This is a genomic window from Amycolatopsis sp. NPDC043885, from assembly GCF_056435685.1.
Genome location: NZ_JBWKEA010000010.1, coordinates 1 through 57,671 on the forward strand (window position 1 = coordinate 1; position 57,671 = coordinate 57,671).

Consider the following 57,671-nt stretch of genomic DNA (forward strand, 5'->3'; position numbering starts at 1 on the left):
TAATGTGTTGTCGAGTTGACTGGTACTAATAGGCCGAGGACTTGCCCACGAAGATGTTACGCATCCACTCTACAGCTCTGAAACACCACACAACCACCAGCAGTATCGGTGGGTAGTGGTTGTTTCATAGTGTTTCGGTGGTTATAGCGTCAGGGAAACGCCCGGTCCCATTCCGAACCCGGAAGCTAAGCCTGACAGCGCCGATGGTACTGCAACCGAAGGGTTGTGGGAGAGTAGGACACCGCCGGACTAACTTCAGGACAGGGTCCTGACCAGGGTTGAGAACCCCAACAGGTTCTCCCCGGTCAGGGCCCTGTCTCTTTTCATGTCCATGGACCGACTAGAATGGTCCGTTGGCTCACCTGACGGGTGGGCGCAAGTGTCGAAACTTTTCAATAGTGGCAGGAGGCCAGGTGTCCGAGTTCGGTCGACGTGACTCAGATGATGGCGCGTCCGGCCGGTCGGGTCGCCGGGACGACAGTCCCCGCGGAGGCCGGTCTGACGCGCAGCGAGGTGACCGGCGCGGTTCCGCCGGCGGCAGGCAGGACCGGGGCGGCCGCGATGGCGGCTACCAGGGCCGCCCGCGCAGGGACGATCGCGGCGCCCGCGGTTCCGGTGGCAGCTACGCCGGCAAGCCCGCGCGCGGCGGCGACGGCTCCCGTGACCAGCGCTCCGGTGGCAGCCGGTTCACAGGTCAGGGACGCGACGAGAGCCGTCCGCGCTACAACAACGACGACCGTCGTGGCCCTGGTGCCGGCGACCGTCGTGACGACCGGTCCGGTGGCCGCGACAACGATCGTCGCGGCGGCTTCCGCACCGACGACCGGCGCGACAGCCGCGACTACAAGGGCGGCGACCGCGGCGGTTACCGCTCGGACAACCGTGGTGGCGACAACCGTGGCGGTTACCGCTCGGACAACCGGGGTAGCGACAACCGTGGCGGTTACCGGTCCGACAGCCGTGGCGGCGACCGCGGTGGATACCGCGGCGGCGACAACCGTGACAACCGCGGCAGTGACAATCGCGGCGGTGACCGTGGGGGCTACCGGTCCGAGAACCGGGGTGGCGACCGCGGTGGTTACCGCTCGTCCGACAGCCGTCCCGAGCGTAGCTACGACAACCGCTCCGACAACCGCTCCGACAATCGGTCGGACAGCCGTTCGGACAACCGTTCCGAGGGCCGGTACGAGAAGCGCTCCGACAGCCGCCCGGCTCGTTCCGGCTACGGCTCGGACAACCGCGGCCGTTCCGACGACCGCCCGTCCGGCAACCGTTACGAAGGACGCCCCCAGGGAAAGTCCTACGGCGACCGTGACAATCGGGGTGGCGGTGACGACCGGCGTCCGTCCTATCGCGATGACCGCGGTGGCTCCCGTTCCGGCGGCTACAGCGGCGACCGCCGTCCCAGCGGTGGTGGCTACGAGCGCAAGAGCTTCGGCGACCGCGACAAGCGCGGTGACGACAAGCGCGGTGCCTACCGTCCGTCCGGCGACCGTCCCGACCGCCGCTCGTCCGACCGGCCGGAGAAGCGGTACGACGACAAGCGCGGCGGCTTCGACCGCAAGCGCGACGACCGTCCCCAGCGTGACCGTTCCGAAGGCCGCAAGGACTTCCGTTCGTCTCCGCGCACCGAGGACAGGCCTGTCGACGACGAGACCTTGGCGCGTGAGCTGCTCGAGGCTCCCGAGCTGCCCGAAGGTATCGAGTTCTCCGACCTCGACGAAGAAGTCCGCCGGGAACTCCGCACCCTGCCCAAGGCACTCGCGGAAACCGTCGGCAAGCACCTGGTCGCGGCCGGTGGCCTCGTCGACGAGGATCCCGAAGCCGCCATGGAGCACGCCAAGTACGCGAAGGCCAAGGCGTCGCGGGTCCCGATCGTCCGTGAGGCGCTCGGCCTGGTCGCCTACCACGCGGGCAACTGGTCCGAGGCGCTGTCCGAGCTGCGGGCCGTCCGCCGGATGACCCGGGCCGACGACCACATCGCGATCATCGCCGACGCCGAGCGTGCCATCGGTCGCCCGGAGCGGGCCCTCGACCTCGCGAAGGAGGTCGACAAGGAGCGCCTGTCCAAAGCGACCCAGATCGAGCTCGCGATCGTCGCGGCCGGCGCGCGGCGTGACCTCGGTCAGCTGGACGCCGCCGTCGTCTCCCTGCAGGGTGACGACCTCAAGGCGGAGAAGCGCGACCCGTGGAGCGCCCGGCTGTTCTACGCCTACGCCGACAACCTCGCCGCCGCGGACCGCAAGGACGAGGCGATCCGCTGGTTCCTGAACGCGGCAGAGGCCGACGAGGAGGACGAGACCGACGCCGCCGAGCGCGCCGCGGAGCTCACGAATGGCTGACGCCCTGTCGGCCGGGTACGACGCGGTCCTGTTCGACCTCGACGGCACGGTCTATCACGGCAGCACCGTGGTCCCGGGCGCACCGGAAGCGCTCCGGGCACTTCGGGACCACGGCACGGCCGTCCGTTGGGTGACCAACAACGCCTCCAAGGCACCCGCGGAGGTCTCCGCACACCTGGAGGCACTCGGACTGCCCGCCACCCCCGAAGAGGTCCACACGAGCTCTCAGGCCGCCGCCGCCCTGCTGGGTGAGCGGCTGCCTCAGGGCGCGGTGGTTCTCGTCGTGGGCACGGACTCGCTGGCAGCCCAGATCGAGTCCGTCGGCCTGAAGACGATCCGGGAAGCCGGTCCGGACGTGGCCGCTGTGGTGCAAGGGCACTCGCCGCAGAACACCTGGGCCGCTCTCGCGGAGGCGTGCCTCGCCATCCGCGCGGGCGCGCTGTGGGTGGCGACCAACGTCGACGCGACCCTGCCCAGCGAACGCGGACTGCTCCCGGGCAACGGGTCGATGGTGGCCGCGTTGCGCACCGCCACCGGCGTCGAACCGCTGGTGGCCGGCAAGCCCGCGCCGGGGCTGTTCACGACGGCGGCACGGGACGCGGGTGCGGAGCGTGCCCTCGTCGTGGGCGACAGGCTGGACACCGACATCGAGGGCGCCGTCGCGGCGGGGATCGACGCGCTCTGCGTCCTGACCGGCGTCGCCGACGCGGCATCCCTGATCTCGGCGAGGCCCGAGGAGCGTCCGCGCTACCTCGCGTGGGACCTGTCCGGATTGGGTAGCCGCGCGGACCTTCTCGAAATCGGGCCCAAGGACGGCTGGCGCGTCACCGCACAGGGTGACGTGCTCGAAGCCGACGGTGATGGCGACTCCCTCGACCTGTTGCGCGCGTTGTGCGCGGCGGCCTGGGACTCGGGGATCACCGAGGTCCGTGGTGTGGGCGACACCGCCCGCGCCGCGCTCGCCGAGCTGCGCCTCGGCTGACCAGCGCTGCTAACTTGGTGGGGTGCAAGACCACTTCCACCCCGTGCCGCGACCGCCGGTGCCGGGCCCTCCGCCGGTGCCCGGGCCACCGGCGGTCCAGGCCGATCAGTTCGCGCAGCAGGACACGGATCCCCGAGCCGGGATCGACGAAGCCGTGGCGGGTCTCGACGACCTCGCCGCGCTTCCGCTCTCGGAGCACGTCGACCGGTTCGAGGCCGTGCACACCGAGCTGACGGTGGCGCTGTCCACCATCGACAAGGTCTGACCGCGTGCCCAAACGCGCCCGCCTGGACGCGGAGCTCGTCCGGCGGGGACTCGCCCGTTCCCGGGAGCAGGCGTCGGCGCTGATCGCCGAAGGCAAGGTCACCGTGCGCGGCATGGTGGCCACCAAACCCGCGACTGGGGTCGAGTCCGGCGCGCCGATCGTGGTGCGCGACGGCGACGACCCCGGCTGGGCCTCGCGTGGCGCGCACAAGTTGCTCGGCGCGCTCGAAGCTTTCACCCCGCAAGGTCTTTCCACCGAGGGAAAACGCTGTCTCGACGCGGGCGCCTCGACCGGTGGCTTCACCGATGTCCTGCTGCGCAACGGCGCCGCCACGGTGATCGCCGCCGACGTCGGCCGCGGCCTGCTGGACTGGCGCCTGCGCACCGACGACCGCGTGGTCGTCCTGGACAAGACGAACGTGCGCAACCTGACCCCGGAAGACCTCGGCGGGCAGGTCGACCTCGTGGTCGGGGATCTCTCGTTCATCTCGCTCAAACTCGTGCTGCCCGCGCTGGCCGCCTGCGCGCGGGACGGCGCGGATCTGGTGCCGATGGTGAAACCGCAGTTCGAGGTGGGCAAGGACCGGCTCGGCAGCGGCGGCGTCGTCCGGGACCCGGAGCTGCGCGCCGAATCGGTGCTCGGTGTGCTCGCCGAGGCCGAAAAACTGGATCTGAGCCTGCGCGGCGTCGTGGCGAGCCCGCTTCCCGGGCCGTCGGGGAACGTCGAATACTTCGTCTGGCTTACCCGTGGGGCGGGGGAGACCGACGGCACCGACGCCGAGCGGCTCGTCCGGACCGCAGTCCTGGAGGGACCCCAATGAGCGATCGCGAGGTGCTGCTGGTCGTGCACCCGGACCGGGACGCGACCCGGGACGCGGCACGCGAGGTTTCGGCCCGTTTCGCCAAGGCGGGTGTGCGGCTCCGGGTACTCGACGAAGACGTCCGGGAGATGCTGGAAGCCGACGGCGGGATCGGCGCGCCGTGCACGGTCATGGCGCCGGAGCAGGACCCGGCCGCCGGCACCGAGCTGGTGTTCGTGCTCGGCGGCGACGGCACCCTGCTGCGGGCAGCGGAACTGGCGAGGCCGAACGGCGTTCCGGTCCTCGGCGTGAACCTCGGCCGGGTCGGCTTCCTGGCGGAGGCCGATTCGGACAAGCTCGCCGACACCGTCCAGCGTGCCGTCGACGGCGACTACCAGGTCGAAGAGCGGATGACCGTCGATGTCGTCGTGACCGTCGACGGTGAGGAGACCGTCAACACCTGGGCGCTCAACGAGGCCAGCGTCGAGAAGAGCTCGCGTGAGCGCGTGCTGGACGCCCTCATCGAGGTCGACGGAAGGCCCGTGTCGTCCTTCGGCTGCGACGGCGTCCTGTGCGCCACCCCGACCGGCTCGACGGCGTACGCGTTCTCCGCGGGCGGGCCGATCATCTGGCCGGACGTCCAGGCCCTGCTGGTGGTCCCGAGCAACGCGCACGCGATGTTCTCCCGGCCGCTGGTCGTCTCGCGGGACTCGGAGATCACCGTCGCCATCGATCCGGACGGTTCGCCCGCCGTCCTGACCTGCGACGGATCGCGGACCTTCGATCTTCCCGCCGGTGCGGCCGTGCGGGTCACCTGCGGCCGGGTGCCGGTGCGCCTGGTCCGGTTGTGGGAAGGCCCGTTCACCGACCGGTTGGTACACAAGTTCTCGTTGCCGATCAAGGGCTGGCGGGAGCGGCACGCTCGCTGACGGATGTCAGGAAAGGGTCGTTCAGGACGTTTTTTGTCTTGAACGACCCTTTCCTGACGTGCCGGGTGCGGGAATGGTCGGGGTGGGCCGCTACGGTGGGCGTCGTGCTGGCCGAGATGCGCATCCAGGGCCTCGGAGTCATCGAGGACGCCCTGCTGGAACTGCACGCGGGCTTCACCGTCGTCACCGGTGAGACGGGTGCGGGCAAGACCATGGTCGTCAGCGGGTTGCACCTGCTCTCCGGCGGCCGAGCCGAAGTGTCCAAGGTGCGGACGGGAATGCTGAAGGCCTTCGTGGAAGGCCGCTTCGAGCTGGGCGGTGCCGAGGGCGCCACCCGGATCGTCACCGACGCCGGGGCGGAGGTCGACGAGGACGGCAGTGTCATCGCGCTGCGCGCGGTCTCGGTCGACGGCCGGTCCCGTGCCCACCTCGGCGGCCGTTCGGTGCCGGTCGGGGTACTGGCCGATCTGTCCGAGCAGCTGATCGCCGTCCACGGGCAGAACGATCAGCTGCGGCTGCTGCGGCCCGCCGAGCAGCGCGCGGTGATCGACCGGTTCGCCGGTGAAGCCGTCACCGAACCGCTCGAGCGGTACCGCGCGGTCCGGGACGAGTGGCTCGCCGTCGTCGCCGAACTGACCGAGCGTTCCACCCGCTCCCGCGAGATGGCGCAGCAGGCCGACCTGTTGCGCCACGGCCTCGCCGAGATCGACGCCGTCGCGCCGGAACCGGGCGAGGACACGGAACTCACCGAGCAGATCAAGCGGCTCGCCGCGGTCGACGAACTGCGGGCGGCGGCCAGCGCGGCGCACGCCGCCGTCGCCGGTTCGGCGGACGGGGATCCGGACGCGCCCGGCGCGCTGGGGCTGATCGGGGAGGCGAGCCGCCATCTGACCGGTTCCGAAGACGCCGTGCTGCGTGAACTCGGGCCCCGGTTGGACGAGGCGTCGGTGCTGCTGTCCGAAGTGGGCACCGAGCTGGGCAGCTACCTCGAAACGCTCGACGCCGACCCGGCGTTGCTGGAGAAGGTGCTCGCGCGCCAGGCGGACCTGAAGCGGCTCACGCGCAAATACGCGGCAGACGTGGACGGCGTGCTCGCCTGGGCCGACGACGCCCGCCGCCGGATGTCCACGATGGACACCTCCGAAGAGGCGTTGGCCGAGCTGGCCAAGCGCCGCGACGAACTCGCCGTCACGCTGGCGGAACACGCGCTCACGCTGTCGGAGGCGCGGGTCGAGGCCGCCGCCGAACTCGCCGAGGCGATCACCGCCGAGATGTCCGGGCTCGCCATGGGGCAGGCCGAGATCGAGATCACCGTCGAGCGGCGCGCGGTCGACGAGAGCGACGCGCACGCGGTGAAGGTCGGCGGCAGGCTCGTGCACGCCGGGCCCGACGGCGTCGACGACGTCGAGTTGCTGCTGCGGGCGCACAACGGCGCCCCGCCGCTCCCGGTGCACAAGGCCGCTTCCGGTGGTGAGCTTTCCCGCGTGATGCTGGCGATCGAGGTCGTCCTCGCGCACGCGGACACCGTGCAGACACTGGTGTTCGACGAGGTCGACGCCGGGGTCGGCGGCCGGGCCGCGGTCGAGATCGGCAGGCGGCTCGCGCGGCTGGCGCGCAGTCACCAGGTCCTGGTGGTCACGCATCTGCCGCAGGTGGCCGCGTTCGCCGATCAGCATCTGGTGGTGGACAAGGGCACCAGCGGCGGAGTGACCCGCAGCGGCGTGCGCGTGCTCGAACAGTCGGAGCGTGTCGTCGAGCTCGCCCGCATGCTCGCCGGAATGGAAAGCACCGAGACCGGCCGGGCACACGCGGAAGAACTGCTCGCCGTCGCCGAGGCCGACAAGAGCGCGCCGGACAAGCCCAAGGCCCGTCGCGGTGGGAAGCGAAAGAAGACGAAGTAGCCTCTGCCTGAGCGAGTCCGTGAAGGCCTCCTTCCCTACCTTCAGGGTGGGGAAGGAGGCCTTCACTACCACTGGGCTTAAACCACTCAGGTGCGGTTGCGAAAGCCACTTTCGCAACGCGCCTCCGTGAGGCCGTAGCCGAACCAGTGTGGGTTAATCGGCGTGTTTCCATCGGCGTGGCGGACGCAGAAGGCCGCGCGAATTTGTCACTATCGGTCGCATGAAGCTCACCGGCTTGCTCTCGCGTAACCAAGAGACCCTCCCCGGGATCACCGGCGTCGCCAGGGTCGACCGGCGTACGCGCGAGCTGCTCCGCCGGCTGAGCCCCGGCGACATCGTCGTCCTCGACCAGCTCGACCTCGACCGGTCGACGGCCGATGCCTTGGTGGAGGCCGAAGTCGCGGCGGTGGTGAACGCCTCGCCCTCGATCTCCGGCCGTTTCCCCAACCTGGGCCCGGAGATCCTGCTCGAGGCCGGGATCCCGCTCGTCGATTCGGTCGGCGGTGAACTGCTGCGCAAGGTGAAGGACGGCACGAAACTCCGCCTGCACGAAGGCGTCGTCTACATCGGAGAGCGGCAGCTCGGCTCGGGTGTCCAGCAGACGCGGGAAAGCGTCGCGGACCAGATGATCGAGGCCAAGGCCGGGATGTCCACCCAGCTCGAGGCGTTCTCCGCGAACACGATCGAATTCCTCCGCCGGGAACGCAGCCTCATCCTCGACGGTGTCGGTGTCCCGGAGATCCGGGTGCCGCTCAAGGACCGGCACGCCCTCGTGGTCGCGGGCGGCAACGGGCACGCCGAAGACCTCAAGAAGCTGAAGAAGTACATCGCCGAGCACCGGCCGGTGCTGATCGGTGTCGACGCCGGGGCCGACACGCTGCGCGCGCAGGGATATCAGCCGGACGTCATCGTCGGCGACCCGCACGGGATCGGCGCCGAGACCCTGCGCAGCGGTGGCGAGGTCGTGGTCCCGGCGCAGCCGGACGGGCACGCGCCGGGTGTCGAGCGCATCCAGGACCTCGGGATCGGCGCGGTCACCTTCCCGGCGACGGGTAACGCCGAGGATCTGGCTCTGCTGCTGGCCGACGCGCACGAGGCGAGCCTGGTGGTCACCGTCGGTTTCCAGGCGACGCTGCGGGAGTTCCTCGACCACGGCCGGTCCGGCTCGAACCCGTCGACGTTCCTCACCCGGCTCAAACTCGGCACGAAACTGGTCGACGGCAAGGCGGTCGCGACCCTGCACCGCAGCCGGGTGTCCATCGGCGCCATCGTCCTGCTGGTCGTCGCGACCCTGGTGGCCGTCGCGGCCGCACTGCTGGTGTCCGACGTGGGTTCGGTCTACCTCGACTGGATCCGCGACACCTGGAACTCGTTCATCGCCTGGGGCAAGGGACTCTTCACGTGATTTCACTGCGGTACCACATCGTTTCCATCGCCGCCTGCTTCCTGGCGCTCGCCCTCGGGGTGGTGCTCGGGTCCACGGCACTGAACGGTGCCCTGCTTTCGGGTCTCGCCGGCCAGAAGGAGGATCTGGGTTCCCAGGTCGCGGATCTGGAGGCGCAGCGCAACACGCTCAACGCCAGGCTCGGCGACGCAGACGCGTTCGCCGGCGCGATGGGGCCGAAGGTCGTCGCCGGGCAGCTGGACAAGCGTTCGGTGGTGCTGGTGACCACAGAGGACGCGAAGCCCGCGGACCGCGACGCGCTCAAGCAGCTCGTCGGCCAGGCGGGTGCCGCCGTCACCGGGGAGATCCAGCTGACCGAGGCGTTCTCCGACCCGATGCGCTCCGATCAGCTGCGTGACGTCGTCTCGCGGCTCCAGCCCGCCGGTGTCCAGTTCCCGACCGCGGGCGACCCCGGCACCCTCGCCGGCGCTCTGCTCGGCTCGGTCGCGTTGCTGAACAAGGACAACGCGCAGCCGCAGTCCACGCCGGTGGAGCTGGCGGCCGCGCTCGGCGGGCTCACCGACGGCGGTTTCCTCAAGACCGGCGGAGACGTGAAGCCCGCGCAGCTCGCGATCGTGCTCACCGGTTCCAAGTACACCGGGGACGGCGCCGGTGACCGTGCGTCGACCATCGCGCGGTTCGCCGCGCAGCTGGACCGTTCCGGCGCGGGCACCGTCTTGGCGGGCGACGCGGGATCCGCCGACGGCACCGGCGCGATCGGCGTCGTCCGCGCCGACACCTCGTCGACCTCGATCCTGTCCACTGTGGACAACGCGGAGACCGCGGCCGGCCGGGTCACCACGATCTTGGCGCTGCGCGAGCAGCTCGAAGGCGGCGCGGGCCGCTACGGCATCGCGGGCAATGCCCAGGCTCCGGCCCCCGGTATCGCGGCCGACGGCAACTAGCCCCCTTTCGCGTTTAGTCCTCTGAATGCGGTACTTGCGTGTGCAACTACCGCATTCAGAGGACTAAACGCGGGGCCAGAGGCGGGTTTTCGGGAGTGGGCGGGCGTAGGAGCCGGCCCGGCTGGTCTTGAGGTTCAGCGCCACCAGGGATTCGGCCAGCCGGACCGCGGCCGCGACGCCGTCGATCACCGGGATGTCCAGCATCGCCGAGATCCGGCGATCGAGGCCGGTCATCCCCGCGCAGCCGAGGACGAGGACCTCCGCACCCGCGTCGCGGGCGCGCCGTCCGGCGGTCAGCAGTGCCGATTCCGTCCGGCGTTCGTCGGTCAGTTCGAGCACCCCGAGCCCGGCACCGAGGACGCCGACGCAGTTCTGCGCGACGCCCGCGGCGTGCAGGCTGTCTTCGATGAGCCCGCACGTCCGGTCCAATGTGGTCACGACGCCGTAGCGTCTTCCCAGCAGGCAGGCCAGATGCGCGGCGGCCTCGGTGATGTCGACGACGGGGACGTCGAGCAGCTCCCGCGCGCCTTCCCTGCCGTGCTCACCGAAACCGGCCATCACGAGCGCGTCGAACGGCTCGTCCAGCCCGTTGAGAAGGTCGAGGACGGCCGCGGCGCTCAGGAAGCTGTCCAGCCAGCCCTCGGCGGATTCCGGGCCCCACAACGGGGTTCTGGCCAGGATCTCGGTGCCGTGACTCGCCGCGGCGCGGGCGCCCGCCTCGATCTCCTTGGTCATCGCCTCGGTGGTGTTGCAGTTGGTGACCAGGATCCGCATCACGCGACCCGTTGCTTGCGCGACACCACGAAATAGAGGGCCGCGGCGGAAGCGGTACCGATGAACCACGAGTACGGCGCGGCCGGGGCGAAGAACGGCACCAGGGCGATGATCGCGGACAGCGCCGCGGTGGGCAGGAAGGTGACCATCGCGCGTGGGTTGAATCCGCGCTTGTAGTGGTACGGCGAACCGGGTCCGGCCACGAACAGCTTGTCCACGTCGATCCGGCCGCGTTTCACCAGGTAGTAGTCGACGATCATGATGCCGAACAGCGGGCCGAGGAAGGCGCCGAGACCGCCGAGGAAGTAGTTGACCACCGCGGGCGACGAGTACAGCTTCCACGGCAGCACGCACAACGCCGCCACCGCGCTGATCATCCCGCCGAGGGTGAAGGTGATTCGTTTCGGCCAGATGTTGGCCAGGTCGTAGGCGGGGGAGACGAAGTTCGCGACGATGTTCACACCCATGGTGGCGATCGCGAAGGTCAGCGCGCCGATGATCAGCACGGGCGTGTTGTCGATGCGGGCCAGCAGTTCGGCGGGGTCGGTGATGGCTTCACCGAACACCTGGAGGCTGCCCGCGGTCACGAGCACCGACAGCAGCGCGAACGCCGTCGAGTTGATCGGCAGTCCCCAGAAGTTGCCGCGCCGTACCGTTTTCTGGTTCGGGGCGAACCGCGAGAAGTCGCAGAAGTTGAGCATCAGGGTGCCGTAGATGGACAGGATCAGCCCGACGGCGCCGAACCATTGCCGTACCTGCTCCCCTGTGGACAGTGCCTTCGGGTTGCTGGTCAAGGAGATGTTCCAGTCGGCGGCGGCCAGGATCCACACGGCGAGCGCGATCATCACGACCCAGATGCCGGGACCGCACCAGTCCTGGAACTTGCGCACGGCTTCCATACCGCGGGTGAGCACCAGCGCCTGCGCGAGCCAGAGTGCGATGAAACAGATCCAGCCGAGGGCGTGCAGGCCGAGGAAACCCACCTCGGTCCACGGTTTCAGACCCGGATCGATCGCGAGCACGAGCAGCGTGATGGCCACGGACGCGAGGTAGGTCTGGATGCCGTACCAGAAGATCGCGATGATCGCGCGGATGAGCGCGGGCAGGTTCGCGCCGAAGGTGCCGAAACTGATGCGGGCGACCACGGGGAAGGGGACGCCGGTCTTCTGGCCGATCCGGCCCATCAGGTTCATGCCGAAGTAGATGAGCACGAAACCGGTCAGCAGCGCGGTGAACACCTGCCAGGCCGAGAGCCCGAGGACGAACAGGCCCGCCGCGAAGGTGTAATTGCCGAGGTTGTGCACGTCCGACATCCACAGCGCGAAGATGTCGTAGACCTTCCAGCGGCGTTCTTTCGCCGGGGCGAGATCTTCGTTCCAGAGCCGGGGATCGGCGTTCTCGGTGGTAGGCGCTTCGGACCGGGTTGCTGGGGCGGCGGTCATGCGGGCCTCCGATCGACGGGGACATCCGGTCGATTTGGTATCCCAAAATTTGGCATCCCAAATATCACCCCGCGGTGGCCCGCCGTCAAGGTTTCTGCCGATAAACTCGGGTTACGAGCTGTTACGGCAGTATTGAACGAGGGGGTCGGGTGGCCGAGGAAGGACCGCGTCAGCCGCTGGCCGCGACCCGGCAGCGGGTCCGCGACGAGCTGCGTGAACGTATCCTCGCCGGACGGCTGAAGCCGGGGGACAGGCTGGTCGAACGCGAGCTCGCCGAGGACCTCGGAGTTTCGCGGGTCCCGGTGCGCGAGGCCATCCGCAGCCTGGAGGCCGAGGGCTTCCTCGCCGTCCAGTCGCCGCGGCGCATCGTCGTGCGCCAGCTGGCCAAGGCCGACGTCGAGGAGCTGTTCGACGTCCGTGAGGCACTCGAAGGACTCGCTGCCGGACTGGCCGCCGAACGGGCGGGCAAAGCGGAACTCCGCGCGCTCGAACGGCTGCTCACCGACGCCGCCCGCGCGACCGAAAGTGGTGACCCGGCCCGGATCACTCTGCTCAACACCCGCTTCCACGACCAGATCGTCGCGCTCGCCGGCAACGGGCTGCTGCACGAGATCCTCCGCCCGCTGGAAGGCAGGCTGCGCTGGCTGACCAGCCAGAACGAGCACTGGGGCGAACTGCTCGACGAGCACCGCCGTCTCTACGACGCGATCGTTTCGGGCGACGCCGACCGCGCGCGGGCCCACGCCGTCGAGCATGTGCGGGTGAACCGGGCGGTCACGCTGAAGGCGCTGTTCCCCGAAGATGACGGAGAACGCTCCGCCGGGTGAACCGGACATGTCAGACTCGCGTCATGATCACCGACGAACAACGGGCCGCCCGCACCGCGCGGGCGGTGGCCGCCGCGGTTTCCGCGGGACGCGACCTCGGCATCACCGTCACCGAACCCGAGGTCCTGTACGACGTTTTCTCCGTCATCGTGCGGCTGGCGCCTTCGCCGGTCGTCGTGCGCGTGCCGACCGTGCTGCCGCGCACGACCACGCTGGAGACACAGCTGACCGACCAGCGGCGCGAACTCGCCGTCGCCACCTGGCTCGGCGAGAAGGGGCTTCCGGTCGTCAAGCCGAGCCCGCTGGTACCGGCGGAACCCGTGCAGCGCGACGGTTTCTCGATGACTTTTTGGGAACTGATCGAGTTCGTCGAGGACGCGAACCTTGCCGTGGAGCACTCGGCCAAGCTCGTCGCGAAGCTGCACGCCACGCTCCGTGACTATCCCGGCGACCTGGCGTTCCTGAACGGGCTCGACCCGTTCATCCCCGACGGCCTCGCCCAGCTCGAAGGCAGGCCGGAGCTGCTCGACCCCGCCGACCTCGACCGCGCCCGCCGCGAATGGGAGGTCTTCCGGTCGCTGCTGGAATCGGAGGAGGCCTTCGCCAAGGCGTTCCCCGGTGCCACCGTGCAACCGGTGCACGGTGACTCGCCGGGCTACAACCTGATCGTCACCACCGAAGGCGAGCTCTACTCCGACTTCGAACTGGTGAACCGCGGCCCGATCGAACGCGACCTCGCGTTCAACGGTCCCGAAGGCATCGAGGCCTACAACGCCGCCGCCGTCGGACTCGGCCTGCGCGAGGTCGACGAAGGCGCGCTGCGAACCTTCGAGGCGGTGGGCCTGCTTCAGGTGGTCGCGTGCCTGTCGATGGCGCCCGAGCTGCCGATGCTGGTGGACGGTCTCAAGCCGATGATCGACCAGTGGCGGGGAACCCCCTTCGCCGGAGGGCTCGGCTAGCCGAGCATCGAAGTCCAGGCTTCGGCGAATCCGGGGAAGGTCTTCCCGACCGTCCCCGGGTTCTCCACTTCGACCCCTTCGACCTTCAGGCCGAGCACCGCCGCCGCCATCACCAGCCGGTGGTCGTCGTAGGTGCGGAACTTCCCGCCGTGCAGCGGCGCCGGCGTGATCCGCAGCCCGTCCTCGGTCTCGCGGACGTCGGCGCCGAGCGACGACAGTTCGGTGGCGAGCGCGGTCAGCCGGTCGGTCTCGTGGCCGCGAAGATGCGCCACCCCGGAGATGACCGACGGTCCCTCGGCGAAGCACAGCAGCGCCGCGATCACCGGCGTCAGCTCGCCGACGTCGTGCAGGTCCAGTTCGACGCCGGGAATCGCGCCGCTGCCGGTGACCGTCAGGCCCGCCGCGTCGAGTTCGGCGGTGGCGCCGAGAACGGGCGCCAGGCTGCGCAGCCAGTCCCCGGGCTGCGTCGTCCGCTGCGGCCAGCCCGCGATGCGCACTGTGCCGCCGGTCGCGATCGCGGCGGCGACGAACGGCGCCGCCGTCGAAAGATCCGGCTCGACGACGTACTCGGGGCACGAAAGCCGTGTCGGCGCGACGTGGAACTCGGCGCCCTCGCGGTCCACAGTGGCCCCGAACCGGCGGAGCATCTCGACGGTCATCGCGATATGCGGCTCGCTCGGCACCTGGCCGCCCACGAGGCGCACGGTGACACCCTGCTGGAACGACGGCCCAGCGAGCAGCAGTGCGGACAGGAACTGGCTCGACGCCGAGGCGTCCAGGTCGACCCTGCCGCCCCGCAAGCCGCCTTCGCCGTGGACGGTGAAGGGCGGCGCCTCGCGGCGGTCGTCGTCGATGCGGGCGCCGAGTTCGCGAAGTGCCTTCAGCAGCGGCCCGATGGGACGGCGGCGGATGGCCTCGTCGCCGTCGAACAGCGCCGGGCCGGTTCCCAGCGCGGCGAGCGCGGGGGTGAACCTGGCGACCGTGCCCGCGTTGCCGAGCTCCACCCGGACGGTCTCGTCGGGATGGACGCGGCCGGGGCCGAGCGGGTGCACGAGGTAGCCGCCGATGCTGCCCTGCGAGTGGGCGCCGAGCGCGTAGATGGCGCCGAGCATCAGGCGCGCGTCCCGGGAGTCGAGCGGGGTCCGCACCCGCGTCGGCGCGCTGGCGAGCGCGGCGAGGACGTAGGCCCGGTTGGTGATCGACTTCGAACCGGGGACACGGATGTCCGCGTCGAGCGGGCCTTCCGCGACCGGTGCGGTCCAGGTGTCGTGCGCGTCTGTCACGCCGCGAGAGTAGCGGTTTTCCACTCCAACGGACGCTTGCGGCGTGGCCGGTGAGCGCTTCGGCGGGCGTGCGATAAGGTGGAAGCCCGTGGGACTTCAGTCGCGGGCTACCAAGTATGTCTTTGTCACCGGAGGCGTTGCCTCCTCTCTGGGTAAGGGACTCACGGCTTCCAGCCTGGGTCAGCTCCTTACCGCACGTGGGCTCCGGGTCACGATGCAGAAGCTGGATCCGTACCTCAACGTCGATCCGGGCACGATGAACCCGTTCCAGCACGGTGAGGTGTTCGTCACCGACGACGGCGCCGAGACCGATCTGGACATCGGGCACTACGAGCGTTTTCTCGACCGGGCTCTCGACGGCAAGGCGAACGTCACCACCGGGCAGGTGTACTCCGAGGTCATCGCCAAGGAGCGCCGCGGTGAGTACCTCGGCGACACCGTGCAGGTCATCCCGCACATCACCGACGAGATCAAGGCGAGGATCACCGCCGCGGCGGGCGCCGACGAGGACGGGAACAGCCCGGACGTCGTGATCACCGAGGTCGGCGGCACCGTGGGCGACATCGAGTCGCTGCCGTTCCTGGAGGCCTGCCGTCAGGTCCGCCACGACGTCGGCCGCGACCAGTGCTTCTTCCTCCACGTCTCCCTGGTCCCGTACCTCGCCCCCTCGGGCGAGCTGAAGACCAAGCCGACCCAGCACTCGGTCGCCGCATTGCGCAACATCGGTATCCAGCCCGACGCGCTCGTCTGCCGCGCCGACCGTGAGCTGCCGGAGGACCTCAAGCGCAAGATCGGCCTGATGTGCGACGTCGACACCGAAGCCGTCATCGCCTGCCCCGACGCGCCGTCGATCTACGACATCCCGAAGGTGCTGCACCGTGAGGCGCTCGACGCCTACGTGGTGCGCCGCCTCGGGCTGCCGTTCCGCGACGTCGACTGGACCGTGTGGGGCGACCTGCTCGACCGCGTGCACAACCCGTCGGAGACGGTGCGGGTCGCGCTCGTCGGCAAGTACATCGACCTGCCGGACGCGTACCTGTCGGTCACCGAGGCGCTGCGCGCGGGCGGGTTCGCCCACCGCGCCAAGGTCCAGATCTCCTGGGTCCCCTCTGACTCCTGCGAGACCCCGGCCGGCGCGGCCGCGGCGCTGTCCGATGTGGACGGCGTGCTGGTGCCGGGCGGCTTCGGCGTCCGTGGCATCGAGGGCAAGGTCGGCGCCATCGCCTACGCCCGCACCCACGGGCTGCCGCTGCTGGGCCTGTGCCTCGGCCTGCAGTGCATGGTGATCGACGCGGCGCGGAACCTGGCGGGTATCAAGGACGCGAACTCGGCCGAGTTCGAGGACGGCCCGAACCCGGTCATCTCGACGATGGCCGACCAGCGTGACGTCGTCGCCGGCGAGCGCGACATGGGCGGCACCATGCGGCTCGGCGCCTACGTCGCCAAGCTCAAGCCGGGCTCGCAGGTCGCGAAGGCGTACGGCAGCACCGAGGTCTCCGAGCGGCATCGTCACCGCTACGAGGTCAACAACGCTTACCGCAAGCGCCTTTCCGACGCCGGTCTGGTGTTCTCGGGTACCTCGCCCGACGACCACCTGGTCGAGTTCGTGGAGCTGCCCGCCGACAAGCACCCGTTCTTCGTCGGCACCCAGGCGCACCCGGAGCTCAAGAGCCGTCCGACCCGCCCGCACCCGCTGTTCAGCGCGTTCGTGAAGGCCGTCGTCGACCGCAAGGTCGCCGAGCGGCTGCCGGTCGAGCTGCCCGAGGCCCCTCAGACGGTGGCCCGGTGACCGAGCCAGGCAAGCACGAATTCACCGTCGCGTCCACAAAGGACGTCCACATCGGACGTGTCGTGGGGCTGCGGGTCGACGAGGTCGTGATGCCCGGCGGCGGCACCGCCCGTCGTGAGGTCGTCGAGCACCTCGGCGCGGTCGCCGTCGTCGCGCTCGACGAGGACGGCGCGGTCACGCTGATCCACCAGTACCGTCATCCGATCGGGCGGCGGCTGTGGGAACTGCCCGCCGGGCTGATCGACAAGGCGGGGGAGGACCCCGTCGGCGCGGCCCAACGCGAGCTGGTCGAGGAGGTCGGGCTCAGCGCCGAGCGCTGGGAGACCCTGGTCGACGTCGCGGCGTCGCCCGGCTTCACCGACGAGGTCGTCCGCGTCTACCTCGCCCGCGACCTGTCCGAAGTGGACAGGGAGGTCCTTGGCGACGAGGAGGCGGACCTCGTCATGCGGAAGTTCCCGCTCGCCGAGGCGGTCCGGATGGCGCTGGCCGGTGAGCTGGTGAACGGGTCGACCGTCGGTGGCGTGCTCGCCGCGCACGCGGTGCTTTCGGGGGCGGCTTCGTCGCGGCCCGCCGACGCGCCTTGGGAGGACAGGCCGACGAAGTTCGCTTCACGCGGTCTCTAGCGCTCGTGAGTGGTAAGGACGGTTAGAACCGTCCTTACCACTCACGAGGCGTTCAGTCCCGGAGACGGCGGCCCTGCGCGTCGGTGCCGCCGTTCGCCAGCAGCACGATCCCGTCGACGATCGGCCAGACCACCCCGACGCCGCAGGTGACCACCACGACCGCCAGCTGCCCCAGAGCGAGTCCGACATGGCCGGTGTAGAAGCGCCCGATCCCGAACGGCAGCACGATCTGCAGTACCCCGGCGGCGACCTTCGACTTCGGTGAGTACGGCGCGACCGCGGCGGGCTGCTGGTACACGGGCACGAACGGCGGCGGGTCGAACCGCGGCGCCAGGTACGCCGGATGCGGCGCGGGAAGGTCCTGGAACAGCGGCCGGAGTTCGCCGAACGTCACGGCCTCGTACGCGGCGAGGACGCGGCCCTCGTACTCGTCCGGCGTGATCCTTCCCTGGCTGTAGTGGTCGGCGAGCAGCCGCGCCGCCTCCTCGCGCTCGGCTGTGCCGGCGCGCATTTCGTCCGGGTCCGGTTGCTGGGACATGCTCCCAAGGTAGCCCGTTTCACACCCGCGACGCGGTACGCGCGGCGAACCCCCGAACGGGTCGCGGTCGTCCTAGAGTGTCCGTGTGTCACGGGCAGGCGGTACCGGAGTCGCCCAGGTGGTCGCCGCTTACCTCGACCATCTGGTGGTCGAGCGCGGAACCGCGAGGAACACCCTCGACAGCTACTCCCGCGACCTGCGCCGGTACACCGCGTACCTCGGCGCCGCCGACGTCGAGCGCTTCAGCGACGTCACCTCTGCGCACATCACCTCCTTCGGCGCGGCGCTGCGCGAAGGCGACGAAGAGCATCAGCCGCTGGCAGCGTCCTCGGCGGCCCGCGCGCTGGTCGCGGTGCGGGGGCTGCACAAGTTCGCGCACGCCGACGGCATCACCGAGAACGATCCGGCCCGCGAGGTCCGCCCGCCCGCCGCGGCCAAACGGCTGCCCAAGGCGCTGCCGGTGGACGACGTGCTGAAGCTGCTGGAAACCCCGCCGCCCGAGGGCGAACGCCCCCTGCGGGACCGGGCGCTGCTGGAACTTCTCTACTCCACCGGCGCGCGGATCTCCGAGGCCGTGGGGCTCGACGTCGACGACATCGACGACGCCGAACGGACCGTGCTGCTCGACGGCAAGGGCGGCAAGCAGCGCATCGTGCCGATCGGCCGTCCCGCGCTGGAAGCGGTGCACGCGTACCTCGTCCGCGCGCGGCCGGCGCTCGCCACCCACGGCAGGGGGACGCCGGCGATGTTCCTGAACGCCCGCGGCTCCCGGCTTTCCCGGCAGAGCGCGTGGCAGGTTCTCAAGGACACCGCGGAATCGGCGGGGATCACGGCGGGCGTCTCCCCGCACACGCTGCGCCATTCCTTCGCCACGCACCTTCTCGAAGGCGGCGCCGACGTCCGCGTCGTGCAGGAACTCCTCGGCCACGCTTCGGTGACCACCACCCAGGTGTACACGCTGGTCACGGTCAACACACTCCGCGAGGTTTATGCGACAGCACATCCCCGCGCGCTCGGCTAGAACGGGGCCTAATCGACCCGGTCGGTCCCGGCGTGCCTCGTTGGCTCGACTCACGGATCGCGCATAGGCTGCCGAGGATCCTGCCGAAGAGGAGCTTTCGCGTTATGTCGACACCGAACGAGCCGGCGAAGCCGTCCGCGTCCGCCGGTTCGGCTGCCGCGAGCCTCAGCCAGGTGACCATCGCAACCCCCGCCGAACACGACGGCGACGAACCGTCGGAGGACACGATCTCTTCCCGCGGCCGCAAGGCCAAGCGCGCCAAAGAAACCAAGCAGCAAGAACTCGAGAGGGACGCTATCGGCCCCACCGGCCGTCCGTTCCGCGAGATCCCCGATCCGCCGCCGCTGGACCGGCATGGTCCCGCACTGGTGATGGCCATGTGCAACCAGAAGGGCGGGGTCGGCAAGACCACCTCGACCATCAACCTCGGCGCGGCGCTGGCCGAATGCGGCCGCCGGGTACTGCTGGTCGACTTCGATCCCCAGGGCGCGCTCTCGGTCGGCCTCGGCATTCAGCCGCACGAGCTGGACCAGACGGTCTACAACGTCATCATGGAGCGCTCGGTCAGCATCACCGACGTCATCCGGAAGACCCGGGTGGACGGTGTCGACCTGCTGCCGAGCAACATCGACCTGTCCGCGGCCGAGGTCCAGTTGGTCGCAGAGGTAGGGCGCGAACACACTTTGTTACGGGTCCTTCGTCCGGTCATGAACGACTACGACTATGTTCTTGTCGACTGCCAGCCCTCGCTAGGCCTGCTGACGGTGAACGCACTGACCGCCGCGGACGGTGTGATCATCCCGCTGGAGTGCGAGTTCTTCAGTCTGCGAGGCGTAGCGCTCCTGATCGACACCATCGAGAAGGTGCAGGAACGCCTCAACCCCAAACTGGACATCACCGGGATTCTCGCCACCATGTACGACCCGAGAACCCTGCACTCGAAGGAGGTCATGGCGAGAGTGGTGGAGGCATTCGGCGACACCGTGTTCGACACGGTGATCAACCGCACCGTGCGGTTCCCCGAGACGACGGTCGCGGGCGAGCCGATCACGACCTGGGCTCCCAAATCAGCGGGCGCGGCGGCCTATCGCGCGCTTGCCCGTGAGGTGATCGCTCGGTGAGCAGGCGAGCTTCCCTGCCCGGAGCGTCCGAACTTTTCAGGATCACCTCCAGCCCCGCGCTCGATCTGCCGCCCGCGCCCGAACAGCCCGCCCCCGCGCAGGGGAACGGCAACGGGAACGAGACGGGGAACGCGCACAAGGAACAGCTGACCCGTGCCGCGCGCAGCGGGTCCGGGCGGACCAAGCACGACGCGAAGATCACCGTCTACGTCTCCGGCGACGAACTGCTGGCGATGGAGCAGGCCAGGCTGAACCTCCGGGCGAAGCACGGCCTCGTACTCGATCGCGGCAGGCTGGTCCGCGAGGCGGTGGCCGTGCTGCTGGCCGACTTCGACGCGGCGGGCGAGGACTCGGTCCTCGTCCAGCGTCTGCGGGCGGGCAGCGAGGACGGGAAAGAGACCGAGAGCTGATGGACGACCCGGCCGCGGCTGCTCCCAGCGGCTCAGAGCCGGTCGAGCGGACAGAGGCAGACGAGACCCCCGCCGTGCACGAGACCGTGCACGGCGGGATGGTCCCCGAAGGACTGGCCAGTGAAGAGCTGAGCACGTCCAAGTTCAAGGTGAACCTGTCGAACTTCCAGGGCCCCTTCGATCTGCTGCTCCAGCTGATCTCGCAGCACCAGCTCGACGTCACCGAAGTCGCGTTGCACCAGGTCACGGACGATTTCATCGCCTACACCCGTGCGCTCGGCACGGAGTGGAACCTGGACGAGACGACCGAGTTCCTGGTCATCGCGGCGACCCTGCTCGACCTCAAGGCGGCCCGGCTGCTGCCCGCCGCCGAGGTGGAGAGCGAAGACGACCTCGCCCTGCTCGAAGCACGGGACCTGCTGTTCGCGCGCGTGTTGCAGTATCGGGCGTACAAGCAGGTCGCGGCGCTGTTCGGTGAGCTGGAGGCCGGCGCGCTGCGGCGGTATCCGCGGTCGGTCGCGCTCGAAGACCGGTACATGGGGCTGCTGCCCGAGGTGATGCTCGGCGTCGACCCGGCGAAGTTCGCCGAGATCGCCGTCGCGGTCTTCCGGCCGAAGCCGCCGCCGACGGTGTCGATCGCGCACATCCACATGGGCCGGGTCTCGGTGCGCGAACACGCCGCGCTGCTCCGGCTCAAGCTGGCGGAACGAGGCGAAGCGACCTTCGGTGAGCTGGTCGAAGACTGCGAGCACACCGTCGAGATCGTGGCGCGGTTCCTCGCGCTGCTGGAGCTGTACCGGGAGGCCTCGGTCCAGTTCGAACAGCTGGAGGCGCTCGCCGAACTGCACGTGCGCTGGACCGGCGGGTCCGTGGAGGAGGCGTCGGTGGCGGCCGAGCACGATCGCGCCGCCGCTGAGGACGAGGAGTACGGGTGAGCCCCGAAGAGACCGAGAAGACCGAAGAGACCCCGGAGGCCGAAGCGACCCCGGAGACGGCCGAGGCCCCTGCCGTCGAGCCGGAGGCCGAGACGGAGCCGCCTGCCGACGAAGGTCTCGTCGCGGCGGGCGACGGCGACTACCCCGACGTCACCTCCGACGAGGCGCTCGAAGCGGCGCTCGAGGCGTTGCTGCTGGTCGTCGACTCGCCGATCAACGAGGAATCGCTCGCCGACACGGTCGGCCAGCCGGTGTCGCGGGTGACCGTGGCGCTGCGCACGATGGCGCAGAAGTTCACCGAGCGGACCAGCGGAATCGACCTGCGCCGAGTCGGCGAAGGGTGGCGGTTCTACACTAGGGACGTCTATGCCCCGTTCGTGGAGAAGCTTCTGCTCGACGGCCAGCGTTCCAAGCTGACGCGAGCCGCACTGGAGAGCCTCGCCGTGATCGCCTATCGGCAGCCGGTGACCAGGGCCAGGGTCGCCGCCGTCCGAGGGGTGAACGTGGACGGGGTGATCAGGACGCTGCTGGCACGCGGCTTGATCGAGGAGATGGGGACCGACCCCGAAACCACAGGCACGCTGTACGTGACGACCGAGCTGTTCCTGGAGCGACTGGGCCTCTCGTCCCTGGCCGACCTTCCGCCCATCGCTCCGTTGCTACCCGAAGTGGACACCATCGATGACATCTGATCCGCATCCCGACGGCATTCGGCTGCAGAAGGTCCTTTCGCAGGCAGGCGTCGCCTCGCGGCGCGCGGCCGAGGACCTGATCGTGCGCGGTCGCGTGAGCGTGGACGGCAAGGTGGTCACCGAACTCGGCCGCCGGGTCGATCCGGACAACTCCGTGATCCACGTCGACGGCACCCGCGTCCAGGTCCGCGAGGACCTCGTCTACCTCCTGCTGAACAAGCCCAAGGGCGTGCACAGCACGATGAACGACGACCGCGGCCGTCCGTGCGTCGGCGACTACCTGCGCGGCCGGTACGAGGAGACGCCCGGCATCGTGCACGTCGGCAGGCTCGACGAGAACACCGAAGGACTCCTGCTGCTCACCAACGACGGCGACCTCGGCCACCGGCTGATGCACCCGTCGTTCCGCGTGCTGAAGACCTACTTCGCCGAGGTCGAGGGCATCGTCCCGCGCGGGCTCGGCAAGGAACTGCGGGCGGGTTTCGAGCTGCCGGACGGCATCGTCAAGGTCGACCAGTTCCGGGTCAAGGACATGCTGGCCGGGCGCACCCAGATCGAGCTGGTCATCCACGAAGGACGCAAGCACATCGTGCGGCGGCTGATGGCGGCCACCGGGCACCCCGTGCGCAAACTGGTCCGGACCGCGCTGGGCGACGTCCAGCTCGGTGCCCAGCGGTCGGGTTCGATCCGGCGGCTGAACCGCGGTGAGGTCGGCTCGCTGTACCGGGCTGTCGATCTGTAGAACTTTCCGCTCTACTGCACAAGTGATCTCCGCGTTTAGCTCTTCCTGATGGGCTTTCAGCCGACGGGGAAGGGCTCAACCGTGAAAACAGTTGTGCTGGCAGGGATCTTGGCGGTCGCCGCGGCCGTGGTCGCGGCACCGCAGGCCGCGGCGAAACCGCGGAGCAGCGAACCGGTCTACGACTTCGCCCAGGCCGTCCGCGAGACGGCCTGGGTGGACATCGGGCTCGACGGGGACGGCGACGGCCGTTCGGACCGGGTCGCCGCGGACATCATCCGGCCGAAGGAACCGGCGGCGCAGGGCAAGAAGGTCCCGGTCATCATGGACGCGAGCCCGTACTACTCGTGCTGCGGGCGGGGCAACGAGAGCGAGCTCAAGACCTACGACTCGGCGGGCAGGCCGGTCGGCTTCCCGCTCTACTACGACAACTTCTTCGTCCCGCGCGGGTACGCCGTGGTCCTGGTGGATCTGGCCGGTACCAACAAGTCCCGCGGCTGCACCGACATCGGCGGGCCGTCGGACGTCAATTCGGCGCGCAAGGTCGTCGACTGGTTGAACGGCCGCGCGAACGGCTACACGACGGCGACCGGCCCGGCCAGGACGAACGCGACCTGGTCGACGGGCGCGGTCGGCATGATCGGGAAGTCCTACGACGGCACGGTGGCCAACGGCGTCGCCGCGACCGGCGTCGACGGGCTCAAGACCATCGTGCCGATCGGCGCCATCAGCTCCTGGTACGACTATTACCGCTCCGACGGCGCGAACCTGCGCCAGGGCAGCCCGGCGGGGTTGGCGCAGACCGTGTCCCGGCGCAACGGTGGGCAGAACTGCGGTGCGGCGAACCAGAAGCTCACCGCGGGAGCGACCTCGAACGGCGACTACAACGCGTTCTGGCTCGACCGGGACTACGTGCAGAGCGCTTCGAAGGTGAAGGCGAGCGTGCTCGCTTCGCACGGCCTTGGTGACTTGAACGTCAAGACGATCAACTTCGGGCAGTGGTGGGAAGCGCTGAACGTCGAGCGCAAGATCTGGCTGACGCAGGCCGGCCACGTCGATCCCTTCGACTACCGGCGGTCGGCGTGGGTCGACACCCTGCACAAGTGGTTCGACCACTATCTGCTCGGCGTGGACAACGGTATCGAGAAGGCACCGGGCGCGAGCGTGGAACGCGAGCCCGACGTCTGGGTGGACCAGCCGGCATGGCCCGCGGGCAGCGCCGTCACCCTGCGACCCGCGTCCGGCAGCACCCCGGGGGTCGGCACGCTCGGCACGACCGCGGGGACGGGAACGGTGTCGTTCACGGACTCCTCCGGTCAGTCCTCGAACACCTGGGCCGCGAAGCCGACGGAGACTTCGACCGGGCGCGTGCTTTTCAGCACCGGCGCGCTGGCGAAGGACCTTCACGTGTCCGGAACGGCGAAGGTGACTGTGACCGCGACGCCGTCGACGTCCACGGCGCGGCTCTCGGCGGTCCTCGTCGACTACGGCCCGGCGACGATCCGGAACTACACGGGACCGAAGGAAGGCATCAAGAACGAGCTGACCCAGTCGTGCTGGGGCGCGAGCGCGCCCGGTAACGACGCCTGCTACCTGAACACGAGCACCGACGCCGTCTCGGTGGGGCTGAACATCATCAGCCGGGGGTGGGCGGATCTGGCCAACCACCGTTCGCTGAGCCAGGAATCGCCGCTGACGCCGGGGCAGCCGTACACGATGACGTTCCGGCTGGCGAGTACGGATCACGTCGTCCCGCAAGGACATCAGCTCGCGCTGATCATCGGCGGGACGGACGGCTCGTTCATCTCGGGACCGGCGCAGTACCCGAAGATCACGGTGGATCTGGGCAAGACCTCGCTGGCGCTGCCTGTCGTGGGCTCGGGTCCGTCGGCGGTTCCGGCGGCGCTTCCGGTGGCTCCGGTGGGGATCGCTCCCGCCACCGTTTCGGGGCTTGAGCGCGGCTAGGCGAATGCCATGAAAGGTCCTTTCCTTGCGAAATTTGCAAGGAAAGGACCTTTCATGGCATCAGCGTGCGGCGGTCACGACCCATACGCCGCCGGGGATCCGCACCCCCTGCGGGGTCTCGAACTCGCCGAGTGCGTCGCGGACCTGATCGCGGAGTCCGGAGATGGAGGCCGCGTCCACGTTCCGCAGGTTGTGCTGGGTCGGGGCCATCGAGAAGACGAAGTCCGTCGCGTCGTCGGCGTCCACCCCGAAGCCCATGTCCGCGTCCACCGGCCTGATCTCGATGTCGCGGAAGCCCGCCGCCGTGAGCACTTCGGTGATCCGCTCGGGCGTCAGCAGCGAACCCATCCCGCGTGCGGCGGGGGAGGGCTCGCGGAGGTAGGGCGCGAGCGCCGCCGTCGCCCGTGCGTAGGCGCTGTCGACGTCGCCTGACCGTGGTCCCACGAAGGCCAGCCGCCCGGCCGGTGCCATCGCATCGTGAAGATGCGCGAACGCCGCGACCAGGTCGGCGAAGAACATCACGCCACCCCGGCTGATGACGACGTCGAAGCCGGGCCCGTCGAACGGGTGCACCTGCGCGTCTCCCTGCTCGAACGCGACGTTGGTGATTCCTTCGGCCGCCGCGTCCAGGCGAGCCCTTTCCAGCTGTGGTGCCGAAAGGTCGATGCCCAGCGCGTGCCCGCTTCCGGCCTTCTTCGCGGCCAGCCGGGTGGTGAGTCCGGCGCCGCAGCCCACATCCAGGACGGCGTGACCGTCACCGATGTCCGCCGCGTCGAAGAGCGGCGCGTCGAAGGCTTCCATCATCCCGTTGTAGCGATCCGGGCGATCCGCCCAGAGCCTGCCCTCCCAGCCGTTCCACGCTTCGGCCTGTTGCTGATTGACGATCGCCGTCATCCCTGGCACCCCATCCGCGTCGTTACTAGAGTCGGACTCTAGTGATTGACTCTAGAGATAGACTCCAGTCATGAGTGGTGTCAAGGGCGCCCGATCCGAACGGGCGGCGGAAACCCGGCGGCGGATCATCACGGCCGCCACGGAGCTCTTCCTCGCCGACGGGTACGGCGCGACCACGCTTCAGCAGGTCGCGGACCGTGCGGGCGTGGCGGTCCAGACCATCTACTTCACCTTCCGCAACAAGCCGACGCTGCTGAAGGAACTGGTCGACGTCGCGATCGCCGGCGACGACGGTCCACTGGCGACGATGGAGCGGCCGTGGTTCGCGCGGGTGACGGACGCGCCGGACGCGCGTGGGGCGCTCAACGCGCTCGTCACCGGCAGCCGCGCCGTGCTCGAACGGGTCGCCGCCGTCACCGACATGGTCCGCACCGCGACCGCGGCTCATCCCGAGCTGCGCGAATTATGGCCGGATCAAGAGGATCCGCGCCACGTCGTGCACGCGACGGCGGCGAAGGCTCTGATGGGGAAGCCGGGTGCTGTCACCGGTCTCGCCGTCGACAGGGTGGCGGATGTCCTCTACGCGCTCCTCAGTCCGGAGATGTTCCTGATCCTCACCCGTGACCGTGCTTGGCCGCTGGACGTGTGGGAGCGCTGGGTGGAGGACACGCTGGCCGCGCAGTTGCTCGAGCGGGCCTAGACGAATGCCATGAAAGGTCCTTTCCTTGCAAAATTTGCAAGGAAAGGACCTTTCATGGCGCGTGGGGGCGGGGTCAGCCGGTCTGCGAGGCCGGGCTCTTCGAACCGAAGGGCTTCCGCTGCAGTGCCCGCGCCACCGGTTCGACGATGCGCGCGGCCGTCGGGCCGAGGATCGCCATCAGGAGCACGTACGCCGTCGCGAGGGCCGCGAGCTCGCCGGTCACCGCGCCCGCCGCCACCGCCAGCCCGGCGATGACGATCGAGAACTCGCCTCGGGCGACCAACGCGGCTCCGGCACGAGCCCGGCCCATCTTCCCGATGCCTTGCCTCCGCGCGGCCCACCAGCCGGTGCCGACCTTCGTGAGCGTGGTCGCGACCGCCAGGACGACCGCCCAGCCGAGCACGGGCGGGATCGAAGCCGGGTTCGTGTTGAGCCCGAACACGACGAAGAACACGGCGGCGAAGAGATCTCGCAGCGGTTCGAGCATGTGCGTCGCGTTCTCCGCCGTCGACCCCGAGATCGCGATGCCGAGCAGGAACGCGCCGACCGCGGCCGACACCTGCATCGCCGAAGCCAGGCCGGCGACCAGCAGGGCCGCGCCGAGGACCTTGAGGAGGAACACCTCGCGGTCCGGGCTGTCCACCGCCGCGGAGACGTACCGGCCGAATTTCAGCGCGATCACCAGGACGACCGTGATCACCATCAGCGAGATCCCGACAGCCTTCAAGCCGCCGAGGAAGCTCACCCCGCCGAGCACCGCGGTGAGGATCGGCAGGTACAGCGCCATCACCAGGTCCTCGAACACCAGGATCGACAGCACCACCGGGGTTTCCCGGTTACCGAGCCTGCCGAGGTCGCCGAGCACCTTCGCGATGATCCCGGACGACGAGATGTAGGTGACGCCCGCCATGACGATCGCGCCGATCGGCCCCCAGCCGAGGATGAGCGCGACGATCGCGCCCGGCGCGGCGTTCAGCACGATGTCCACGAGACCCGCCACCCACGAGCGTTTCAGCCCGGTGAACAGCTCGGCCGCCGAGTACTCCAGGCCCAGCAGGAGCAGCAGCAGGACGACCCCGATCTCGCTGGCGAGGTGGGTGAAGTCGCCGATGTCGCCGAGCGGGATCAGCCCGCCCTGCCCGAAGCACAGGCCACCGATCAGGTACAGCGGGATCGGGGACATCCCGATCTTCCCGGCGAGGCGGCCCAACGCGCCCAGCCCGAAGAAGACCGCCCCGAGTTCGATCAAGGACAGTGCGGTGTGATCCATCGGCGATCAGCCGTACTTCAAGATCTTGACGGCGGCCTCGAGACCTTCGGACGTGCCGACCGCGACGAGGACGTCGCCCGCGGTGAGGTTGAAGTCCGGCGTGGGGGAGGGGTGGACCTGCCCGGCCCGCATCACCGCGACCACCGAGACGCTCGTGCGTGTCCGCATGGCGGTGTCGCCCAGCGTCCGGCCGTCGAACGGCGAGGACGCCTTGATCGGCAGCTGCTTGGTGTTGATACCGGGCAGGTCCCGGTGCTCTTCGGTCAGCTGGGCGACCAGCTGGGGCGCGCCGAGCAGGTTCGCCAGCGCGCCCGCTTCGTCGGTGGTGAGCGGAAGTGAGGCCAGGCAGGCGTCGGGATCGTCCGTTTTGGACACGATCAGCTCGACGTGTCCATCGCGATGGGTCACCACGCCGACGCGGCGGCCGTTGCGGGTGGCGAAGTCCTTGCGGACGCCTATTCCGGGGAGCGGGGTCACTTCGACGTTCACGTGAACAACAGTAACTCACCGTTCGTTTCGCGCGGGACGGATCAGGAACAGCGCCGAGATCCCGAGCATCAAGGCGCACGTCGCGCCATGGATGCCGAGGGCGGCGCCCATGGATCCGTTGTGGGTCAACACGATCAGCATGTCGCCGAACGGGATGAACGCCAGCGCGAGCATCGCCCAGCCCAGTGCGCGGGCGTTCCGGAACAGGAGCAGTGCGAGCACCACGAGCGCCGTGCCGATGTCGCGGACCCCCTTGACGGCGAGGATCGGGTCACCCTCGGACGGCATCACCGGCAGTCCGAATCCGCCCGTCTGGGACGCCGGGAAGAACACGTAACCGCTCCCGAAGTAGAGGACGAAGAGCACGAGGGCGGCGGACAGGACGTAAGCGATCTTGATTCTGGTCATGATCTCCGACTCCAAAAGCTAGCAGTGCTAGGAACGAGACGAACTTTAGCGCTAGCGCTGCTAGCTTGTCTAGCGGTGCTAGCATGTTCATATGGTCACCACCCCCCGGCGCGAGCGGGACCGCTCGCAACGTGAACAGCTGATCGTCACCACCGCCCGCGAGATCGCCGAAGAAGAAGGCTGGGACGCGGTCACCACACGTCGGCTGGCGGCGAAGATCGAGTACAGCCAGCCCGTGCTCTACAGCCATTTCTCCGGCAAGGGGGCGATCATGGCGGCCGCGGCGCTCGAGGGATGCACCGAAATGGCCGCCGACATGCGGAAGGGGGCAGGGGCGGCGGAGGGCTCGTGGGACGCGCTGCTGCGGCTGGCCGAGAACTACTTCGACTTCGCCGACCGCAAACCCGCGCTCTACGACGCGATCTTCACCCTCGCCAGCGAACTGAACTTCGCCAGCCCGGACAGTCCAGCGCCGTTGAAGGACGCGTTCGGCGCGCTGCTCGAAGTCGTGGGCCCGGTCTCCGGCGAATACGACCCCGGCCTCTACACCGAGACCTTTTGGGCGGCTTTGCACGGCCTGGTCACCCTCGAACGCAGCCGGCGGCTCCCGGCGCCCGCGCGCGCGGAGCGGATCGGCATGCTTGTCGACCGGTTCGCCGTGGGCGGCTGAGGCGTGTCGCGTGCCACCAGGCAGAATGGTCGTCGATCAGGTGAGCGACGAATGAGCTGAGGAGAGTTTCGGTGACGGGAGCCCTGCGTGGTGTGGTCGCGATGGACGGCCCGTCCGGAACCGGGAAATCCACGGTTTCGCGGAAGCTCGCGACGAAGCTCGGCGCCGGTTACCTCGACACGGGCGCGATGTACCGCATGGTCACCCTCGCCGTCCTTCGCGCCGGGGTCGACCCGGCCGACGCGGACGCGGTCGCCGACGTCGCCGTGAAGGCCGAACTCGGCATCGGGACCAGCCCCGACGAGGCGACCGTGACCCTGGCGGGCGAGGACGTCGCCGCCGAGATCCGCGGCGCGGACGTCACCACCGCGGTGTCGCCGGTTTCGGCCGTCCCGGCGGTCCGCGAACTGCTGGTCACCCGGCAGCGCGAGATCATCGCCGAGGTGCTCGGCCGCGTCGGCGGCATCGTGGTCGAGGGGCGCGACATCGGCACGGTCGTCTCGCCCGACGCCCCGCTCAAGATCTTCCTCACCGCTTCGGCCGAGGTCCGCGCCGCGCGGCGCAGCGCGCAGGACTCCGCGGCCGGTCGCGAGTCCACCGTGGATGTCGCGAAGGCGGCGGTGGAGCGGCGCGACCATCTCGACTCCACGCGGGCGGCGTCGCCCCTGCGCGCGGCCGAAGACGCCGTCGAGGTGGACACTTCGGCGCTCAACATCGACCAGGTGATCGTCGCGCTGGCCGAACTCGCCCTGCACCGTGGTCTTCTCGAAGGGTGCCCCGCCGAGGCCGCCAGATGAGCGCGAAGGGACTGCCCGAAGGCGCGAGCGGCCCGATCCACACCTTCGGCAGGGGGATCTCGAAGTTCATCGTCCGGCCCGCTTTCCGGGTCCGGGTCCACGGTGGCGAGCGGGTGCCGTCGTCGGGTCCGGTGGTGTTCATCGCCAACCACAGCTCGATGGTGGAACCGCAGCTGCTGTTCGGAATGTTGTCGCGCCGCACGGCGTTCCTGGTCAAGGAGGAACTCTTCCGGGGGTTCGTCGGCTGGTTCTTCCCGAAACTGGGCCAGATCCCGGTGAAACGGGGTGCGGTGGACCGCAAACCGCTGATGATGGCGGTCAAGGTGCTCGAGGACGGCGGTGCGGTGGGGATCTTCCCCGAGGGCACCCGCGGCCTCGGTGACGCCGAAAACTTCGAGCGCGGCGCGGCCTTCCTGGTCCGCGCCGGGAACGCGACCGTGGTTCCGGTCGCCACTCGGGGGACGTACAAACCCGCCGGCGCCAAGAGGCGTTGGCGGCCACGCGTCGACATCATGGTCGGCGAACCTTTCACTCCCGCGATCGGGAAGGGAAGGACAGGGCTGGAGGAGGGAACCGAGCGGCTTCGCATCGCGCTCGCGGACCTCGTGAAGGCACTGGACGAATGGCGCTTGGAGCACGGGCTCCGAGACACGCGACAGGATTGAGTACATGACAGAGCTAGACGGAGTCGGCGAGATCGACGGCTCCTGGTCCGACGAATCCGAATTCACCGCGCTCGACGCCCAGATCGCCGCGGGCGAGGCCGAGGAGGAGGCGCAGCTCGCGCAGCCGGTCCTCGCCGTCGTCGGCAGGCCGAACGTGGGCAAGTCGACCCTGGTCAACCGCATCCTCGGCCGCCGCGAGGCGGTCGTGCAGGACGTCCCCGGCGTGACCAGGGACCGCGTCGCCTACGACGCCTTCTGGGCGGGCCGCCGGTTCACGCTGGTGGACACGGGCGGCTGGGAGCCGGACGCGACCGGGCTCCAGGCCTCGGTCGCCGCGCAGGCCGAGATGGCGATGGCCACCGCCGACGCGGTCCTGCTGGTCATCGACGCCAGCGTCGGCGCGACGGCCACCGACGAGGCCGTCTCCAAGGTGCTGCGCCGGTCGAAGAAGCCGGTGCTGCTCGCCGCCAACAAGGTCGACGACGACCGTCTGCTCGCCGACACCGCGTCCCTGTGGTCGCTCGGCCTCGGCGAGCCGTACCCGGTCAGCGCGCTGCACGGCCGCAGCTCGGGCGACCTGCTCGACGCCATCGTCAAGGCGCTGCCGGAGATGCCGCGCGACGGTGACCGCGCCACCACCGGCCCGCGCCGGGTCGCGCTGGTCGGCAAGCCGAACGTGGGCAAGTCGAGCCTGCTCAACAAGCTGTCCGGCGAGGAGCGGTCCGTCGTGGACTCGGTCGCGGGCACCACTGTCGACCCGGTCGACTCGCTGGTCGAGCTGGACGGCGAGACCTGGCGGTTCGTCGACACGGCGGGCCTGCGCAAGCGGGTCAACTCGGCCAACGGGGCGGAGTACTACGCGTCGCTGCGGACCAAGACCGCGATCGACGCGGCCGAGGTCGCGATCGTGCTGCTGGACGCCGCCGAACCGCTTTCCGAGCAGGACCTGCGGGTGCTGACGATGGTCGTCGAGGCGGGCCGCGCCTGTGTGCTCGCCTTCAACAAATGGGACCTTGTCGACGAGGACCGCCGCCACGCCATGGTCCGTGAACTGGACCGCGGCCTGGTGCGGGTGCCGTGGGCGGACAAGGTCAACATCTCGGCGCTCACCGGCCGGTCCGTGCGCAAGCTCGCGCCCGCGCTGCGGACCGCGCTGAAGTCCTGGGACCAGCGCGTTCCCACCGGTCAGCTGAACGGCTGGCTCGCCGACCTCATCGCCGCGACCCCGCCCCCGGTACGCGGCGGCAAGCAGCCGAAGGTGCTGTTCGCGACCCAGGCCGGTATCCGGCCGCCGACACTGGTCCTGTTCACCACCGGCTTCCTCGAGGCGGGCTACCGGCGGTTCATCGAACGGAAGTTCCGTGAGCGTTTCGGTTTCGAAGGCAGCCCCGTACGGGTGAATGTCCGGGTACGGGAAAAGAAGCAAAGGCCCAAGGCAGGCGGAAAAGCGGCCGGAAAACCAGCGGGCAAACCAAAAGCGCGCTGATTTCTCACGATGTAGGTGAATATTTCACTGGGTGGACACGCCGATGACCTCGGGTTTCGGCGTGTCCCCCGGTGAGGTTCGACACTCTGCCGAGACCCTCCCGAGATATGCCGTTCACCTGCGGTAAAGTGAACGGTCTGCTAGCGGGCGCCTCATTCGGAGAGCGAGCCCGAATGACGCACTTCGCGAAAGGTGTGTGATGGGCTTGAGCGCCCATGGTTCTTTTCTGCCCAGCTCCGTCCTGCCCGTGGTGACTCGATGACCCTGACCGCCGATTCCCGTCCGATCGCCTGCGTCGCCGAAGTCACCGTCGCCCCGTCCCCGGCTCCCGTCGCCGACCGAGCCCTGTTCTGGTCCGGTCTCGGAGCCGGTGAGCGCACCCTGCTCGACATCCTCGCCGAGACCGCCGCCCGCCACCCCAACGCGGGCGCGATCGACGACGGCGAGACCACGCTGTCCTACCGCAAGCTCGTCGAGGAGATCGACGCCTACGGCCGCAAGCTGACCGCCAACGGTGTCGGCGTCGGCGACCGGGTGGGCGTCCGGATCTCTTCCGGCACCGCGGAGCTCTACGTCGCGATCCTCGCCATCCTGTCCGTCGGCGCCGCCTACGTGCCGGTCGACGCGGACGACCCGGACGAGCGCGCGGAACTGGTCTTCGGTGAGGCCGATGTCGCCGCCGTCGTCTCCGATGGCGGCGCGATCACCGTGCTCGGCTCGCCCGGTGGGGTCGAGGGCACTCCCGCACCGGCCGACGACGCTTGGATCATCTTCACCTCCGGCTCGACCGGGAAGCCGAAGGGCGTCGCCGTCTCGCACGCCTCGGCCGCCGCTTTCGTCGACGCCGAAGCGCGGCTGTTCCTCACCGAGGAGCCGATCGGCCCCGGCGACCGCGTGCTCGCCGGCCTGTCGGTCGCGTTCGACGCGTCGTGCGAAGAGATGTGGCTCGCCTGGCGCCACGGCGCCTGCCTGGTTCCGGCGCCGCGTTCGCTCGTGCGGACCGGCGTCGACCTCGGCCCGTGGCTGGTCGCGCAGGGCATCACCGTCGTCTCGACCGTGCCGACGCTGGCCGCGCTATGGCCCGCCGACGCGCTCGAGGACGTCCGCCTGCTGATCTTCGGCGGCGAGGCCTGCCCGCCGGAACTGGCCGAACGCGTCGCCGTCGAAGGGCGCGAAGTCTGGAACACCTACGGCCCGACCGAGGCCACCGTCGTCGCCTGCGCCGCGCAGATGACCGGAGAGGGGCCGGTCCGGATCGGCCTGCCGCTGGTGGGCTGGCAGCTCGCCGTCGTCAACGAGGCGGGCGAGCCGGTCGCGATGGGGGAGACCGGCGAACTGGTCATCGGCGGCGTCGGCCTGGCCCGGTATCTGGATCCGGAGAAGGACGCCGAGAAGTTCGCGCCGTTGCCCTCGCTGGGCTGGCGGCGCGCGTACCGCAGCGGTGACATGGTCCGCGCGGAGGCCGAGGGCCTGCTGTTCCTCGGCCGTCTCGACGAGCAGGTCAAGCTCGGCGGCCGCCGGATCGAACTCGGCGAGGTCGACGCCGCGCTCCAGGCGCTGCCCGGCGTGCAGGGCGCCGCGGCCGCGGTCCGCCGCACCAAGGCGGGAAACCAGGTGCTCGTCGGGTACGTCGTGCCCGCCGAAGGAGTCGAGTTCGACCACGACGAGGCGGCGACCCGGCTGCGTGAGCAGCTGCCCGCCGCGCTCGTGCCACTGCTGGCCCTGATCGACGACCTGCCGACGCGTACTTCCGGCAAGGTCGACCGCAACGCGCTGCCCTGGCCGCTGTCCACTGTGGACGCCGCGAAATCCGGTCTGTCGCCGACGGAGAGCTGGCTCGCCGAAGGCTGGGCGGAGATCCTGGGCGTCTCGGTCGACAACCCGAAGGCCGACTTCTTCACCAACGGCGGCGGAAGCCTGACCGCCGCGCAGCTGATCGCGCGGATCCGCACCCGGCATCCGCAGGTGTCGGTGAGCGACATCTACGCCAACCCGAAGCTCGGCGCGCTCGCGTCGATGCTGGACGCGCTGAGCGGGGAGAAGACCGAGCGCCGTGACATCGCGCCGACCCCGCGCAAGGCCGGGATCATCCAGTCGCTGCTGATGATCCCGCTGATGGGCCTGGTCGGCCTGCGCTGGACGACCATCGCCGCGACGCTGTCGAACGTGCTGTCGCTGGCCGGTTTCGCCTGGGCGCCGACGCTGCACTGGGCCTGGATCGCGGCCGCTTGGATCGCGCTGTTCAGCCCGGCCGGGAGGATCGCGATCTCGGCGACCGGCTCGCGGCTGCTGCTGCGCGGAGTCCGTCCCGGCAGCTACCCGCGCGGTGGGAGTGTCCACTTGCGACTGTGGGCCGCCGAGAAGCTCGCCGAGTTCAGCGGCGCGGACAGTGTCGCGGGCGCTTCCTGGATGACGACGTACGCCAAGGCCCTCGGCGCGCGGATCGGCAAGGACGTCGACCTGCATTCCCCGCCGCCGGTCACCGGCATGCTGAAACTCGGCCGCGGTGCCGCCATCGAACCCGAGGTCGACCTGACCGGGCACTGGGTGGACGGCGATCTCGTGCACATCGGCAAGATCCGGATCGGCGCCGACGCGCGGATCGGCGCGCGCAGCACGCTGTTCCCCGGCGCCCGGATCGGCAAGGGCGCGGAGATCGCGGCCGGGTCGACCGTCCGCGGCAACGTGCCCACCGGGCAGCGCTGGGCCGGTGCCCCCGCCGCCCGTGCCACGAAGGATTCGCTGAAGTGGCCGTCGAGCCGCCCGCCGCGCTCGCGGTTCTGGGCTTCGGTCTACGGCGCGACCTCGGTCGCTCTCGGTCTTCTGCCCGCTGTCGCCGCGCTTCCGGCGGTCGCGGTGCTCGGCTACGCGATAGCGGGGACGGGTTCGCTCGGCGTCGCCCTCGGGCAGGCGCTGCTGTTCACGCCGCTCGCGACCATCGCGTACTTCCTGTCCTACGCCCTGCTCGTGCTCGTCGGCGTCCGTTCGCTGAGCATCGGCATGGTCGAGGGTTACCACCCGGTGCACGGGCGTGCCGCGTGGCAGGTCTGGGCGACCGAACGGCTGATGGGCATGGCGCGGGAGGGACTGTTCCCCTTGTACGCCAGCCTGTTCACCCCGGTGTGGCTCCGGATGCTCGGGGCGAAGGTCGGCCGCAACGTCGAGGCGTCCACCGTCCTCGCGCTGCCGAAGATGACCCAGGTGGACAGTGGCGCGTTCCTCGCGGACGACACCATGGTCGCCACCTACGAACTCGGCCACGGCTGGCTGCACGTCGCGCCGGCGCGGATCGGCAAGCAGGCGTTCCTCGGCAACTCGGGGATGGCCGCGCCGGGACGTTCGGTGCCGAAACGCGGTCTGGTCGGTGTGCTGTCGTCGGCCCCGCTCAAGGCGAAGAAGGGCTCGTCGTACCTCGGGATGCCGCCGCTGCCGGTCCGCCGGTCGGTCGGCGAGGCCGACACGAGCCGCACGTACACGCCGCCGCTGCGGCTGAAGGCGGCGCGTGCGCTCGTCGAACTGTGCCGCATCGTGCCGGTGATGTGCGGTGTCGCCTTGACCGTGCTGGTGGCCGCCGGGATCTTCGCGCTGGCGGCGGCGTACGGCTTCCTGGTCGCGGTGCTGCTCGGCGGGCCGCTGCTGCTCGCCGCCGGTGCCGTCGCCGCGCTGACCGCCACCGCGATGAAGTGGCTGCTCGTCGGCCGGTTCCGCGCGGTCGACCATCCCTTGTGGAGTTCGTTCGTCTGGCGCAACGAACTCGCCGACACCTTCGTCGAGGCGCTCGCCGTGCCGTGGCTGATCGGTTCCCTCGGCGGCACGCCGCTGCTGCCGGCGTGGCTGCGGACCATGGGCGTCAAGATCGGCCGCGGCGTGTGGCTGGAGACGTACTGGCTGCCCGAGTCGGACCTGGTGAGCCTCGGCGACGGCGCGACGATCAATCGCGGCTGCGTCGTGCAGACGCACCTGTTCCACGACCGGATCATGACGATGTCGCCGGTGACCCTGGACGAGGGAGCGACGCTCGGGCCGCACGGTATCGTGCTGCCTGGCGCGAGCATCGGCGCGCGGACGACCGTCGGACCGGGCTCTCTGGTGACCCGGGGCGACGCGGTTCCCGCCGATTCGCGCTGGCTGGGCAATCCCATCTCGGCCTGGACGAAGTAGGAAGCGGGGTTCGTTCGCGGGTGATTTCGAAGGCCTCCGCACAGCCCTCGCCCGGCTCGGACATTTCCGGTGACTCCTATCTGCCCCGTCACGGTAACGGCGGTTACCGTGTCCGGCACTACGATCTGGAGCTGGACTACAAGATCGGTCCCAACCGGCTGTCGGCCTCCGCGGCCATCACCGCGGAGGCGACGCAGGCGCTGTCTCGGTTCACCTTGGACTTCGGCGAGTTCCGGATCAACCGCGTGCTGGTCAACGGGAAACCGGCCAAGTACACGCGGCGCGCGCACAAGCTGCAGGTGAAGCCGGCGAAGTCGCTGGCACTCGGCAGCGAGTTCGTGGTCGAGGTCCACTACGTCGGCAACCCGGGGCCGCTTCCCGGGCTGTGGGGCGACATCGGCTGGGACGAACTGACCGACGGCTCGCTCGTCGCGAGCCAGCCGGTCGGGGCGCCGTCGTGGTTCCCGTGCAACGACCATCCCTCGGACAAGGCGACCTATCGTGTCGCGCTGACGACGTCGTCGCCGTATCTCGTGGCCGTCACCGGGAACCTGGTGGAGCGGCACGAACGCGCGAGCACCACGAAGTGGGTCTTCGAACGACCCGAGCCGACGCCGACGTACCTGATGAGCGTCCAAATAGGACGATACGACGACGTCGAACTCGTCTCCGGTCCCCAGCCCGGCTGGTTCTCGCACCCCGCCGTCGAGGCCTTCCGGATCAACCTCGACGGCGGCTCTGTGGTCACCTCGGTCCCGCAACGGGCCGCCGTGCCGCCACGCCTGCGCCGGGCGTTCGCCCGTGATTTCGGGCGACAGGGCCGGATCATGGACTCGCTGCAACGACTGTTCGGGCCGTACCCCTTCGGCGAGTACGTCATCGTCGTCACCGACGACGACCTCGACGACCCGATCGAGGCACAGGGTATGTCGATCTTCGGCGCCAACCACGTCGACGGGCGGCGCACCCACGAACGACTCGTCGTGCACGAACTGGCGCATCAATGGTTCGGCAACAGCCTGACCGTCGCCGACTGGCGGCACATCTGGCTGAACGAAGGCTTCGCGACCTACGCGGAATGGCTCTGGTCCGAGGAATCCGGCGGGCAGAGCGCGCACGAGTGGGCGAAGACCTGGCACGCGCGGATGAAGGTGAAGCCCGCGGATCTGCGGCTCTCCGACCCCGGCGTGGCGCGGATGTTCGACGAGCGCGTGTACAAACGCGGCGGCCTTCTGTTGCACGCCTTGCGTTTGACCGTCGGCGACGCGGTGTTCTTCCCGCTGGTGAAGGCTTGGGCGACGGAGAACCGGCACGGTCTGGTGACCACCGCGGCTTTTGTGGCGCTTGCCGAACGCTTCGCTGGTCGCTCGCTGGCTGGGTTCTTCGACGCTTGGCTGGACGCTCCGGCGCTGCCTTCGCTTCCCTGACGCGCCTCGCGTGTCCTGAAGGCCCCCTTTGAGACGTCAGACGTCTCAAAGGGGGCCTTCAGGACATCCAGTCGGTTGTCCACAGTGGTGCTGGTGTGACGAGTTGTCCACAGATCGCCGGAAGGCACTGGTGAGACCTCGTCAGAGCACTGACGATCATGGGGTGAAAGCCGGAGCGTGGGCCGAAGATCCCGAGCGGCTCTACCAGCACAGCCGCGGCGGTGTCATCACCGTCGCTCAGCTCGTGGAGCTCGGTGTTCCCGCCAGAACCTGCTATCGGCGCTGTCAGCCGGGACGGCCTTGGCGCCTGTTGCTGCCGGGTGTAGTGCTGCTCGGCGGGGGTGAGCCCAACCACCGGCAGTTGATCGACGCCGCGTTGCTGTACGCCGGCCGGGAAGCGGTGGTCACCGGCGCGGCTGCCTGCCGTGGTCGTGGCCTGCGCACGGTGCCCGCCGGGCCGACGCGGGTGCATCTCCTGGTCCCGCACGAACAGAAGATCATCAGTTCGGGTTTCGTGATCGTCGAGCGCACGACACGGATGCCACGACCGCACTTTGAGGACGGCGTTCCGGTGGCGCCGCTCGCCCGCGCTGTTCTCGACCTGTGCCGAAGGCTCCGCTCGCCCAGGGCGGTTTCCGCCTTGCTCGCCGAGGCGGTGCAAGTCGGCCGGCTGAGCCCCGCGAAACTGTTGGAAGAACTCGACGCGGGAAGCAATCGGGGCTCGGCGATCCCGCGAGCCGCCCTCCAGCACATCGTCGCCGGAGCCCGGTCGGTCGCCGAAATCGACGCGATGAACGTCTGGCGGCTCTCCGGTCTGCCCGAACCGGTCTGGAACCAGCCGCTCCGGGACGGAAGCGGCGAGTACATCGCGACGCCCGACGGCTACTTCAAGAAGGTCCGGCTCGCTTGGGAGATCGATTCCTACGACTTCCACTTCGCGAAGGAGGCCTATGCGAAGACTTTGGACAGGAACGCCAGGTATGCCGCAGCAGGGATCGCTGTGCTCCAGACCCTGCCCAGCCGTCTCCGGACGGAGCCCGAGGAGGCCGCCGAAGAGCTTCGCGCGGCGTACGAGGCTCGGCAGTTGAACTCAACCCAGGTTGAGGATGCAGGCTTGGGACAAGCGAACATCCCCTGGGAGGAACGAAAGTGATTCTCGAGCTCGCCGAAGCGGGAGGCTGCCCGCGCGACCTCGTCGGTGGCAAAGCGGCGAATCTGGCGAAGATGACGGCGGCCGGTTTTCCTGTGCCGGAGGGTTTCTGCGTCACGACCGCCGCGTATCGGCAGGTGCTGGCCGACGGCGTAGGCGAGCTGGCCAGTGTGCCGCCCGACGACGCGGGAAGGTTGGCGAGCCGGTTGCGGGCCCATGTGCTGACCGTGCCGATCCCGAACCGGCTCGAAACCGCGATCGTCGAGGCGTACGAAAGGGTTTCGCGGGACGGGCCGGTCGCGGTGCGGTCTTCGTCGACCGCCGAGGATCTGCCGGACGCCAGTTTCGCGGGCCAGTACGACACTTTCCTCGGCATACAGGGCGCCGGAGAGGTGCTCGCCGCGGTGCGCCGTTGCTGGGCGTCGCTGTGGTCGGACCGGGCGGCGAGATACCGTGCGGCGCACGACACCGATCGCGCTCCCACCATCGCGGTGATCGTGCAGCGGCTGGTCGACGCCGAATGCGCCGGGGTGCTGTACACGGCGAATCCGGTGTCGGGCGAACGATCCGAAGTCATCGTCGACGCGGCTCCTGGACTGGGCGAAGCGGTCGTGTCCGGCGCGGTGACTCCGGACCACTATCGGCTGGGCGTCGAGGGCGAAATCATCGAGGGGCCGGGTGACGGCTGCCTGACGCCGTCGCGACTGGGTGCGCTCGCGGCGGTCGGCAGAAGGCTGGAGAAGCATTTCGGCGCGCCGCAGGACGTCGAGTGGGCGTTCGATGGCGAGGGTGAGCTGTGGCTGACCCAGTCACGGGACATCACCACCCTGTTCCCAGTACCGGAGAGCGAGGGGGAACTGCGCGCGTACTGGTCGGTCAACGTCTACCAGGGGATCAGCCGTCCCTTCACGCCGATGGGCGCGGCCATGATCCGGGAGCGTCAGCGGGGAATGGCGGGGTACATGACCGCGCTCGGCTTCTCCGACGAGATCACCGATGTGGACGGGTGGCTGTACTGGGACATCACCGACGGCGTGCGGAGCCCGGCGAAGCGGCCGAAGATGGCCGCGTTCGCCGACAGCCTCGCGGCGCCATCGGGTCGGATCGTCGAGCGACTCGGTCGTGATCGCCGGTTCCCGTCGGTGCCTCCGGGCCACGATGTCCCGCCGAAGAACCCGCGCCGCCGCTGGGAACGGATGGTCCTCGCGTGGCTGTGGCCGGATAAGGCCCGCGCCAAGGTCGTCCGCGACGCAGAACGGCGGATCGCGGCCTTCTCGGGGCCGGCCGAGGCGACCGCGGAAGAACGTTTGTCCTTTGTGGAATCGGTCCGGCGTGACGTTTGCCGGATCGAGGCGAATCTCCCTCGCGACGCCAACACCGCCGGGGCGACCGGCGGGCAGCTGGCCGTGCGGCTCCTGCGCGGCCACGTGGACGAGTCCGAGGTGGCCGCCGTCTTCCGGGGTGTCCCGCACAATCCGACCACCGAGATGGATCTGGCGCTGTGGCGCGTGGGGGAGGCGATCCGACGCGACGAGGAGGCCTTCCGGCTCTTGCTGGAGACCGCGCCCGACGAGCTCGCCGTCAAACAGCTCGCCGGGACGCTGCCGGAGGTGATCCAGCAAGGTGTCACCGCGTTCCTGACGGAATACGGCTGCCGCGCCACCTCGGAGATCGACTTCGGCGTTCCCCGCTGGACGGATGATCCCGAGCCGGTTTTCGCGATGCTGTCGAATCTGCTTCGCGCGGAAGGTGAGGAGCAGGACGCGGAAACCCGGTTCGCCCACGCGGCGGCGGCGGCCGAAGCGCGGATCGTCGAACTCACCCGTCGTCTCCCGGCGACCAAGCTGCACCGGGCGGTACTCGCGCGCTTCCTGCTCCACAGGTCGAGGCGGCTGCGGGGACTGCGCGAGTTCCCGAAGTTCTGCCTCATGCGCGGTTTCGCCGCACTCCGGACGCAGCTGCTCCTTGTCGGCGAGGAGATCGTCCGGTCGGAGCGGCTGGAACGGGCAGGCGACGTGATGTTCCTCGACCTCGCCGAAGTCAGGGAAGCCCTGGGCGGCAGGGATCTCCGAGCGACGGTGGCGCGGCGGCGGCAGCTGTGGGAGCGGGAATCCCGCAGGCCCAGGGTGCCGTCGGTCGTGCTTTCCGACGGTACCGTGCCCGCCCTCGAAGCCGATCCGGGCGGCGGTCTCACCGGACAGGCCGCGGCGGCCGGGGTGGTGACGGGCCGGGCGCGGGTGATCCACGATCCCGACGGGGCGTGGATCGAGCCGGGCGAGATCCTGGTCGCCGCGACGACGGACCCCGGGTGGACGCCGCTGTTCCTGACGGCGGCCGCGCTGGTGACCGAAACGGGTGGGATGATCTCGCACGGCACCACCGTGGCCAGGGAGCACGGGATCCCGGCCGTGGTCGGCGTTCCCGGCGCGACCGCGGTGATCACCACCGGGCAGGTGATCACCGTCGACGGTTCGGCGGGGACCATCAAGTTCGGCGAGGAGTCCCGGTGACGGCGGTGGCTTACGCGCTCACCGGCGCGTTCAACTTCCGCGACGCCGGCGGTGGGCCGATCCGGCGGGGGAGGCTGTTCCGCAGCGACACCCTGCAGGCGCTGACCTCGACCGACAAGGAGCTCCTGCTCGGGCGGTTCGGTATCGAAGGAGTCCTCGATCTTCGCTCCAGCGCCGAGACCGTCAGCGAGGGCCGTGCGGAGCTGCCCGGCGCCCACTACGTGAACGTGCCCCTCCAAGCCGTCCAAAGAGGACGATCGACCGCACTGGAGGAGATTTACGCCGACCATCTCCGGCGTGACGACAACCTCATGGTCGCCGTCGAGATCCTGGCGGTCCTGCTGTCCCGGCCCGTCGTGGTGCACTGCGCGTCGGGCAAGGACCGGACCGGGATCGTCACCGCCCTCGCGCTCGGCCTCGCCGGGGCGCCGCGGGAGATGATCGTCCGCGACTACCTGCGCAGCGCGTACAGCCTGCCCCGGGTGATCGCGCGGTTCCGGTCGCTCGGGTTGCCGGAGGAACTGTTCCGGTGCACCGAGGGCACGATCAACGTCTTGCTGGACACCGTCGAGGACGACTTCGGCGGATTCGCGGGCTGGGCGCGGCAACGTGGCGTGTCCGACGCTGCGGTCAGGGCGCTGCGCGCGAATTTACTCAGCAACAGATGAATTGTCCGATAAGACATCGGATGTATGTACCGCTGCGCGAGTGAAGGGGGTGGCCAAAGCTCGACTATTTCTGGAAACATGCCGGTCGCCAGGACTTGATCTGCGGTAAACGTAGTATGAATCTGGAGGCGACCCATGGCCGAGCTGTCCAGGCGATCGATGCTGAGGGTCGCGGCGGGGGCGGCCGCGCTCGGTGGCCTTTGGGCTCAGGGGGCTCCGCCGGCGCTCGCCGGGCAGGACGTCCATCGCCGGATCGTCGACGACGCGCGCATGCTCTGGAAGCGGATGCCGAAGAACTGGCAGGAGGGCCCGTTCCTCGCCAACGGCTTCCTCGGCGTGCAGTTCTACGCGGGCGCGCAGCCGAACGTCCTCAAGGTGATGCTCAGCCATTCTCAGGTCCAGGACCAGCGCGGGCAGTGGGAAGCGGGCATCGGGTACTCGCGGCTCCCGATCGGCTACCTCACCCTCACCTTCGAGGGCGCGATAACGGCGGTGGACTGGCACCTGGACCTGTACAACGCCGAACTCGGCGGCACGATCACCACCACCCGGGGTTCGGTGCGGTTCTCCGCGCTGGTCCACAACGACCAGGACCTCCTCCTCGTCTCGCTCACCGGGGAGGCGTCCGCGGAATGGGGGTTCACGCCGCTCGAATCGGCGACGACCAGGACGATCCGCAAACCGCCCGAGTACACGGCCAATCCCGTTCCGAAGCTGGCCAGTGCGGGCGGGACCCGGTATTGCGAGCAGCCGCTCCACGCGGGCGGCGGGTACACGACGGCGTGGCGTGAGCGGACGATCGGCACGCGACGGCTCCTGGCGGCGACGGTCGCGTACGCGTTCCCCGAACCGACTCACACCGCCGAGGCGATCAGGAGGGTCGATCGAGCGTCGGCGGTGCATCCGGACGGCCTCGTCGCCGTCCATCGACGCTGGTGGAATGCCTTCTACCGCCGCAGTTTCGTCTCCGTTCCGGACAAGCGGGTCCAACGGTTCTACTGGATTCAGCTGTACAAGACCGCCTGCGCCACCCGCGCGAACGGACCGGTCGTCGCCGAATGGGGGCCGTGGTTCCCGGAGGTCGGCAACAGCTGGACGGCGGTGTGGTGGAACCTCAACGTCCAGGTCACGTATCCGATCGTCAACAGCAGCAACCATCCCGAACTCGACGCCGTCACCGCGACCTTCCGTCGTGACCACGCCAACCTCGAACTCTCGGTCCCTCCCGCGTACCGGGACGGTGACACGTACGCCCTCTCGCATCCGGGGGACTGGCGGCTGCGGCCCGGCGGCACCCGCGCGGTCGGGATCCCGGGGCCCGCCACCAAGAACGACCAGACCGGCAACCTGATCTGGGGCTTGCACAACGTGTGGCTCGCGTACCGGCACAGCATGGACGTCCGCGTCCTGCGCGACGTCCTGTATCCGACGCTCGCCAAGGCGCTCAACTACTATCGCCACTTCCTCGCCACCGGCCCGGACGGCGTCTTGCACCTGCCGATGACGAGGTCACCCGAGTACGCCGACGCGGCCGACTGCACCTATGACCTGTCGTTGATCCGCTGGGCCGCGCGGACACTCGTCGAATCGGCGGCCAAGCTGCGGATCGACGACCCGCGGGTACCGGCGTGGCGGGAGATCGGCGAGAAGCTGGTGCCGTACCACCAGGATCCCGCCCAGGGCGTGCTGATCGGCGATGGTGTCCCGCTGGCCGACTCGCATCGGCACTTCTCGCATCTTCTCTGGCTCTATCCGTTGCGGGAGAAACTCTGGGACCGTCCCGGTGACCGGGACATCATGCGCCGCACTTTCGCGCACTGGTCCAGTGCCCAGGCGAAATGGCACGGGTACAGTTTCGCGGCGGCGTCGTCGATGAGCTCCGTGATGGACGCGCCCGAGGAAGCCCTGCGGTACCTGAAGATCTTCCTCGACGGGACCGTCGTGGCCAACACGCAGCTGACACCGAACACGATGTACCGCGAGGGCGCGAACCTCGCCATCGAAAGTCCCATCACCGCCGCGCAGTCCATAGTGGACATGCTGTTGCAGGGCGATCACGGAGTGCTCAAGGTCTTCCCGTCGGTCTCGTCGACGTGGCCGGACGCGTCCTTCGAGAGCTTGCGCGCGGAGGGTGCCTTCCTCGTGGACGCTTCCCGCGCGAACGGCGCGACCGAATGGATCCGTGTCCACAGTGAGGCGGGGGAGCCGCTCACACTGCGGCACGGGATCCCCGGCGACATCGACGTCCGTGACGGGCGCGGACGGCGGCTTCCTTGGCGGCACGCGGGTCCCGGCGCGATCTCGATCCCACTCGGCCGCGGCGGGACGGCCGTCGTCACGCGACGCGGTACGCGTCCGGCGCTGGAGCCAAGGGACGTTCCTGGCGATCGTGGAACTCCGGCATGGGGGGTCTGAAGATGGACATCACACGCAGGACGATGCTCGGCGGGGCGCTGGCGGGCGTGGCGGCGGCCGGATTCGCGCCGCCGGTGTCTGCGGTGGAGAACGACTTCGCGCTCGGCGGCCTCGACTGGCCCGGCTTCCTCGGCACGGCGGACCTGATCTGGCGCCGCATGCCGAAGACCTGGTACGAAGGACCCTTCCTGGGCAACGGTTTCCTCGGCTCGGGCAGCTACGCCGAACCGGGCCGCAACGCCGTCCGCTTCACCGTCCAGCACAGCGAGGTGCAGGATCACCGGCCGGAATTCGGCTCGCTGTTCGGCCTCGCGCGCCTGCCGATCGGGTACTTCACCCTCGAACCGGTCGGCGCGATCACCGGGATCGACTGGCGAATGGACCTTTGGAACGCCGAACTCAGGGGCACGATCACCACGGCCGCAGGCAGTCTCGCGCTGCGCGCGATCGTCCACACCGGACAGTCGCTGCTGGCCGTCGAGATCGAGCCGTCCGAGGGGGAGCGCGGCTTCGAGTGGGTCTTCCACCCGGCCGAAGCGGTGAGCCCCAGAACGGATCCGAAGTTCGGTAAGCCGCCGCCCGCCGGGTATGTCGCCAACCCGCCCGCGAGCCTGGAAAGTAGCGGTGACACCAGGCTTTCCGTGCAGACGCTGCTGTCCGGCGGGGAGCACGTCACGGCGTGGCGCGAGGTCACCCGCGGATCGAAGCGGACGCTGTACACGTCCGTGGCATGGTCGTTCCCGAAGCGGACGGCCGCGCGAGAGGCGTTGAAGACGGTCCGCCGGGCAGAGCCGTTCTCCGCGTTGACGATCGGACATCGTCGCTGGTGGCACGACTACTATCGGCACGGTTTCCTGTCCGTTCCGGACACCCGGCTCCAGAGTTTCTACTGGATCCAGCTGTACAAGATCGCCTCCGCCGCGCGCCGCGAAGCGCCGGTGATGGCGACCTGCGGACCGTGGCTGGAGCCGACCCCGTGGCCCGCGACCTGGTGGAACCTGAACGTCCAGCTCGAGTACTGGCTCATCCACGGGTCCAATCACCTCGAACTGGACGCCGTGAGCCACGCGCTCGGCAAGTTCCGGGCGAACCTGACGAGCCAGGTCGCCGAGCCCTACCGACACGATTCTGCGGGCATCCCGCGCACGACCGACATGACCCTGCTCAACGGCGCGGTCGGTACGAACGCCGGGTTCCCGGTGGGCATCCCGGGTAAGGAGACGCCGACTCCGGAGGTCGGCAATCTCACCTGGGCGCTGCACAACGTCTGGCTGTCCTATCGGCACACGATGGACCGGCGCCTTTTGCGCGACACGCTGTTCCCGCTGCTGCGCAAGGCGATCAACTACTACCTTCATTTCCTGGCACCGGGGCCGGACGGGAAACTGCATCTGCCGGCGACGTTCTCCCCGGAGTACGGCGTGAACGCGCCGGACTGCAACTACGACCTCGCGCTGATCCGGTGGGGCTGCAAGATCCTGCTGGAGTCGGCGGCGGAACTGCGCGTCGACGACCCGCTCGCGGGGCGATGGCGGGAAGTGCCGGCCACGCTGGTCCCGTATCCGGCCGACGCCAACGGTTACATGATCGGCGCGGGTGTGCCGTTCGCGAAATCGCACCGGCACTACTCGCACCTGCTGCAGATCTACCCGTTGTACGAGATCACCTGGGAGCGGCCGGAGCACCGGCGGATCATCGAGACTTCGCTCGACCACTGGGTGGGCTTCGAAGGCGCGTTGCAGGGCTACACGTTCACCGGCGCCGCGTCGATGTCGGCGCAGATGCTGCGCGGCGAGAAGGCGGCGTTCTACCTCGATGAACTGCAGCGGCGCTACATCCAGCCGAACACGATGTACAAGGAATCCGGTCCGGTGATCGAGACGCCGCTTTCGGCCGCGCAGTCGCTGCACGACATGCTCGTGCAGAGCTGGGGCGGGGTGATCCGGCTGTTCCCGGCCGTGCCCGCCGCATGGGCGGACGCCGCGTTGCGCGACTTCCGCACGGAGGGCGCGTTCCTGCTCAGTGCCTCCCGGCAGGCCGGGAAGACACGCTGGGTCAAGGTCGCGAGCGAGGCGGGGGCGCCGTGCGTGCTGCGGACGGACATGGACGGGGAGCTGACCGTCCGCGACCGGTGGGGGCGGCCGAAACGCTGGCGGCGGCTACCGAACGGCGACGTCCACCTCGACCTGCGGCGTGGGGAGGAGGCCGTCGTGCATCGCGCGGGCGACCGGCCCGACCTCGAGATCCGGCCCGTCCCGGCGAACGGGAACAGCGCGTCATGGGGGATGCCGTGACGTCGTGAGCGGCGATACGCGAGAGTGTTCCTGTACTTCTTCCGGACGACAGGAGCACAGATGTCCCAGCCACCGCAGCCGGGCGAGCCCGAAGGTCAGGCGCCCGACCCCGGGGCTTCGCAGGGGCAGCATCCCCAGCAGCAGTATCAGCAGCCCTATCCGCAGCAGCCATACCAGCAGCAAGGCTGGTACGGCGCGCCGCAACAACAGCCGCCGCCGTCGTCGTCGAACAAGACGGCGCTTTGGGTAGGCCTGGGTGCGCTGGGACTCGTCGTGATCGTCGCCGTCGTGGCGATCACCGGCTTCGTGGCGCCGGGGTTCTTCCTGTCGGACTCGAAGGACAAGAGCACGGCCGCGTCGCCGTCCTCGTCGGCTCCGACGTCGAACTCCGAGGACACGGCGACGCAGAGTCCGGTGAACATCCCTTCGAGCAGGGTTCCGGTGCCGCAGCGCAGCACGCCGCTGGCGGATCCGACGGACTGCGCGTTCCCGGCGGATTCCTCCGGTCCCGTGCCGAAGAAGGTGAACCCGCCCGCGGCGGGCCCGACCCCGGCGTCCGGCACGATGGCCGTCACCCTCAAGACGACGGCGGGCGAAGTCGGGCTGTCGCTGGACCGCGGGCTCGCGCCGTGCACCGTGGCGAGCTTCCTCTCGCTGGCGCAGCAGGGTTACTTCGACGGCACCTCGTGTCACCGGCTCGGTACCACGGGACTGCAGATGCTCCAGTGCGGCGACCCGGAAGGCTCCGGAATGGGCGGGCCGGGATACACCGTTCCGGACGAGGTCTTCTCCGGACTCAAGTACGGGCGGGGCATTCTCGCCATGGCGAAGAAGCAGGCGCCGAACTCGGGCGGCAGCCAGTTCTTCATGGTCTTCGGTGAAGCGGAACTGCCGCCGGAGTACACCGTGTTCGGGAGCATCTCGGACGCCGGACTCCAGACCCTGGACAAGGTCGCGCGCGGCGGGGTGGACGACGAGAAGGGGCCGGGCGACGGGACCGGACCGCCGCGGATCCCGGTGACGTTCCAGTCGATCGCGGTGGGGTGACACGGTTTCCCGCCCCGGTCGTGAGTGGTGAGGACGGTTCTATTGAGGGGTAAGGCAAATGTGTCGGGTGCGGTGGGCGGTCCGCTCATGGCCGCCTTCGATCGTGTCGCGAAAGCCACGTCGACGGCGTAGCGAAGGGCCCCTTCCCTACCTTCAGAGTAGGCAAGGAGGCCTTCACCACCACCTGGGTCGATCACTTTGAACTGACGGTGCGAAAGTGGCTTTCGCAACACGCCACATTTGCCTTACCCCTCAATAACCGTCCTCACCACTCACGAGGTTTCAGCACCGGCAGGACGACCCGCTTCGTGCACTCAGCGGGATGGCGGGTACCGAACACCGAACCACTGCTCGGCGTCGTACTCCTCGAACCGCTCCACCTCAGTGAAACCGAGCTTCGCCGCGACGCGCATCGAGCGTTCGTTGGCAGTCTGTGTGCAGAGCACCACCGGTTCGCCGGGCAGCGCGTCGGCGAACCAGTCGAGCGCCGCCGCGCACGCCTCGGCGGCGCACCCGCGTCCCCACGCCTGCGGCAAGATCAGGTAACCGAGCTCGGTCTCCCCGGCATCCGGACGGATATGCCCCGGACGTTCCGCGTCACGCTGATCGAGCGTGATCATGCCGATCATCGATCCGTCGAGTTCGATGACGAAGAGCCCCGGGCGCCGGCCCGGCACGTCTGGTCTCGTGCGCTCGAGTTCGTCCCGCGGCCGAGCGCCACCGATGTAAGTGCCCACCTCCGGCGAGGCGAAGAGTTCGATGAACGCCGCACGGTCCCGGGCCTCGGACCCGCGGAGTACGAGCCGCTCGGTCTCGATCGGGGCAGGAGGCCAGGCGACCTGACCGAGCTTCGTCATGGGCGGCAACGTAGCGCACGCCGCTACTCCGGTGCCTGGAAGCCGCCGATCTCCTGCTCGAGCAGTTCGGCCAGTCGCAACGGGGTGCGGTCTTCGAACATCGGACCGATGAGCTGCACCCCGACCGGCAGGCCCTCGGGGGACCGGCCCGTGGGTATCGCGGTGGCGGGCAGGCCGGGCATGGTGGCCAGGCCAGCCCAGACGAGCTGATCGAAGTACGGGTACTCGACGCCGTCGATGGCGATGCGCCGTGCCATCGGATTGGGGTGGTGGTCGTGCGGGAACGCGGGCGTCGGCGTGATCGGGCACACCACGGCGTCGAACTGGGCGAACAGTCGCCGCCAACCATGGCGATGGACTTGCCGACGCTTGTCCGCCTCCATCCAGTCGCTATGGCTGAACAGCATGGCGCGCAGCCGTACGGCGTCAAGGCTCTGGTCGTCCGTGCCGGCCCGCAGCCGCTCGAGCGATTCGATGGGGAAACGCGCGACGGAGCCCGAAATCAGCAACTCCATGTAGAGCTTCGCGGCCTCGGTCAGATCGGGCAGCAGCGGACTGCGCCGTGCGACGCGGGCGCCACCGTCGACGAGCGCGTCGACCACCCGGTGCACGCCCGCTCGCACGGCGGACCCGGTCGGAATGAGCGGATGGTCGTCGAGGACCAAGACCCGGAAATCGCGGAGCCGCTCGTGGCGGGCGGGCGGCAGTGCCGAACGGTGCGCCACGCCGTGCGTCAACGGGTCCGGTCCGGCCATGACGTCGAGCAGGAGCGCGAGATCGCGGGCGGTGCGCGCCATCGGACCGACGACCGCGAGGTCGAAGTCGGCCGGGAAGGCAGGCTCGGACGGCGGGACCATGCCGCGGACGGCCGCCAGTCCGAGCGTCGGCTTGTGCGCGTAGACGCCGCAGAAATGCGCGGGGGTGCGCAGCGAGCCGGCGAGGTCGGAGCCGATGGACAGCGCGCCGAACCCGCACGCCAGTGCCGCCGCCGACCCGCCGGAGGACCCGCCCGGCGTCCGATCGTGGTCCCACGGGTTGACGGTGGTGCCGTAGATCTCGTTGAAGCTCTGGATGTCCTGCAACCCCAGCGGCACATTGGTCTTGCCGAGCACCACCGCGCCCGCGTCCTTGAGCCGCGACACCTGGACCGCGTCCTCGGCGGGCATGTGGTCCCGGTGCGGGGGCATGCCCCAGGTCGTGGGCAGCCCGGCCATGTTGTACGACTCCTTGACCGTCACCGGGACGCCGAGCAGCGGCCGGTCCTCACCCTGCGCCCGTGCCCGGTCGGCATGGTGCGCGGCGGCCCGCGCGCGGTCGAAGTCCGGCACGCAGATCGCGTTGATCACCTCGTCGTCGCGCTCGATCCGGGCGATCGCCTCGCCGGTCAGTTCCGCCGATGTCACCGCACCGGCGCGCAACGCGGCAATCATTTCTTCGGCCGTCTGAAAGGTCGATTCCATGAATTCGACGCTATCGGCGTGTCGTCGGGGGCACGAAATTCCGAGTCATGCAACAGAAAGGCCCGTTCGTGGACTCGTTCTGCGGCCGTAGGCGGATCGGCGCAGGTCACGGTGCTGAAAGTGGGCCGACTCCGCCTGTGCGGGCCATGAAATTCCGCCTTGTGCAACGGGATGGACGTCTCAATTCGCGTTGGCTGATCAGCGCTGAAGCGCTCAGTCTCCTATGTCGCGTCGAGTGCTTCCAGAAGGCGCGCGTATGACTCGTCTTCCCCGGCGCCGGTCGTGTCGAGCCGGATCGCGTGCGGGCGCTTGGCCAGATACTCATCAAGGTGACCGCGGATCCTGTCGATCAGGTCGGAATCGGGATCTTCCAGCACCGCCTGGAGCCGTGCCTCGACGGCGTTGATCGGACGTTTGTCGCGCACGCGTCGCAGATGCTCGCGGTCGTCGATGAGGAGGGCCACTTCGAGGTAAGTGGCTCCGGCCGCGCGGGCTGCCGCCTCGAAGGCCGGATCCGGATCGCGATCATGAACGGTCACCAGTTGCGGGAGAATCACGTCGTGTCCATGGCGCAGGTGCCGCGTGGCCAACTCCCGTCCGTGGCCCCGGGCGAGCTCCAAAGCCGCGAAGAAATTCTCCTGCCACCCGCCGATCAACCCCGCGAGTACATCCAGATCGAGCGCGAGCGTTCCGGGGTGTTCGTTGGCGTAGCGGCGGGCGAGAGTCGACTTTCCCACGCGTGAGAGGCCGTTGAGGTGGATCAGACGCGCCATGACGCGACCCTACGTCTTCGTCCGGCCGTACAGCGGACGTTCAGCCGTCGATCAGCGCTCGCCGCTCCAGCGCGGGTGGCCCGGCTGCGGCGCCATCGGGGTAGTCGACCGGACCCGGGTTCGGCGCGAAGCCGGCCTGGTGCCGAGACCGAGCAGGCCCTAAGAGACGAAGGCGGGTACACCTGGACAGCATGACCGATCGTGTTCCGTGGCAGGCCGACGAGTACCTCGATCTCGCCCGCAGAGCCTGCTTCGTCTGCGAAATTCTCGCCGGCAACGCCGAATATCCTCATCACGTCGCGTACCGGGACGCCGACGGCGTGGTCTTCGCCAGCCGTTTCCCCTCTGTGTTCGGGCATTTCCTCGTAGCCCCGGTCGAACATCGCGAACACGTGATCGGCGATTTCACCGTCGACGAGTACTTGGCCATCCAGCGACTCGTGCACCGCGCGGGCAGCGCCTTGAGTGCTCTGCTGTCGATCGAACGGCTGTACGTGCTGTCCTTGGGCAGTCAACAAGCCAACAGGCATGTCCACTGGCACCTCGCGCCTCTACCGCCTGGCGTCCCTTACGAGCAGCAGCAGACCGCGGTGTTCGACCCGTCGCGCGGCTACCTGGACATCCCCGAAGACGACCTGGCAGACCTCGCGCGCCGTCTCGGGAACCGCCTGACCGGTTGATCGCGAGGGGGGTGTGTGGAAATAGGGACACTCAACGTCTCTTTTTCCACACACCCGTCACGCAACGTGAACCAAGAAAAGCCCGGCTCAGAGCGGGTTGTGCGCCCCCAGTGGCGCGGTGCAGAACGGTCCGCCGACGTACTCCGCCGCGACCCCGGTCGGCGCGGGCAGGTCGGCCAGCTGGTCGGCGTAGGTCTCCGCGTTGTCGAGCGATTTGTAGCCCAGGGCCTCGGCTTCGGCGAGCGAGTAGACCCGGCGCGTGTTGTCCGAGACGCCCCAGATCAGCCGGTAGCCGGGGGAGGGGTAGCTCAGGCAGGCCTCGAAGAGGCGCGCGCCGTCGTCGGGGGAGAGCCAGGTCGTCAGGCCGCGCGGGCCGAGGACGAGCGGGCTTTCGAAGCAGGAGCCGATCCGGATGACGATCACGTCCATGCCGAACCGCGAGTGGTACAGGCTGCCGAGCGCTTCGATGGCCGCCTTGCTGACGCCGTAGTAGGTGTCGGGCCGGGGCGTGGAGTCGGCGGGGAGGCCGTGCTCGCCCGCTTCGTCGTTGCGGCGGAAGCCGACGGAATGGTTGCTGGAAGCCAGGATCACGCGCGGCACACCGGCGGCTCGCGCGGCTTCGAGGACGGTATGGGTGCCGTTGATGTTGACGTCGAGGGTGGCTTCCCACGAGTTCTCGCGGCTGTGCCCGCCCAGGTGGATCAACGCGTCGACACCGGCGCACGCCTCCGCCATCGCCTCCGGGTCGGTCACCGAGGCGGTGATCAGCTCGACGCTCTCGCCGGCCTCGGCTTCGGGCTGCGGAGCCAGGTCGAGCAGCCGCAGTACCCGGCCGGATCGGCGCAGCCGCGGCCGCATCAGGGTGCCGACGATGCCCGCCGAGCCGGTGATCAGGACGCGCTGGTCTGCCATGTGAACCCCTTGTCAGTGAAAGAAAGTAGGGAATGATCAGCGGATGCCGGCGCGACGCAGTTGCTGGCCGAGTTCCGCGGTGATTTCGGCGAGGAGTTCGCCGACGCGCTGGGCATCGGCGTCGGTGACCTCGGTGACCGGCATGGAGCAGCTGATCGCGTCGGTGCCGGGGATGCGGTATGGGATCACGGCCGCGACGCACCGGACGCCGAGGCTGCCTTCCTCGATTTCCGCCGCATAGCCGCGTTCGCGGGTCTTCGCGCATTCGGCGTGCAGCGCTTCGACGGTGGTGATGGTGTTCGGGGTGAGCGCCGACAGCTCTCCGGTCAGGAGCCCGTCGATCTCGGCGTGCGTCAGCTCGGCCAGCAACGCCTTCCCCAGCGCGGTCGCGTGGGTGGGCAGCGTGCGGCCGACCCGGGACACGAGATGCGTCGAGTGCCGTGACTCGCGCGTCTCCAGGTAGACGACGTCGGTGCCCTCGCGGCGCGCGAAATGCGCGGTGTAGCCGGTCTTCTCCCGGATCCGCTCCAGCGCCTCGGTCGCGTACGGGACGACCGGGTCGCGGTCCAGATAGGCCGTGCCGCAGATCAGCGCGCGGACACCGAGGCGGTAGCGGGCGGTGTTGGTGTCCACCTCCAGCCAGCCTGCTTCGAGCAGGGTGCGGAGCAGCCCGTGCAGGCTCGACCTGGGGAATCCGGTCCGCGCGTGGAGATCCGACAGCGAGAGCCAAACGTCGTTCGCGGCGAAGGTCTCGATGAGGTCGATCGCCCGCCGGGCCGATTTGACCCCGGCGGGTTCGGCGGCGGGCGCGCCGTTCGCCACTGTGACAGCGGCTTCCTGCTGTGGCATCCGCGCTCCTCCATCCGGCCGTTGACTTGTGACTCCGGCCATATTAGCGTCCCGAACAGCGTTCTTATGGATGAACATAATCACTATAACAGACTCCGTTCATGGATGTGAACAGGTCGGGCTGGGCCTTCGTGAACGCGGAGAGGAGTCAACGGTGCACGTACTCGACTGGGCGATGGTCTGCGCGTATTTCGCGTTGATGGTCGTGATCGGCTGGTGGTCGCACAAGCGGATCCACGATGTGAAGGACTTCTTCACCGCCGGGGGCCGAATGCCCTGGTGGCTGACCGGGATCTCGCATCACATGTCCGGCTACAGCGCGGTGCTGTTCGTGGCCTACGCGGGCGTGGCCTACACGAGCGGGATCACCGTCTACTTCTGGGGCATGGCCAGCATCGGCATCGGTGTCGGTATCGGGAGCTGGCTGTTCGCCGCACGGTGGAACAGGCTCCGGTCGAAGCTGGGGGTGGCGTCCCCGCTCGAGTACCTCGCGCGGCGGTTCAACGTCCCGACGCAACAGGCGCTCGCGTGGAGCGGCAGCCTGCTGAAGATCTTCGACATCGCGGCGAAGTGGTTCGCGATCGCCACGATCCTCAACGTCTTCGCCGGGGTGGACTACACCTGGGGCATCATCATCACCGGTTCGGTCACGCTGGTCTACTGCACCGTCGGCGGTCTCTGGGCCGACGCGCTCACCGACTTCGGCCAGTTCGTGATCCAGGCCATCGCGGCCATCGCCATGCTCTGGGTGGTGCTGGGCAAACTCGGCGGCGTCTCCGGTCTGTGGACGATGTGGGGCGACCTCCCGCCGAGCCACCTCAACCCGACCACGTCGAAGTTCACCACCGTAGTGCTACTCGTCTACGTGCTGGTGAAGACACTGGAGTACAACGGCGGTATGTGGAACCTGGCGCAGCGCTACATGGCCGCGCCGGATACGCACGCGGCACGCCGGGGCGCACGGCTCTCCTCGATCCTGTACCTGGTGTGGCCGCTGTTCATGATGTTCCCGATGTTCGCGGCACCGCTGCTGATCCCGAACATCGAGAACCCGGACAACGCCTACGCGATCATGACGACGACCTTCCTGCCGCCGGGCCTGATCGGGCTGGTGCTGGCAGGCATCTTCTCCCACACGATGGCGATGGTGTCGTCCGACGCGAACGCGATCTCCGCGGTCATCACCCGCGACATGCTGCCGGTGCTGATCAAGAAGACCCGGCGGTGGACCGAAGCGCAGGGTCTGCTGGCCGCCCGTATCACGACCGCGATCTTCATCGTGCTGACCATGGCGGTCGCCACGCAGGCCCCCAAACTCGGCGGTGTGCTCGGGATCGTGGTGCTCTGGGTCGCGGCCCTGATGGGCCCGATCTCGGTGCCGCTGCTGCTCGGCATGCTCCCGTGGTTCCGCCGGTCCGGCTCCCGCGCGGCGCTGATCTCGTGGGCGGGCGGTCTCATCGCCTACGCGATCGCCTACTACGGCTACAACGCCACCCTCGCGGTCACCGTGTCCACCCCGATCCTGGTCTCGCTGGGGCTGTTCATCGGGCTCGGCTACCTCATGCCCGAGCGCAAGGCCTCCACCGACGAGCTCATCGGCACGATCGACCGCGACGACGACGTCCTACCCCGCAAGTCGCAGGACGGCACCACCGTGCCCGCCTGACCGGGCCCGTACCCGGGACCATCCACAAAGAACGAAAGAGAAATCCATGGCACAGCCCAAGATCGAACTCGACGGCCTACTGGCGTTCCCCTTGACCCCCTTCACCGAGGGGCTGGAACTCGACCTCGACGCCTTCGCGGAAACCGTCGAGAGCCACGTGGCCGCCGGAGCCGGTGCGCTGTTCGTCGCCTGCGGTACGGGCGAATTCAGCTCGCTGTCCCCGGACGAGCACGCAGCGATCCTGCGCAAGGCTCGTGAGGTCGTCGCCGGGCGTGTGCCCGTGTGGGTCGGCGCGGGCGGAGGCGCGGCGTCGGCCCGTGCCGGGATCGCGGCGGCGGAGGCGGGTGGCGCGGACGGCGTCCTCCTCCTGCCGCCGTACCTGGTGACCGGCCCGCCGTCCGGTCTGGTGGACCACGTCCGGTACGCCGTCGGGGACTCCTCGATCCCGGTGATCGTCTACCACCGTTCCACCGGCGTGTTCACCCCGGACTCGGCCGTGGAACTGCTCGGCATCCCGTCGGTGGTCGGCATCAAGGACGGTTTCGGCGACGTCGAACTCATGAGCCGGATCATCACCACGATCCGCTCCGTCGGCACCGACCGGGCCCGGGATTTCCTGTTCTTCAACGGTCTTCCGACGGCGGAGGTCTCCGCGCGCGCCTACGCCGCGGTCGGCGTGGCGCGGTACTCCTCGGCAGTGCACTGCTTCGCCCCCGAGATCGCGGCCCGCTTCCACCGTGCGCTCGCGGAGAACGACGACGCCGTCATGGAGGCGCTGCTCGCCGGGTTCTACCTGCCGCTGGTGGCGCTGCGGGACGAAGGGAAGGGCTTCGCCGTGTCACTGGTCAAGGCCGCCGCGCGCCTGCGGGGTGACAAGGTCGGTTCGGTCCGGCCGCCGCTGGTCGAGCCCGCCGCGGACCAGATCGCCCGCCTGGAGAAGATCATCGACGACGGGTTCGCCGTCCTCAAGGCCGTCGAGGCCGGTGCCTGAAGATGAAGGTTCTCGACGTCGTCCTGACCCCGGTCGCCTTCGCCGACCCCCCGCTGCTCAACGCGATGGGCGTGCACGAGCCCTTCGCGCTGCGCGGTGTCGTCCAGCTGATCTGCGAGGACGGTGTGGTCGGCCTCGGCGAGTCCTACGGTGACCTCGCGTTCCTCGACCAGGTCCGGAAGGTGCTCCCGGAACTGAAGGGACATGACGTGTTCGACCTTCCCGGCCTCCGCCGGAAGGTCGCCACCACCCTCGGCGAAGTCGTCTTCGCCGACGCGCACGGGCTCACCGGCGGCTTCTCCGTCAGCAAGACCGTCGCCAGCGTGTACTCGCTGTTCGAGGTGGCCGCGCTCGACGCGCAGGGCCACTATCTCGGCAGGCCCGTGGTGGACCTGCTCGGCGGCAAGGCGCGCGACGCCGTCGACTTCTCCGCCTACCTGTTCTACAAGTTCGGCGCCCACATCGGTGCCGACGAGGACTCGTGGGGCGAGGTGACCACGCCGGAGGCGCTCGTCGGCGAGGCACGCCGCATGGTGGAGGAGTACGGCTTCGGCTCCATCAAGCTCAAGGGCGGCGCCTTCGAGCCCGACCAGGAGATGGACGGGATCCGCGCGCTCGCGAACGCGTTCCCGGACCACCCTCTCCGCATCGACCCGAACGCGGCGTGGACCGTCGAGACCGGGATCCGGGTCGCCGAAGAACTCGACGGCGTCCTGGAGTACCTCGAAGACCCGACGCCGGGCATCGAAGGCATGGCGCGGGTCGCGGAGAAGGCGAACATGCCGCTGGCCACGAACATGTGCGTCGTGCGCTTCGCGGACATCGAGCCGGCGTTCCGGCAGCGAGCGGTCGGCGTAATACTTTCGGACCATCATTACTGGGGTGGCCTGCGGGACACCCAAGCCCTGTCGACCACGGCGGAATGCTTCGACGTGGGGCTGTCCATGCATTCGAACAGTCATCTCGGGATCAGTCTGGCCGCTATGGTGCACGTGGCCGCGGCGACGCCGCACCTGACCTACGCCTGCGACACCCACTGGCCCTGGAAGACGGCCGACGTCATCGCCCCGGGTGCGCTGGAGTTCGTCGACGGTGCGGTCGCGGTGCCCGACAAGCCGGGGCTCGGGGTCGAACTCGACCCCGACGCGCTGGCGCGGGCCCATGAAGACTATGTCCGAAGTGGACAGACCAAACGGGATGACGTGACCTATATGCGGAAGTTCGTCGGAAGCTTCGAACCGAACACGGCACGGTGGTGACGAGGTGAAGGTCACCGGATACGCCTACCCCTGGGACGTCGTCGACGATCCCGGCTTCGTCGAGCGGGTACGGGAGCTCGGCGTCGACGAGGTCGCCGTCGCCGTGTCGTACCACAGCGCCCGCGCGGCGACGCCCTGGTCGCCCGAGCGCACCTCGGTCGTCGCGCGCCACGCGGCGCTGTACCGGCCGGTGCGCGAGGAGGCTTGGGGTGAGCTGAAGCCCGCCGAACCGGACTGGGTCGAAAGCCGCGACAGCGCGGGCGACGCCGTCCGGATGCTGAACGAGGCGGGTGTCCCGGCGGCCGCGTGGCTCGTGCTGACGCACAACTCCCAGCTGGGCACGGAGTTCCCGGATTTCACCGTGCGCAACTGTTTCGGCGAGCGGTACCCGTGGGCGCTGTGCCCCGGCCAGCCCGCGGTCCGCGAGTACGCGGCGAACGTGACTGCGGAAAGCCTCGCCGGGCTCGACTTCGCCACGGTCATCCTGG

Annotated in this window: 50 protein-coding genes and 1 rRNA gene (1 of these 51 running past the window's edge); 38 read left to right on the forward strand and 13 right to left on the reverse strand. The window is 69.3% G+C overall.

Features of this window, described 5'->3' with window-relative positions; all coding sequences use genetic code 11:
• Positions 1-133 precede the first annotated feature (133 nt).
• The 9 genes from rrf to AC069I_RS26310 all read left to right on the forward strand — a co-directional run bounded on the left by rrf (position 134) and on the right by AC069I_RS26310 (position 9,567).
• A 5S ribosomal RNA gene (gene rrf, locus AC069I_RS26270) occupies positions 134-250 on the forward strand.
• A gap of 163 nt (positions 251-413) precedes the next feature.
• Positions 414-2,342, forward strand: a complete 1,929-nt coding sequence (locus AC069I_RS26275; protein WP_478266588.1) for a tetratricopeptide repeat protein — start codon at positions 414-416, stop codon at positions 2,340-2,342.
• Positions 2,335-3,324 (forward strand): HAD-IIA family hydrolase, encoded by a 990-nt coding sequence (locus AC069I_RS26280; protein WP_478266589.1) that lies wholly within the window; start codon positions 2,335-2,337, stop codon positions 3,322-3,324. Before AC069I_RS26275 ends, AC069I_RS26280 begins: the two co-directional genes overlap by 8 nt.
• Positions 3,325-3,382: 58 nt before the next feature.
• On the forward strand, positions 3,383-3,589 hold the full coding sequence (locus AC069I_RS26285; protein WP_039924600.1) for a hypothetical protein: 207 nt from the start codon (positions 3,383-3,385) through the stop codon (positions 3,587-3,589).
• A 4-nt stretch (positions 3,590-3,593) separates the two neighbouring features.
• Positions 3,594-4,409, forward strand: a complete 816-nt coding sequence (locus AC069I_RS26290) for a TlyA family RNA methyltransferase (RefSeq protein ID WP_257485873.1) — start codon at positions 3,594-3,596, stop codon at positions 4,407-4,409.
• Complete coding sequence (locus AC069I_RS26295; protein ID WP_072026471.1) at positions 4,406-5,317, forward strand: NAD kinase; 912 nt, start codon at positions 4,406-4,408, stop codon at positions 5,315-5,317. The genes AC069I_RS26290 and AC069I_RS26295 overlap by 4 nt, the downstream gene beginning before the upstream one ends.
• Positions 5,318-5,421: 104 nt before the next feature.
• Positions 5,422-7,218 carry a DNA repair protein RecN gene (gene recN, locus AC069I_RS26300; protein WP_478266686.1) on the forward strand — a complete coding sequence of 599 codons (1,797 nt, stop codon included), beginning with the start codon at positions 5,422-5,424 and terminating at the stop codon, positions 7,216-7,218.
• Positions 7,219-7,438: 220 nt separating this feature from the next.
• On the forward strand, positions 7,439-8,623 hold the full coding sequence (steA, locus tag AC069I_RS26305; RefSeq protein WP_340685737.1) for a putative cytokinetic ring protein SteA: 1,185 nt from the start codon (positions 7,439-7,441) through the stop codon (positions 8,621-8,623).
• Positions 8,620-9,567 (forward strand): copper transporter, encoded by a 948-nt coding sequence (locus AC069I_RS26310; protein ID WP_340685736.1) that lies wholly within the window; start codon positions 8,620-8,622, stop codon positions 9,565-9,567. The genes steA and AC069I_RS26310 overlap by 4 nt, the downstream gene beginning before the upstream one ends.
• Before the next feature lie 63 nt (positions 9,568-9,630).
• Here AC069I_RS26310 and AC069I_RS26315 read toward each other — a convergent pair whose 3' ends face one another.
• Positions 9,631-10,341: an aspartate/glutamate racemase family protein gene (locus tag AC069I_RS26315; RefSeq protein ID WP_478224885.1), complete on the reverse strand. Its 711-nt coding sequence runs from the start codon at positions 10,339-10,341 to the stop codon at positions 9,631-9,633.
• The gene (locus tag AC069I_RS26320; protein ID WP_478224884.1) at positions 10,341-11,783 is read right to left on the reverse strand and encodes an NCS1 family nucleobase:cation symporter-1; all 1,443 of its coding nucleotides are present in this window, start codon (positions 11,781-11,783) and stop codon (positions 10,341-10,343) included. Before AC069I_RS26320 ends, AC069I_RS26315 begins: the two co-directional genes overlap by 1 nt.
• Before the next feature lie 149 nt (positions 11,784-11,932).
• Here AC069I_RS26320 and AC069I_RS26325 point away from each other — a divergent pair, with 149 nt between their 5' ends.
• Both AC069I_RS26325 and AC069I_RS26330 read left to right on the forward strand, forming a co-directional pair.
• On the forward strand, positions 11,933-12,610 hold the full coding sequence (locus AC069I_RS26325; RefSeq protein ID WP_478224883.1) for a GntR family transcriptional regulator: 678 nt from the start codon (positions 11,933-11,935) through the stop codon (positions 12,608-12,610).
• A 23-nt stretch (positions 12,611-12,633) separates the two neighbouring features.
• Entirely contained in the window at positions 12,634-13,569 is a 936-nt protein-coding gene (locus AC069I_RS26330) for an aminoglycoside phosphotransferase/kinase family protein (RefSeq protein WP_478224881.1), read from the forward strand.
• Here AC069I_RS26330 and aroA read toward each other — a convergent pair.
• Complete coding sequence (gene aroA / locus AC069I_RS26335; protein ID WP_478266590.1) at positions 13,566-14,852, reverse strand: 3-phosphoshikimate 1-carboxyvinyltransferase; 1,287 nt, start codon at positions 14,850-14,852, stop codon at positions 13,566-13,568. The two genes, AC069I_RS26330 and aroA, sit on opposite strands and share 4 nt — an antisense overlap.
• Before the next feature lie 88 nt (positions 14,853-14,940).
• Between aroA and AC069I_RS26340 the strand changes: the two genes are divergently transcribed.
• Both AC069I_RS26340 and AC069I_RS26345 read left to right on the forward strand, forming a co-directional pair.
• On the forward strand, positions 14,941-16,641 hold the full coding sequence (locus tag AC069I_RS26340; RefSeq protein WP_126736751.1) for a CTP synthase: 1,701 nt from the start codon (positions 14,941-14,943) through the stop codon (positions 16,639-16,641).
• Complete coding sequence (locus AC069I_RS26345) at positions 16,638-17,264, forward strand: NUDIX domain-containing protein (RefSeq protein ID WP_478224879.1); 627 nt, start codon at positions 16,638-16,640, stop codon at positions 17,262-17,264. The genes AC069I_RS26340 and AC069I_RS26345 overlap by 4 nt, the downstream gene beginning before the upstream one ends.
• A 52-nt stretch (positions 17,265-17,316) precedes the next feature.
• Here the strand turns inward: AC069I_RS26345 and AC069I_RS26350 are convergent, their stop codons facing one another.
• A complete protein-coding gene (locus AC069I_RS26350; RefSeq protein WP_478224878.1) occupies positions 17,317-17,802 on the reverse strand; it encodes a DUF1707 domain-containing protein in 486 nt (161 codons plus the stop codon).
• Between the two features lie 118 nt (positions 17,803-17,920).
• On the opposite strand from AC069I_RS26350, the gene xerD reads away from it, so the two are divergent.
• The 7 genes from xerD to AC069I_RS26385 all read left to right on the forward strand — a co-directional run bounded on the left by xerD (position 17,921) and on the right by AC069I_RS26385 (position 24,685).
• The gene (gene xerD / locus AC069I_RS26355) at positions 17,921-18,823 is read left to right on the forward strand and encodes a site-specific tyrosine recombinase XerD (protein WP_465436755.1); all 903 of its coding nucleotides are present in this window, start codon (positions 17,921-17,923) and stop codon (positions 18,821-18,823) included.
• Positions 18,824-18,927: 104 nt separating this feature from the next.
• Positions 18,928-19,944, forward strand: coding sequence for a ParA family protein (locus AC069I_RS26360; RefSeq protein ID WP_478224877.1), 1,017 nt, complete (start codon positions 18,928-18,930; stop codon positions 19,942-19,944).
• Positions 19,941-20,354 carry a cobyrinic acid a,c-diamide synthase gene (locus AC069I_RS26365; RefSeq protein WP_478235605.1) on the forward strand — a complete coding sequence of 138 codons (414 nt, stop codon included), beginning with the start codon at positions 19,941-19,943 and terminating at the stop codon, positions 20,352-20,354. Before AC069I_RS26360 ends, AC069I_RS26365 begins: the two co-directional genes overlap by 4 nt.
• Positions 20,354-21,289: a segregation and condensation protein A gene (locus tag AC069I_RS26370; RefSeq protein ID WP_478224875.1), complete on the forward strand. Its 936-nt coding sequence runs from the start codon at positions 20,354-20,356 to the stop codon at positions 21,287-21,289. Before AC069I_RS26365 ends, AC069I_RS26370 begins: the two co-directional genes overlap by 1 nt.
• Positions 21,286-21,981 carry an SMC-Scp complex subunit ScpB gene (scpB, locus tag AC069I_RS26375; protein WP_478224874.1) on the forward strand — a complete coding sequence of 232 codons (696 nt, stop codon included), beginning with the start codon at positions 21,286-21,288 and terminating at the stop codon, positions 21,979-21,981. The genes AC069I_RS26370 and scpB overlap by 4 nt, the downstream gene beginning before the upstream one ends.
• Positions 21,971-22,723 carry a pseudouridine synthase gene (locus AC069I_RS26380; protein WP_007035528.1) on the forward strand — a complete coding sequence of 251 codons (753 nt, stop codon included), beginning with the start codon at positions 21,971-21,973 and terminating at the stop codon, positions 22,721-22,723. Before scpB ends, AC069I_RS26380 begins: the two co-directional genes overlap by 11 nt.
• 93 nt (positions 22,724-22,816) lie before the next feature.
• Positions 22,817-24,685 (forward strand): Xaa-Pro dipeptidyl-peptidase, encoded by a 1,869-nt coding sequence (locus tag AC069I_RS26385; protein WP_478266687.1) that lies wholly within the window; start codon positions 22,817-22,819, stop codon positions 24,683-24,685.
• A 60-nt stretch (positions 24,686-24,745) separates the two neighbouring features.
• On the opposite strand, the gene AC069I_RS26390 is transcribed toward AC069I_RS26385, so the two are convergent.
• Positions 24,746-25,579 carry a class I SAM-dependent methyltransferase gene (locus AC069I_RS26390; RefSeq protein ID WP_478224873.1) on the reverse strand — a complete coding sequence of 278 codons (834 nt, stop codon included), beginning with the start codon at positions 25,577-25,579 and terminating at the stop codon, positions 24,746-24,748.
• Between the two features lie 70 nt (positions 25,580-25,649).
• Between AC069I_RS26390 and AC069I_RS26395 the strand changes: the two genes are divergently transcribed.
• A complete protein-coding gene (locus tag AC069I_RS26395) occupies positions 25,650-26,279 on the forward strand; it encodes a TetR/AcrR family transcriptional regulator (RefSeq protein WP_478224872.1) in 630 nt (209 codons plus the stop codon).
• 73 nt (positions 26,280-26,352) lie between these two features.
• Here the strand turns inward: AC069I_RS26395 and AC069I_RS26400 are convergent, their stop codons facing one another.
• The 3 genes from AC069I_RS26400 to AC069I_RS26410 are packed head-to-tail and all read right to left on the reverse strand — an operon-like array spanning position 26,353 to position 28,446.
• Positions 26,353-27,549, reverse strand: coding sequence for a cation:proton antiporter (locus AC069I_RS26400; protein WP_478224871.1), 1,197 nt, complete (start codon positions 27,547-27,549; stop codon positions 26,353-26,355).
• A 6-nt stretch (positions 27,550-27,555) separates the two neighbouring features.
• Entirely contained in the window at positions 27,556-28,038 is a 483-nt protein-coding gene (locus tag AC069I_RS26405) for a cation:proton antiporter regulatory subunit (protein ID WP_125786286.1), read from the reverse strand.
• A 15-nt stretch (positions 28,039-28,053) separates the two neighbouring features.
• Positions 28,054-28,446 carry a DUF4267 domain-containing protein gene (locus AC069I_RS26410; RefSeq protein WP_478224869.1) on the reverse strand — a complete coding sequence of 131 codons (393 nt, stop codon included), beginning with the start codon at positions 28,444-28,446 and terminating at the stop codon, positions 28,054-28,056.
• A 91-nt stretch (positions 28,447-28,537) separates the two neighbouring features.
• Here AC069I_RS26410 and AC069I_RS26415 point away from each other — a divergent pair, with 91 nt between their 5' ends.
• From AC069I_RS26415 to AC069I_RS26470, 12 genes are all read left to right on the forward strand, one after another.
• Complete coding sequence (locus AC069I_RS26415) at positions 28,538-29,116, forward strand: TetR/AcrR family transcriptional regulator (protein WP_478266591.1); 579 nt, start codon at positions 28,538-28,540, stop codon at positions 29,114-29,116.
• Between the two features lie 92 nt (positions 29,117-29,208).
• The gene (cmk, locus tag AC069I_RS26420) at positions 29,209-29,913 is read left to right on the forward strand and encodes a (d)CMP kinase (RefSeq protein ID WP_340688489.1); all 705 of its coding nucleotides are present in this window, start codon (positions 29,209-29,211) and stop codon (positions 29,911-29,913) included.
• Positions 29,910-30,578 (forward strand): lysophospholipid acyltransferase family protein, encoded by a 669-nt coding sequence (locus AC069I_RS26425; protein ID WP_478224867.1) that lies wholly within the window; start codon positions 29,910-29,912, stop codon positions 30,576-30,578. The genes cmk and AC069I_RS26425 overlap by 4 nt, the downstream gene beginning before the upstream one ends.
• A gap of 4 nt (positions 30,579-30,582) precedes the next feature.
• Positions 30,583-32,064, forward strand: coding sequence for a ribosome biogenesis GTPase Der (gene der, locus AC069I_RS26430; protein WP_478224866.1), 1,482 nt, complete (start codon positions 30,583-30,585; stop codon positions 32,062-32,064).
• A gap of 258 nt (positions 32,065-32,322) precedes the next feature.
• Complete coding sequence (locus AC069I_RS26435) at positions 32,323-36,225, forward strand: Pls/PosA family non-ribosomal peptide synthetase (protein WP_478266592.1); 3,903 nt, start codon at positions 32,323-32,325, stop codon at positions 36,223-36,225.
• 20 nt (positions 36,226-36,245) lie between these two features.
• Entirely contained in the window at positions 36,246-37,652 is a 1,407-nt protein-coding gene (locus AC069I_RS26440) for a M1 family metallopeptidase (RefSeq protein ID WP_478224864.1), read from the forward strand.
• Between the two features lie 163 nt (positions 37,653-37,815).
• The gene (locus tag AC069I_RS26445) at positions 37,816-38,805 is read left to right on the forward strand and encodes a hypothetical protein (protein WP_478224863.1); all 990 of its coding nucleotides are present in this window, start codon (positions 37,816-37,818) and stop codon (positions 38,803-38,805) included.
• Positions 38,802-41,312, forward strand: a complete 2,511-nt coding sequence (locus AC069I_RS26450; RefSeq protein ID WP_478224861.1) for a PEP/pyruvate-binding domain-containing protein — start codon at positions 38,802-38,804, stop codon at positions 41,310-41,312. Before AC069I_RS26445 ends, AC069I_RS26450 begins: the two co-directional genes overlap by 4 nt.
• Positions 41,309-41,980, forward strand: coding sequence for a tyrosine-protein phosphatase (locus tag AC069I_RS26455; protein WP_478266593.1), 672 nt, complete (start codon positions 41,309-41,311; stop codon positions 41,978-41,980). The genes AC069I_RS26450 and AC069I_RS26455 overlap by 4 nt, the downstream gene beginning before the upstream one ends.
• A 135-nt stretch (positions 41,981-42,115) precedes the next feature.
• Complete coding sequence (locus AC069I_RS26460) at positions 42,116-44,395, forward strand: glycosyl hydrolase family 95 catalytic domain-containing protein (protein WP_478266594.1); 2,280 nt, start codon at positions 42,116-42,118, stop codon at positions 44,393-44,395.
• Positions 44,396-44,397: 2 nt separating this feature from the next.
• A complete protein-coding gene (locus AC069I_RS26465) occupies positions 44,398-46,689 on the forward strand; it encodes a glycosyl hydrolase family 95 catalytic domain-containing protein (RefSeq protein WP_478266595.1) in 2,292 nt (763 codons plus the stop codon).
• 60 nt (positions 46,690-46,749) lie between these two features.
• Positions 46,750-47,736 (forward strand): peptidylprolyl isomerase, encoded by a 987-nt coding sequence (locus AC069I_RS26470; RefSeq protein ID WP_478266596.1) that lies wholly within the window; start codon positions 46,750-46,752, stop codon positions 47,734-47,736.
• 314 nt (positions 47,737-48,050) lie between these two features.
• Here the strand turns inward: AC069I_RS26470 and AC069I_RS26475 are convergent, their stop codons facing one another.
• The 3 genes from AC069I_RS26475 to AC069I_RS26485 all read right to left on the reverse strand — a co-directional run bounded on the left by AC069I_RS26475 (position 48,051) and on the right by AC069I_RS26485 (position 50,826).
• Positions 48,051-48,593: a GNAT family N-acetyltransferase gene (locus AC069I_RS26475; RefSeq protein WP_478224855.1), complete on the reverse strand. Its 543-nt coding sequence runs from the start codon at positions 48,591-48,593 to the stop codon at positions 48,051-48,053.
• Positions 48,594-48,616: 23 nt separating this feature from the next.
• Positions 48,617-50,053, reverse strand: coding sequence for an amidase (locus AC069I_RS26480; RefSeq protein ID WP_478266597.1), 1,437 nt, complete (start codon positions 50,051-50,053; stop codon positions 48,617-48,619).
• 221 nt (positions 50,054-50,274) lie between these two features.
• Positions 50,275-50,826 (reverse strand): AAA family ATPase, encoded by a 552-nt coding sequence (locus AC069I_RS26485; protein ID WP_478266598.1) that lies wholly within the window; start codon positions 50,824-50,826, stop codon positions 50,275-50,277.
• Between the two features lie 191 nt (positions 50,827-51,017).
• On the opposite strand from AC069I_RS26485, the gene AC069I_RS26490 reads away from it, so the two are divergent.
• Positions 51,018-51,506 (forward strand): HIT family protein, encoded by a 489-nt coding sequence (locus AC069I_RS26490; RefSeq protein ID WP_478266599.1) that lies wholly within the window; start codon positions 51,018-51,020, stop codon positions 51,504-51,506.
• Positions 51,507-51,593: 87 nt separating this feature from the next.
• Here AC069I_RS26490 and AC069I_RS26495 read toward each other — a convergent pair whose 3' ends face one another.
• Positions 51,594-52,418, reverse strand: coding sequence for an NAD-dependent epimerase/dehydratase family protein (locus tag AC069I_RS26495; protein ID WP_478224851.1), 825 nt, complete (start codon positions 52,416-52,418; stop codon positions 51,594-51,596).
• 36 nt (positions 52,419-52,454) lie between these two features.
• The gene (locus tag AC069I_RS26500; protein WP_478266600.1) at positions 52,455-53,267 is read right to left on the reverse strand and encodes an IclR family transcriptional regulator; all 813 of its coding nucleotides are present in this window, start codon (positions 53,265-53,267) and stop codon (positions 52,455-52,457) included.
• 154 nt (positions 53,268-53,421) lie between these two features.
• Here AC069I_RS26500 and AC069I_RS26505 point away from each other — a divergent pair, with 154 nt between their 5' ends.
• The 4 genes in view from AC069I_RS26505 to AC069I_RS26520 are tightly spaced (at most 46 nt apart) and all read left to right on the forward strand, a layout consistent with a single transcriptional unit that may run on beyond the window.
• Entirely contained in the window at positions 53,422-54,933 is a 1,512-nt protein-coding gene (locus AC069I_RS26505; protein WP_478266601.1) for a sodium:solute symporter family protein, read from the forward strand.
• A gap of 46 nt (positions 54,934-54,979) precedes the next feature.
• Complete coding sequence (locus AC069I_RS26510; RefSeq protein ID WP_478224848.1) at positions 54,980-55,924, forward strand: 5-dehydro-4-deoxyglucarate dehydratase; 945 nt, start codon at positions 54,980-54,982, stop codon at positions 55,922-55,924.
• A gap of 2 nt (positions 55,925-55,926) precedes the next feature.
• Complete coding sequence (locus AC069I_RS26515) at positions 55,927-57,183, forward strand: glucarate dehydratase family protein (RefSeq protein WP_478224847.1); 1,257 nt, start codon at positions 55,927-55,929, stop codon at positions 57,181-57,183.
• A gap of 4 nt (positions 57,184-57,187) precedes the next feature.
• Positions 57,188-57,671, forward strand: partial view of a hypothetical protein gene (locus AC069I_RS26520; RefSeq protein ID WP_478224846.1) — the 5' end (the start) only. 662 nt of this gene lie beyond the right edge of the window; only the first 484 of its 1,146 coding nucleotides appear in the window; its start codon is at positions 57,188-57,190; its stop codon lies beyond the right edge, outside the window.

What these genes read in the sequence shown, in the direction of transcription:
- AC069I_RS26515 (WP_478224847.1), top strand. Translation starts at nt 55,927, where the DNA reads ATGAAGGTTCTCGACGTCGTCCTGACCCCGGTCGCCTTCGCCGACCCC.
- AC069I_RS26465 (WP_478266595.1), top strand. Translation starts at nt 44,398, where the DNA reads ATGGACATCACACGCAGGACGATGCTCGGCGGGGCGCTGGCGGGCGTG.
- AC069I_RS26350 (WP_478224878.1), bottom strand. Translation starts at nt 17,802, where the DNA reads ATGTCCCAGCAACCGGACCCGGACGAAATGCGCGCCGGCACAGCCGAG.
- AC069I_RS26485 (WP_478266598.1), bottom strand. Translation starts at nt 50,826, where the DNA reads ATGGCGCGTCTGATCCACCTCAACGGCCTCTCACGCGTGGGAAAGTCG.
- AC069I_RS26390 (WP_478224873.1), bottom strand. Translation starts at nt 25,579, where the DNA reads ATGACGGCGATCGTCAATCAGCAACAGGCCGAAGCGTGGAACGGCTGG.
- AC069I_RS26280 (WP_478266589.1), top strand. Translation starts at nt 2,335, where the DNA reads ATGGCTGACGCCCTGTCGGCCGGGTACGACGCGGTCCTGTTCGACCTC.
- AC069I_RS26315 (WP_478224885.1), bottom strand. Translation starts at nt 10,341, where the DNA reads ATGCGGATCCTGGTCACCAACTGCAACACCACCGAGGCGATGACCAAG.
- AC069I_RS26370 (WP_478224875.1), top strand. Translation starts at nt 20,354, where the DNA reads ATGGACGACCCGGCCGCGGCTGCTCCCAGCGGCTCAGAGCCGGTCGAG.
- AC069I_RS26330 (WP_478224881.1), top strand. Translation starts at nt 12,634, where the DNA reads ATGATCACCGACGAACAACGGGCCGCCCGCACCGCGCGGGCGGTGGCC.
- AC069I_RS26410 (WP_478224869.1), bottom strand. Translation starts at nt 28,446, where the DNA reads ATGACCAGAATCAAGATCGCTTACGTCCTGTCCGCCGCCCTCGTGCTC.
- AC069I_RS26495 (WP_478224851.1), bottom strand. Translation starts at nt 52,418, where the DNA reads ATGGCAGACCAGCGCGTCCTGATCACCGGCTCGGCGGGCATCGTCGGC.
- AC069I_RS26425 (WP_478224867.1), top strand. Translation starts at nt 29,910, where the DNA reads ATGAGCGCGAAGGGACTGCCCGAAGGCGCGAGCGGCCCGATCCACACC.
- AC069I_RS26320 (WP_478224884.1), bottom strand. Translation starts at nt 11,783, where the DNA reads ATGACCGCCGCCCCAGCAACCCGGTCCGAAGCGCCTACCACCGAGAAC.
- AC069I_RS26480 (WP_478266597.1), bottom strand. Translation starts at nt 50,053, where the DNA reads ATGGAATCGACCTTTCAGACGGCCGAAGAAATGATTGCCGCGTTGCGC.
- AC069I_RS26460 (WP_478266594.1), top strand. Translation starts at nt 42,116, where the DNA reads ATGGCCGAGCTGTCCAGGCGATCGATGCTGAGGGTCGCGGCGGGGGCG.
- AC069I_RS26395 (WP_478224872.1), top strand. Translation starts at nt 25,650, where the DNA reads ATGAGTGGTGTCAAGGGCGCCCGATCCGAACGGGCGGCGGAAACCCGG.
- AC069I_RS26295 (WP_072026471.1), top strand. Translation starts at nt 4,406, where the DNA reads ATGAGCGATCGCGAGGTGCTGCTGGTCGTGCACCCGGACCGGGACGCG.
- steA (WP_340685737.1), top strand. Translation starts at nt 7,439, where the DNA reads ATGAAGCTCACCGGCTTGCTCTCGCGTAACCAAGAGACCCTCCCCGGG.
- AC069I_RS26360 (WP_478224877.1), top strand. Translation starts at nt 18,928, where the DNA reads ATGTCGACACCGAACGAGCCGGCGAAGCCGTCCGCGTCCGCCGGTTCG.
- der (WP_478224866.1), top strand. Translation starts at nt 30,583, where the DNA reads ATGACAGAGCTAGACGGAGTCGGCGAGATCGACGGCTCCTGGTCCGAC.
- AC069I_RS26500 (WP_478266600.1), bottom strand. Translation starts at nt 53,267, where the DNA reads ATGCCACAGCAGGAAGCCGCTGTCACAGTGGCGAACGGCGCGCCCGCC.
- AC069I_RS26470 (WP_478266596.1), top strand. Translation starts at nt 46,750, where the DNA reads ATGTCCCAGCCACCGCAGCCGGGCGAGCCCGAAGGTCAGGCGCCCGAC.
- AC069I_RS26415 (WP_478266591.1), top strand. Translation starts at nt 28,538, where the DNA reads ATGGTCACCACCCCCCGGCGCGAGCGGGACCGCTCGCAACGTGAACAG.
- AC069I_RS26380 (WP_007035528.1), top strand. Translation starts at nt 21,971, where the DNA reads ATGACATCTGATCCGCATCCCGACGGCATTCGGCTGCAGAAGGTCCTT.
- AC069I_RS26475 (WP_478224855.1), bottom strand. Translation starts at nt 48,593, where the DNA reads ATGACGAAGCTCGGTCAGGTCGCCTGGCCTCCTGCCCCGATCGAGACC.
- AC069I_RS26490 (WP_478266599.1), top strand. Translation starts at nt 51,018, where the DNA reads ATGACCGATCGTGTTCCGTGGCAGGCCGACGAGTACCTCGATCTCGCC.
- AC069I_RS26400 (WP_478224871.1), bottom strand. Translation starts at nt 27,549, where the DNA reads ATGGATCACACCGCACTGTCCTTGATCGAACTCGGGGCGGTCTTCTTC.
- AC069I_RS26435 (WP_478266592.1), top strand. Translation starts at nt 32,323, where the DNA reads ATGACCCTGACCGCCGATTCCCGTCCGATCGCCTGCGTCGCCGAAGTC.
- AC069I_RS26510 (WP_478224848.1), top strand. Translation starts at nt 54,980, where the DNA reads ATGGCACAGCCCAAGATCGAACTCGACGGCCTACTGGCGTTCCCCTTG.